The sequence below is a fragment of the Nonomuraea guangzhouensis genome (genome assembly GCF_019396345.1).
Taxonomy (GTDB): Bacteria; Actinomycetota; Actinomycetes; order Streptosporangiales; family Streptosporangiaceae; genus Nonomuraea; species Nonomuraea guangzhouensis.
Genome location: NZ_JAHKRM010000028.1, coordinates 122,073 through 177,568 on the forward strand (window position 1 = coordinate 122,073; position 55,496 = coordinate 177,568).

57 protein-coding genes and 1 pseudogene (2 of these 58 cut by a window edge) are annotated in these 55,496 nt (G+C 69.8%); 24 read left to right on the forward strand and 34 right to left on the reverse strand.

What is annotated here, in order from left to right; all coding sequences use genetic code 11:
- The 4 genes from KME78_RS45290 to KME78_RS45305 form a co-directional block, all read right to left on the reverse strand.
- Positions 1-85, reverse strand: partial view of a cupin domain-containing protein gene (locus tag KME78_RS45290; protein WP_219536128.1) — the 5' portion only. 305 nt of this gene lie to the left of the window's left edge; 85 of the gene's 390 nt are visible here — the first part of the coding sequence; the start codon lies at positions 83-85; its stop codon lies off the left edge, out of view.
- Positions 82-1,527, reverse strand: a complete 1,446-nt coding sequence (locus tag KME78_RS45295; protein ID WP_219536129.1) for an MFS transporter — start codon at positions 1,525-1,527, stop codon at positions 82-84. The genes KME78_RS45290 and KME78_RS45295 overlap by 4 nt, the downstream gene beginning before the upstream one ends.
- A gap of 112 nt (positions 1,528-1,639) precedes the next feature.
- Entirely contained in the window at positions 1,640-2,818 is a 1,179-nt protein-coding gene (locus KME78_RS45300; RefSeq protein WP_219536130.1) for a tetratricopeptide repeat protein, read from the reverse strand.
- The gene (locus tag KME78_RS45305) at positions 2,818-3,513 is read right to left on the reverse strand and encodes a hypothetical protein (protein ID WP_219536131.1); all 696 of its coding nucleotides are present in this window, start codon (positions 3,511-3,513) and stop codon (positions 2,818-2,820) included. The genes KME78_RS45300 and KME78_RS45305 overlap by 1 nt, the downstream gene beginning before the upstream one ends.
- Before the next feature lie 85 nt (positions 3,514-3,598).
- Between KME78_RS45305 and KME78_RS45310 the strand changes: the two genes are divergently transcribed.
- Positions 3,599-5,053, forward strand: a complete 1,455-nt coding sequence (locus KME78_RS45310; RefSeq protein WP_219536132.1) for a carboxylesterase/lipase family protein — start codon at positions 3,599-3,601, stop codon at positions 5,051-5,053.
- Here the strand turns inward: KME78_RS45310 and KME78_RS45315 are convergent.
- From KME78_RS45315 to KME78_RS45355, 9 genes are all read right to left on the reverse strand, one after another.
- Entirely contained in the window at positions 5,018-5,983 is a 966-nt protein-coding gene (locus tag KME78_RS45315) for an SMP-30/gluconolactonase/LRE family protein (protein WP_219536133.1), read from the reverse strand. The two genes, KME78_RS45310 and KME78_RS45315, sit on opposite strands and share 36 nt — an antisense overlap.
- A gap of 74 nt (positions 5,984-6,057) precedes the next feature.
- Positions 6,058-7,473 (reverse strand): L-fucose/L-arabinose isomerase family protein, encoded by a 1,416-nt coding sequence (locus KME78_RS45320; RefSeq protein ID WP_219536134.1) that lies wholly within the window; start codon positions 7,471-7,473, stop codon positions 6,058-6,060.
- Between the two features lie 160 nt (positions 7,474-7,633).
- Positions 7,634-9,676, reverse strand: coding sequence for a bifunctional aldolase/short-chain dehydrogenase (locus KME78_RS45325; RefSeq protein WP_219536135.1), 2,043 nt, complete (start codon positions 9,674-9,676; stop codon positions 7,634-7,636).
- Entirely contained in the window at positions 9,676-10,821 is a 1,146-nt protein-coding gene (gene rhaI, locus KME78_RS45330; protein WP_219536136.1) for an L-rhamnose isomerase, read from the reverse strand. The genes KME78_RS45325 and rhaI overlap by 1 nt, the downstream gene beginning before the upstream one ends.
- 12 nt (positions 10,822-10,833) lie before the next feature.
- Positions 10,834-11,145 carry an L-rhamnose mutarotase gene (locus KME78_RS45335; RefSeq protein WP_219536137.1) on the reverse strand — a complete coding sequence of 104 codons (312 nt, stop codon included), beginning with the start codon at positions 11,143-11,145 and terminating at the stop codon, positions 10,834-10,836.
- 319 nt (positions 11,146-11,464) lie between these two features.
- Entirely contained in the window at positions 11,465-12,535 is a 1,071-nt protein-coding gene (rhaS, locus tag KME78_RS45340) for a rhamnose ABC transporter substrate-binding protein (protein WP_219536138.1), read from the reverse strand.
- Positions 12,532-13,488: an ABC transporter permease gene (locus KME78_RS45345; protein WP_219536139.1), complete on the reverse strand. Its 957-nt coding sequence runs from the start codon at positions 13,486-13,488 to the stop codon at positions 12,532-12,534. Before KME78_RS45345 ends, rhaS begins: the two co-directional genes overlap by 4 nt.
- Complete coding sequence (locus KME78_RS45350; RefSeq protein WP_308127374.1) at positions 13,481-14,512, reverse strand: ABC transporter permease; 1,032 nt, start codon at positions 14,510-14,512, stop codon at positions 13,481-13,483. The genes KME78_RS45345 and KME78_RS45350 overlap by 8 nt, the downstream gene beginning before the upstream one ends.
- A 13-nt stretch (positions 14,513-14,525) precedes the next feature.
- Positions 14,526-16,022, reverse strand: a complete 1,497-nt coding sequence (locus tag KME78_RS45355) for a sugar ABC transporter ATP-binding protein (protein WP_219536140.1) — start codon at positions 16,020-16,022, stop codon at positions 14,526-14,528.
- Positions 16,023-16,191: 169 nt separating this feature from the next.
- Between KME78_RS45355 and KME78_RS45360 the strand changes: the two genes are divergently transcribed.
- The 7 genes from KME78_RS45360 to KME78_RS45390 all read left to right on the forward strand — a co-directional run bounded on the left by KME78_RS45360 (position 16,192) and on the right by KME78_RS45390 (position 22,085).
- On the forward strand, positions 16,192-17,490 hold the full coding sequence (locus tag KME78_RS45360) for a rhamnulokinase (protein ID WP_219536205.1): 1,299 nt from the start codon (positions 16,192-16,194) through the stop codon (positions 17,488-17,490).
- The gene (locus tag KME78_RS45365; RefSeq protein ID WP_219536206.1) at positions 17,490-18,494 is read left to right on the forward strand and encodes a LacI family DNA-binding transcriptional regulator; all 1,005 of its coding nucleotides are present in this window, start codon (positions 17,490-17,492) and stop codon (positions 18,492-18,494) included. Before KME78_RS45360 ends, KME78_RS45365 begins: the two co-directional genes overlap by 1 nt.
- A 32-nt stretch (positions 18,495-18,526) precedes the next feature.
- Positions 18,527-19,024 (forward strand): hypothetical protein, encoded by a 498-nt coding sequence (locus tag KME78_RS45370; RefSeq protein WP_219536141.1) that lies wholly within the window; start codon positions 18,527-18,529, stop codon positions 19,022-19,024.
- A gap of 35 nt (positions 19,025-19,059) precedes the next feature.
- A complete protein-coding gene (locus tag KME78_RS45375) occupies positions 19,060-19,665 on the forward strand; it encodes a cyclodeaminase/cyclohydrolase family protein (protein ID WP_219536142.1) in 606 nt (201 codons plus the stop codon).
- 193 nt (positions 19,666-19,858) lie between these two features.
- A complete protein-coding gene (locus KME78_RS45380; protein ID WP_219536143.1) occupies positions 19,859-20,686 on the forward strand; it encodes a bifunctional 5,10-methylenetetrahydrofolate dehydrogenase/5,10-methenyltetrahydrofolate cyclohydrolase in 828 nt (275 codons plus the stop codon).
- Between the two features lie 191 nt (positions 20,687-20,877).
- Entirely contained in the window at positions 20,878-21,555 is a 678-nt protein-coding gene (locus KME78_RS45385; RefSeq protein WP_219536144.1) for a type 1 glutamine amidotransferase, read from the forward strand.
- On the forward strand, positions 21,552-22,085 hold the full coding sequence (locus KME78_RS45390) for a 2'-5' RNA ligase family protein (protein ID WP_219536145.1): 534 nt from the start codon (positions 21,552-21,554) through the stop codon (positions 22,083-22,085). Before KME78_RS45385 ends, KME78_RS45390 begins: the two co-directional genes overlap by 4 nt.
- Positions 22,086-22,279: 194 nt before the next feature.
- Here the strand turns inward: KME78_RS45390 and KME78_RS45395 are convergent, their stop codons facing one another.
- Together KME78_RS45395 and KME78_RS45400 are read right to left on the reverse strand one after the other, a co-directional pair.
- Positions 22,280-22,528 (reverse strand): recombinase family protein, encoded by a 249-nt coding sequence (locus tag KME78_RS45395; protein WP_219536146.1) that lies wholly within the window; start codon positions 22,526-22,528, stop codon positions 22,280-22,282.
- A gap of 193 nt (positions 22,529-22,721) precedes the next feature.
- On the reverse strand, positions 22,722-23,411 hold the full coding sequence (locus tag KME78_RS45400; RefSeq protein ID WP_219536147.1) for a TetR/AcrR family transcriptional regulator: 690 nt from the start codon (positions 23,409-23,411) through the stop codon (positions 22,722-22,724).
- Between the two features lie 164 nt (positions 23,412-23,575).
- Here KME78_RS45400 and KME78_RS45405 point away from each other — a divergent pair, with 164 nt between their 5' ends.
- Both KME78_RS45405 and KME78_RS45410 read left to right on the forward strand, forming a co-directional pair.
- Positions 23,576-23,950 carry a nitroreductase family deazaflavin-dependent oxidoreductase gene (locus KME78_RS45405; protein WP_219536148.1) on the forward strand — a complete coding sequence of 125 codons (375 nt, stop codon included), beginning with the start codon at positions 23,576-23,578 and terminating at the stop codon, positions 23,948-23,950.
- 107 nt (positions 23,951-24,057) lie between these two features.
- Complete coding sequence (locus tag KME78_RS45410; protein ID WP_281429057.1) at positions 24,058-24,765, forward strand: DUF4386 domain-containing protein; 708 nt, start codon at positions 24,058-24,060, stop codon at positions 24,763-24,765.
- Between the two features lie 572 nt (positions 24,766-25,337).
- On the opposite strand, the gene KME78_RS66690 is transcribed toward KME78_RS45410, so the two are convergent.
- Positions 25,338-25,466, reverse strand: coding sequence for a hypothetical protein (locus KME78_RS66690; RefSeq protein ID WP_281429058.1), 129 nt, complete (start codon positions 25,464-25,466; stop codon positions 25,338-25,340).
- A gap of 173 nt (positions 25,467-25,639) precedes the next feature.
- The gene (locus KME78_RS45415) at positions 25,640-26,863 is read right to left on the reverse strand and encodes an oxygenase MpaB family protein (protein ID WP_219536150.1); all 1,224 of its coding nucleotides are present in this window, start codon (positions 26,861-26,863) and stop codon (positions 25,640-25,642) included.
- Positions 26,864-27,018: 155 nt separating this feature from the next.
- On the opposite strand from KME78_RS45415, the gene KME78_RS45420 reads away from it, so the two are divergent.
- Positions 27,019-27,690: a TetR/AcrR family transcriptional regulator gene (locus tag KME78_RS45420; RefSeq protein WP_219536151.1), complete on the forward strand. Its 672-nt coding sequence runs from the start codon at positions 27,019-27,021 to the stop codon at positions 27,688-27,690.
- A gap of 478 nt (positions 27,691-28,168) precedes the next feature.
- On the opposite strand, the gene KME78_RS45425 is transcribed toward KME78_RS45420, so the two are convergent.
- A complete protein-coding gene (locus KME78_RS45425) occupies positions 28,169-29,491 on the reverse strand; it encodes a cellulose binding domain-containing protein (RefSeq protein ID WP_219536152.1) in 1,323 nt (440 codons plus the stop codon).
- Between the two features lie 480 nt (positions 29,492-29,971).
- Between KME78_RS45425 and KME78_RS45430 the strand changes: the two genes are divergently transcribed.
- Positions 29,972-30,199, forward strand: coding sequence for a hypothetical protein (locus tag KME78_RS45430; protein ID WP_219536153.1), 228 nt, complete (start codon positions 29,972-29,974; stop codon positions 30,197-30,199).
- Here KME78_RS45430 and KME78_RS68250 read toward each other — a convergent pair.
- The 5 genes and pseudogenes from KME78_RS68250 to KME78_RS45455 all read right to left on the reverse strand — a co-directional run.
- Positions 30,190-30,420: pseudogene (locus tag KME78_RS68250) on the reverse strand (hypothetical protein); the annotation flags it as partial. The gene KME78_RS45430 and the pseudogene KME78_RS68250 sit on opposite strands and share 10 nt — an antisense overlap.
- 67 nt (positions 30,421-30,487) lie before the next feature.
- A complete protein-coding gene (locus KME78_RS45440) occupies positions 30,488-31,228 on the reverse strand; it encodes a sulfite exporter TauE/SafE family protein (RefSeq protein ID WP_308127376.1) in 741 nt (246 codons plus the stop codon).
- A 54-nt stretch (positions 31,229-31,282) separates the two neighbouring features.
- Positions 31,283-32,884: an AMP-binding protein gene (locus KME78_RS45445; protein ID WP_219536154.1), complete on the reverse strand. Its 1,602-nt coding sequence runs from the start codon at positions 32,882-32,884 to the stop codon at positions 31,283-31,285.
- 60 nt (positions 32,885-32,944) lie between these two features.
- On the reverse strand, positions 32,945-33,256 hold the full coding sequence (locus KME78_RS45450; protein WP_219536155.1) for a hypothetical protein: 312 nt from the start codon (positions 33,254-33,256) through the stop codon (positions 32,945-32,947).
- Positions 33,253-33,396 (reverse strand): hypothetical protein, encoded by a 144-nt coding sequence (locus KME78_RS45455; RefSeq protein WP_219536156.1) that lies wholly within the window; start codon positions 33,394-33,396, stop codon positions 33,253-33,255. The genes KME78_RS45450 and KME78_RS45455 overlap by 4 nt, the downstream gene beginning before the upstream one ends.
- A gap of 135 nt (positions 33,397-33,531) precedes the next feature.
- Between KME78_RS45455 and KME78_RS45460 the strand changes: the two genes are divergently transcribed.
- From KME78_RS45460 to KME78_RS45470, 3 genes are all read left to right on the forward strand, one after another.
- Complete coding sequence (locus KME78_RS45460) at positions 33,532-34,155, forward strand: hypothetical protein (RefSeq protein WP_219536157.1); 624 nt, start codon at positions 33,532-33,534, stop codon at positions 34,153-34,155.
- 73 nt (positions 34,156-34,228) lie between these two features.
- Positions 34,229-34,963 carry an endonuclease V gene (locus KME78_RS45465; protein ID WP_308127377.1) on the forward strand — a complete coding sequence of 245 codons (735 nt, stop codon included), beginning with the start codon at positions 34,229-34,231 and terminating at the stop codon, positions 34,961-34,963.
- Positions 34,964-35,038: 75 nt separating this feature from the next.
- Positions 35,039-35,662, forward strand: a complete 624-nt coding sequence (locus KME78_RS45470) for a DUF6891 domain-containing protein (protein WP_219536159.1) — start codon at positions 35,039-35,041, stop codon at positions 35,660-35,662.
- Between the two features lie 22 nt (positions 35,663-35,684).
- Here the strand turns inward: KME78_RS45470 and KME78_RS45475 are convergent, their stop codons facing one another.
- The 3 genes from KME78_RS45475 to KME78_RS45485 form a co-directional block, all read right to left on the reverse strand.
- A complete protein-coding gene (locus tag KME78_RS45475) occupies positions 35,685-36,056 on the reverse strand; it encodes a hypothetical protein (RefSeq protein WP_219536160.1) in 372 nt (123 codons plus the stop codon).
- 235 nt (positions 36,057-36,291) lie between these two features.
- Positions 36,292-36,663: a hypothetical protein gene (locus KME78_RS45480; RefSeq protein WP_219536161.1), complete on the reverse strand. Its 372-nt coding sequence runs from the start codon at positions 36,661-36,663 to the stop codon at positions 36,292-36,294.
- A 46-nt stretch (positions 36,664-36,709) separates the two neighbouring features.
- Positions 36,710-37,126, reverse strand: a complete 417-nt coding sequence (locus KME78_RS45485; RefSeq protein WP_219536162.1) for a hypothetical protein — start codon at positions 37,124-37,126, stop codon at positions 36,710-36,712.
- 355 nt (positions 37,127-37,481) lie between these two features.
- Here KME78_RS45485 and KME78_RS45490 point away from each other — a divergent pair, with 355 nt between their 5' ends.
- A complete protein-coding gene (locus KME78_RS45490; RefSeq protein WP_219536163.1) occupies positions 37,482-38,588 on the forward strand; it encodes a carbohydrate-binding protein in 1,107 nt (368 codons plus the stop codon).
- Between the two features lie 42 nt (positions 38,589-38,630).
- Here the strand turns inward: KME78_RS45490 and KME78_RS67580 are convergent, their stop codons facing one another.
- The 6 genes from KME78_RS67580 to KME78_RS45520 form a co-directional block, all read right to left on the reverse strand.
- Positions 38,631-41,366 carry a CHAT domain-containing protein gene (locus tag KME78_RS67580; protein WP_219536164.1) on the reverse strand — a complete coding sequence of 912 codons (2,736 nt, stop codon included), beginning with the start codon at positions 41,364-41,366 and terminating at the stop codon, positions 38,631-38,633.
- A 6-nt stretch (positions 41,367-41,372) separates the two neighbouring features.
- Complete coding sequence (locus KME78_RS45500) at positions 41,373-41,855, reverse strand: hypothetical protein (protein ID WP_219536165.1); 483 nt, start codon at positions 41,853-41,855, stop codon at positions 41,373-41,375.
- Positions 41,852-42,451, reverse strand: coding sequence for an RNA polymerase sigma factor (locus KME78_RS45505; RefSeq protein ID WP_219536166.1), 600 nt, complete (start codon positions 42,449-42,451; stop codon positions 41,852-41,854). Before KME78_RS45505 ends, KME78_RS45500 begins: the two co-directional genes overlap by 4 nt.
- A complete protein-coding gene (locus KME78_RS45510; protein ID WP_219536167.1) occupies positions 42,451-44,109 on the reverse strand; it encodes a S8/S53 family peptidase in 1,659 nt (552 codons plus the stop codon). Before KME78_RS45510 ends, KME78_RS45505 begins: the two co-directional genes overlap by 1 nt.
- Positions 44,110-44,203: 94 nt before the next feature.
- Positions 44,204-44,980 carry an HAD-IIB family hydrolase gene (locus KME78_RS45515; RefSeq protein ID WP_308127378.1) on the reverse strand — a complete coding sequence of 259 codons (777 nt, stop codon included), beginning with the start codon at positions 44,978-44,980 and terminating at the stop codon, positions 44,204-44,206.
- A gap of 38 nt (positions 44,981-45,018) precedes the next feature.
- Positions 45,019-45,495, reverse strand: a complete 477-nt coding sequence (locus KME78_RS45520; RefSeq protein ID WP_219536169.1) for a DUF2283 domain-containing protein — start codon at positions 45,493-45,495, stop codon at positions 45,019-45,021.
- Positions 45,496-45,629: 134 nt separating this feature from the next.
- Here KME78_RS45520 and pyrF point away from each other — a divergent pair, with 134 nt between their 5' ends.
- Positions 45,630-46,436 (forward strand): orotidine-5'-phosphate decarboxylase, encoded by an 807-nt coding sequence (gene pyrF, locus KME78_RS45525; RefSeq protein WP_219536170.1) that lies wholly within the window; start codon positions 45,630-45,632, stop codon positions 46,434-46,436.
- A 15-nt stretch (positions 46,437-46,451) separates the two neighbouring features.
- On the opposite strand, the gene KME78_RS45530 is transcribed toward pyrF, so the two are convergent.
- Complete coding sequence (locus KME78_RS45530) at positions 46,452-46,994, reverse strand: hypothetical protein (protein WP_219536171.1); 543 nt, start codon at positions 46,992-46,994, stop codon at positions 46,452-46,454.
- 204 nt (positions 46,995-47,198) lie between these two features.
- On the opposite strand from KME78_RS45530, the gene KME78_RS45535 reads away from it, so the two are divergent.
- Positions 47,199-48,098: a hypothetical protein gene (locus tag KME78_RS45535; protein ID WP_219536172.1), complete on the forward strand. Its 900-nt coding sequence runs from the start codon at positions 47,199-47,201 to the stop codon at positions 48,096-48,098.
- Here the strand turns inward: KME78_RS45535 and leuA are convergent.
- Positions 48,095-49,786, reverse strand: a complete 1,692-nt coding sequence (gene leuA, locus KME78_RS45540; RefSeq protein ID WP_219536208.1) for a 2-isopropylmalate synthase — start codon at positions 49,784-49,786, stop codon at positions 48,095-48,097. The genes KME78_RS45535 and leuA overlap by 4 nt on opposite strands.
- A gap of 205 nt (positions 49,787-49,991) precedes the next feature.
- Between leuA and KME78_RS45545 the strand changes: the two genes are divergently transcribed.
- From KME78_RS45545 to KME78_RS45570, 6 genes are all read left to right on the forward strand, one after another.
- On the forward strand, positions 49,992-50,687 hold the full coding sequence (locus tag KME78_RS45545) for a FadR/GntR family transcriptional regulator (protein WP_219536173.1): 696 nt from the start codon (positions 49,992-49,994) through the stop codon (positions 50,685-50,687).
- A 138-nt stretch (positions 50,688-50,825) separates the two neighbouring features.
- Complete coding sequence (locus KME78_RS45550) at positions 50,826-52,109, forward strand: esterase-like activity of phytase family protein (RefSeq protein ID WP_219536174.1); 1,284 nt, start codon at positions 50,826-50,828, stop codon at positions 52,107-52,109.
- A gap of 103 nt (positions 52,110-52,212) precedes the next feature.
- On the forward strand, positions 52,213-52,467 hold the full coding sequence (locus KME78_RS45555; RefSeq protein WP_219536175.1) for an antibiotic biosynthesis monooxygenase family protein: 255 nt from the start codon (positions 52,213-52,215) through the stop codon (positions 52,465-52,467).
- A gap of 192 nt (positions 52,468-52,659) precedes the next feature.
- Positions 52,660-53,052 carry a hypothetical protein gene (locus KME78_RS45560; protein ID WP_219536176.1) on the forward strand — a complete coding sequence of 131 codons (393 nt, stop codon included), beginning with the start codon at positions 52,660-52,662 and terminating at the stop codon, positions 53,050-53,052.
- Positions 53,053-53,419: 367 nt separating this feature from the next.
- Complete coding sequence (locus KME78_RS45565; protein WP_219536177.1) at positions 53,420-54,022, forward strand: PadR family transcriptional regulator; 603 nt, start codon at positions 53,420-53,422, stop codon at positions 54,020-54,022.
- Positions 54,019-55,496: the 5' portion of a sulfatase gene (locus KME78_RS45570; protein WP_219536178.1), read on the forward strand. Its footprint extends 265 nt past the window's final position; only the first 1,478 of its 1,743 coding nucleotides appear in the window; the start codon lies at positions 54,019-54,021; its stop codon lies off the right edge, out of view. The genes KME78_RS45565 and KME78_RS45570 overlap by 4 nt, the downstream gene beginning before the upstream one ends.

The window sequence follows — 55,496 nt, forward strand, 5'->3', positions numbered from 1 at the left end:
CCGTTGTTCTGCTCTCGGCGTGAACCTTGCCGCCTTGGTGAAGGTGGATGGAGGACGCGAAGAGCTCGATCGAGGTAATAGTCACGCCGAAACGACCTTCCTGCGGTGATCTTTCAACTCTTGTGGTGGGCTGGTCCGGCGCAGGACGGTGAGGGCGATGAGGGCGGCGACGGCCAGGAGGGCGGCGCTGAGGGTCAGGCCGAACGCGTATCCGTCGTTGAGGGTCTCGGGCGTGGCGAGCCGGCCGGTGCGGTGGGCGGCCGCGGTGCCGAGGGCGGCGAGTCCGAGTGAGGCGCCGATCTGGCGTGAGCTGTTGAGCAGGCCGGAGGCGGTTCCGGTCTCGTGGGGCGCGACGCCGCCGGTGGCGATGGAGACGACCGGTCCGAGGCAGAGCCCGAAGCCGACGCTGGCGATGATCGAGGGCCCCAGGACGTCGGTGATGAAGGCGCCGTCGGAGCTGATCAGGCCGAACCAGGCGAACCCGGTCGCGGTCAGGAGCCCGCCGATGACCAGCAGGGTCCGTGGAGCGAACCGGTAGCCGAGTTTGACGGCGAGCACGGCACCGGCGACCACACCGAGCGCGAACGGCAGGAACATGGTCCCGGTCAACGCCGGCCCCGTCCCCAGGACTCGTTGGAGGTAGAGGGACATGAAGTAGAAGGCCGCGGCCATGGCCGCACCGACCAGGAGGTTGTAGACGTTCGCGCCGGCTACCGAGCGGTTGGCGAACAGGCCGAGCCGGAGGAGCGGTTCGTGGGTGGTGGTCCGCTCGACGTGGACGAACGCGGCCAGCAGTACGGCGGCGACCGCCAGCGTCGCCAGGGTGATCGGCGAGGTCCACGCGTACTGATCGGTGCGGACGACGCCGAACACCAGCAGGGTCATGCCCGCCGTGGCCAGGACGGCGCCGAGCACGTCCGGACGGCCGCCGCGCGCGGCCGGCGGACCGGCGGCGATGCCGCGCCAGGCCAGGGCCAGCGTGCCCGCCACTATCGGCACGTTCACGAACATCACCCAGCGCCAGCTGACATACTCCGTCAGCACGCCGCCCAGCAGAACGCCGAGGGCGCCTCCCGCCGCGTTCATCGCGCTCCATACGCCGAAGGCCCGGACGCGGGCCTTGCCCGTGGGGAACGTCTCGGTCAGCAGCGCCAGCGCGGCTGGAGCCAGTGCGGCGGCCCCGATGCCCTGGGCGGCTCGGGCGGCGACAAGATGACCGGGGACCTGGGCGAAGCCGCCGACGAGGGAGGCGAGCCCGAACAGGCCGAGCCCGAGCAGCAGGACCCGCTTGCGGCCGTACCGGTCGGCGGCCTTGCCGCCCAGCAGGAGCAGCCCGCCGAAGGTGAGAGCGTAGGCGTGGATCACCCAGGTCAAGCCCACCGCGCTGAAGCCGAGACCGGCGGCGATCTGCGGGAGCCCGACGTTCACGACGGACAGGTCCAGCGACACGGTGAACTGCACGACGGCCACCACGGCGAGGGTCAGCCCCGGCCTGGCAGGTCCGTGGATGTACTGACGGGTTCTCATGACCGCAATCGTCGTCCAGCGACTGCTCAGAGGCGTCGTACAAGTGGAGTGATCTGCCGCTACCACCTCGGGATCAACGACCGACCGGACTACGACGCCGGGAGTAGTTCCCTTAGCCGGGGAGGATGGTGGCTTCGGTGTCGGCAGCCGCTGCCTCGTCGACGCGGCCGAGCCGCCGCAGGCAGGCACTCAGGACGATCAGGGCGTCGCGCAGGTCCTGCTCGGCTCGGCGGACCTCCGTCCGCGAGGACTTCAGCTCCTCGTGTCGCCGCTTGCGCACGTACGCCTCGGAGTAGCGGTGATCGTCGTCGTCCCAGTCGTCCTTCGCCTCCAGCTCCCGGTGCCGCTCCTGATGAGCGCGCGCCCTGTCGCGGTAGAGCTGTACCGCTTGCTCGCCGGCGGACAGCGCCGCCTTCGGCGCCCCTAACGCGAGCAGGCGGACGCCGAGGTTGTGCCAGGCCCCTGCCTGGTACGTGTCACGCTTACGGCGCCGCATCTTCCTCATCGCCTCGACGATGCACGCGCGCGCCTGATCGGTTTGCCCGCTCCGGACGAGCCGTTCGCTGTACAGGTCCAACGTCTGGAGGAACTGAACCGTCGAGTCGGCCTTCAGCCACCAATCCGCCATGACCTCGGCACTCACCTCGGCGGCTTCGGCGACGCGGCCGACCTTGTCCAGACGATCCGCGTAGGCCGTCAGCGCGTGGATGAGCTCGAAGCCGGCCGATGTGGCCCCAGTGTGCCGCAGCCGTCCGCGGATCTCGGTCACCGCCTCGGCCGCGGCCTCCACCGCCTCCTGGTCGCGACCGAGCCTGGCGAGGAGCAGCGTCCGCCAGTAGCGCGCATCCGGGGCCTCTACCTGCGCGGATCGGTTGGTTTCCGACAGCCGCAGGAGCTCCTCGACAACCTCAAGCGCTTCCTCATACCGCCTGCACTCCATGAGGCTGCGGCGTAACGCGGCCAAGGCATGGACGATCTTGTCACCGAACAAGCCCAGTCGGTCGGCGGACAATGTCCGATAAACCGCCAGCTCTTCCCGGCGAGCCAGGCAGGCGAGATCGTCCCATCCCAGCTCGGTCAGCCACTTGGCGAGCTGGTCCAGCGCCTCGGGTAAGGCGGTCGGCGAGGGCCACGTGTCCGGGGATCGCCCACGCAGCTGCCTGACCAGCTCAAGCTCGTCCGCCGCCCACCGCACGGTCTTGTCCGGCCGGACCACACCCCAGTAACGGGCTGGATCCACGGGACGTACGAGCATCGCAGGCTGGACCACTTCAGCGTCCGGCTCGTCCATCACCCGTATATACCACCTGTACATGGGTCGGCAGGGTGGCAGCGCGTGGGGGCGTGGCGGACCAGCCAGGCGGACAATGTGGCGAGCTTGTCCTCCTCATCGTCCCAGGAGTCCCAGGGGAGCCGGTCCCCCAGCAGGTCGGGCTCCCAGCGGGCCACCGATTCAGCCAGGCGCTGGTCGGCGACGGGATGGGCCAGCGTCTCCCAAGCGGCCAGCCACGGGTCGAGCGTGGCGGACGCCTCGGCGCACATCGCGAGCACCTCGTACGCGGGCACAGCGGCGTCGGCTGCGGTGAGGCTGTACGTCCACCATGCGTGCAGGAAGGCCCAGACCGCCGCCACCTGCTCCGCGGGCCATTGCCGCCACTGACCGCGGGCGAAGGAGCGACCGACCTCCTCCATGCCGCACCAAGGTTCCACATAACCGTCAACGAGGTCGGAGGCCAGCTGGGGCAGGATACGGCGCAGCACCGCCCCGTGGTCCTCCCAGTCGGTGGCCCGCCAGGTGCGGTCCAGGAGGTCGAGGCTCAGCCACACATCCGGCACCTTCAGCAGGGCGAGGTCTTCGGCGCTGCCCCAGTGGCACTCGCAGTTGTGCTCGTCGGGACGAGCGGTCATACCGCGGAAGGTGGTGGCCAGCTCCTTCAGCGCCGCGTCGAGGCGAAGACCGGCGGGTGTCTGGTCGAAGTGCTTCATAGATGCACGCCTTTGAGGGCTCCGGCGGCTCGCGCCAGCCGAAGATCACTACTTTACCGGGGATCCTCCTGCTATGAAGGTCGGCGTGACCAATGTTGCGACTCGTGCCGGTGCCGTCCGTGGCGTCGATCTCGGAGATGTGCTCATCTGGCAGGGGATCCCCTATGCCGCTCCCCCGGTAGGTGAGCTCCGGTTGCGGCCGCCGCAGCCTCCGGTGCCCTGGCAGGGCGTACGGGATGCCATCGAGCCGGGGAACGCGGCCATGCAGTCCGTCCTGCCGGGCCTGCCGGCGCCGGTCATGGACGAGGACTGCCTGTACGCGAACGTGGCGGCGCCTCCCCCCGACGGGCGGCTGCGGCCGGTGCTGGTCTGGGTGCATGGGGGTGGTTATCTCACCGGCAGCGGTGTGGACATGTACGGCGACGGCGGAGATTTCGTGCGTAGCCATGATCTTGTCGTGGTGAGCTTCAACTACCGCCTGGGCAGCCTGGGGTTCCTCGACATCGGTGACTCCTCCGGGGTGTCGGGGCTGCTCGATCAGGTTCAGGCGTTGCGGTGGGTACGGGAGAACATCGCCGCGTTCGGCGGGGATCCCGAGCGGGTGACCTTGTACGGGCTGTCGGCCGGCGCCAAGAGCGTGGCCAATCTGCTGGCCACCCCGCTCACCCGTGGCCTGATCCACCGGGCCGCGTCCAGCAGCGGCGGCGGTGATCATGTGGCCACCGAGGCGCAGGCCAAGGCCGTGGCCGGGCGGTTCCTGCGGGAGCTCGGCGTGGGTGCCGACCGGGTGCGCGAGGTGCCCGCCGCCGAGATGGTCGCGGCGCAGGACGCCATCGCCACCGGGGTACGGGCGCTCTGGGTCTGGCGGCCGGTCATCGACGGGACCGTGCTGTCCGGGCGGCCCATCGACGCCATCGCCGCGGGTGCCGCCGCCGGTATCCCGCTGCTCGCGCAGACCTGCGGCAACGAGGGCGGCACCTTCCAGATGATGGACGGCGCCACGGCCGCGCAGGCGCCGCGGGTGCTGGCCGAGCTGTTCGGGGCGGAGGAGGCGGACAGGATGCTGGCCGCGTACCGCGAGAGCCGGCCGGAGCTCGACGACACGGCGCTCGGCCTGGCCGTCCTCGGTGACGAGCGGTACGGCATCCCCACCACCCGGCTGGCCGAGGCGCAGGCGCGGCATGCCCCGGTGTGGCGGTCCCGCTACGACGGGCCCTTCGCCGGGGTGCCCGCCACGACGCACCTGGGCAGGCTGCTGCGCGGCGGGCACGGCGCGGACGGGCCGATGATCTGGCGGTCGGCCCCGCTCACCGACGCCGCCGACCGGGCGTTGTCGGCGGAACTGCACGACACCTGGGGGCGCTTCGCCCGGGGCGACACGCCCGGCTGGGCGCCCTACGACACCGGCGCCCGCCAGACGATGATCTTCGACTCCGGCCGGAGCCGGGTCGAGCCCGATCCGCGCCCGATCGAACGCCGCGCCTGGGACGGCCGCACCTGGCCGTCAGGAACTTGGTGGCACCTCGACGGCCTCACTTGAACCCGAAAAGCGCGGTGCCGGGATCGCGTTCACCGAGTACGGCGTGTCGGGGGTCGGGGTCGTGGTGAAGCGGGCGTTGGGCAGGTAGAGGCGGTTGCCGAAGGACGCCACGGTGGTGGGGACGTCGAAGCGCGGGTCCGTCAGCCGGTTCACGACCTGCCCGGAGGTTCCGGCGGCGTTGAGCCGGATGACGGTGACGGTGTTGAGCCGGTTCTGCACCGCGTACAGCGTCCGGCCGTCCAGCAGCAGGCCGTCGCCGTTGACCAGGGATTCGCCGCCCAGGTTCACCTCCGTGGTGACGCCGGTGGCGGGGTCGGCCCTGAACAGCTTGCCGACGTTGGACTGGACGATGAGCAGGCCCTTGCGGTCGGGGGTCGGGGCGATGCCGTTGGCGTTGTTGCCGGTCGTGTACTGGATGGCGCCGGTGAGCGGGACCGAGACGGCCTGGCCGGGCAGCGCGCCGTGGCGGCCGAGTGCCAGCTTGTACAGGACGGGGTTGGTGGAGTCGGTGAACCAGGCCGCGTCCCGCGTGACCACGACGTCGTTGACGAACGACGCCCCGGTGGCCAGCGTGTACGACTTGAGCACCGCGCCGGTGCGGGCGTCGATCACCCGGGCGGTCCCGGCGGTGCCACCGGCCACGAACAGGCGGTTACGCGAGTCGAGCTTGAGGCCGACCGAGGGGGTGCCGGGGCCCTTGCTGACGACGGCGCCTTGTCCGGTGCGCAGGTCGGCGCGGTAGATGTCGCCGTTCGCCAGGGAGCCTAGGTAGGCCACGGGCCGGCTGCCGATCGCTATCCCCTCCGGCCGGAAGCCGTTGGGGAGCGCGATCGTCTCCGGCGAAGGCGAAGGCGAAGTGGCGGCCTGCGCGGGCGTGCCGGCCAAAGCGAGGAGGGCGCAGAGTGCGGTCGTGAGGATCGCTGATCTCATGCGCCCCACGATGCCCCCGCCCCCGAGCCGCGCAAAGGCCCAAAGGGCGGGTTCACAGCCACCTCTGAGAAATGTCAGACCTCGATCAGCTCCACCCCCATGAGGTCCGCCACGGCACGCAGTTCGGCGGCCCGGTGCCCGATGCCGAGGGACCAGTGGTGGGAGATGCCGGTGGCGCTCCAGTCGTCCGTCCACTCCCCGGGGTCGCGGCCGAAGTCGACACGGGACGTGGTGTTGCCGATCTTGAGGTGCGGGCCGTCCACGGTCTCCCCCTCCGACACGACGAAGCCGAACCGGCCGTCCCGCCGCTGGAGCAGCCCGAACGCCGTCACCGGCCCGTGCGCGACGTCGAACTCGACCGACACGCCCCACCCGCGCTTGCCGTGGAAGACGCCCAGACCGCGCAGCAGCGGCTTGCGCGAGCTGATCGCCAGGTGGGCCGGACCGTCGTGACCCATCTCGACATGACCGCGCAGGAAGTCGAGCGCCTGCAGCTCGGTGAACGAGCCGCCGCCGCCCAGCCGATCCATGATCAGCATGGCCAGCGAGGTCCGCAGCTCGTACTCCCCCGCCGCCGGGACGCCCCGGGCGGTGAGCAGCGACGAGCCGAGGATCATGCCCGCGCCGAGCCGTTCGTGGATCTCGCCGTCGAGCCCGCGGTGGTAGTAGGCCAGGCTGTCGAGCTCGAAGTCGGCCACCAGCTGGTCCAGCCCGGCCGACACGCGCGCCGCCCACTCGAAGTCCTCGGGCACGACCGTGTCGGCCAGCTCGAACACCTCCCGAGCGAGCTCCATCCGCTCCTTGACCTGGGTGTCGGTGACCTTCTCGACCCGTACGCGCAGGTCGTCGAACTCCAGCACCTCCACGTGCCCGCCCAGGTTCACCGGCACCAGCGTGAGGTCGGTGGCGACGTCGAGCATGCCCGGGTACAGGTGGCCCATGAGCCCGTGCCGCCCGTTACGCAGCGTGGCCCGCACGCCCGCCGCCTTCACCCACCGCTCGATCCGCGCCCAGGCCCGCTCGTCCTCCAAATAGCCGGACACGGAACGGAACGGGATCCCGGCCCTGGTGAACGTGTTGGCCATCTCCGGCAGCGGGCACGCGCCGCAGTAGGCCAGCCACTGCCCGGTGTCGAACGTCTCGTGGTCCATCGACTCCGACGGCTGCAGGTTGATCAGCAGCACCGGCGCGCCGCTGCGCTGCGCGATCGGGAGCAGCATGGTGGCGGTCATGTAGGTGGTGAGGAAGCCGACGATCAGGTCGCAGCCCGCCTCCCGCAGCCGTTCCGCGGCGGCCGCGCCCTGCTGGGCGTCGGAGATGAAGCCGACGTCGACCACTTCGCAGCCGAGTGTGCCCATGCGTTCGGAGACTCGCGCCGACGAACGCTCCAGCTGCGGCAGCAGGTCGGGGAACTGCGGCCAGTACGCGCCGAGCCCGCCCGCGACGAGCCCGACCCGGGTGGGACGGGCGGGGATTCGTTCGAGCGTCATGTCTTGATCTCCTCTTCAGGTCGCGGGTGAGGTGTCCCGCCGTTGCCCGCTGAGGCCCTCGGGGAGAACGCGCCCCAAGAGGGGGCGCGCGGATCTCGGGCTTCGGAGAACGCGCCTCCGAGGGGGCGCGCGGGTCTCAGGCTTCGGGGGACGGAGGGGGTTAACGGAGGAAGGCGGCGGCCACTCCGGCGTCGACCGGGATGTGCAGCCCGGTGGTCAGCGACAGGTCGCCGCCGGTGAGCGCGAACACGGCCGCGGCCACGTGCTCCGGCAGCACCTCCTGCTTGAGCAGCGTGCGCTGGGCGTAGAACTCGCCCAGGCGCTCCTCCTCGACCCCGTAGACGGCCGCCCGGTTGGCGCCCCAGCCGGAGGCGAAGATCCCGGAGCCGCGTACGACGCCGTCGGGGTTGACGCCGTTGACCCGGATGCCGTGCGGGCCCAGTTCGGCCGCGAGGAGCCGCACCTGGTGGGCCTGGTCGGCCTTGGCCGCGCCGTAGGCGACGTTGTTCGGCCCGGCGAACACGGCGTTCTTGGAGGAGATGTAGACGAGGTCGCCGCCCATGCCCTGGCTCAGCAGGACCCGCGCGGCCTCCCTGGAGACCAGGAAGGAGCCGCGGGCCATCACGTCGTGCTGCAGGTTCCAGTCGTCGAGCGTGGTCTCCAGCAGCGAGCGCGACAGGGACAGGCCCGCGTTGTTGACGACCAGGTCGACGCCGCCGAAGGCGAGGACCGCCTGCCGTACCGCGTCGGTGATCTGCTCCTCGGACGTCACGTCCACGCGTACGGCGATCGCGACGTCCTGCGGCCGGTACGCGGATCCGCCGAGCTCGGCGGCGACCTTGTCGGCGGCGGCGAGGTCGCGGTCGGCGACCACCACGCAGGCGCCCTCGGCGGCCAGGCGCCTGGCGGTGGCGGCGCCGATGCCGGAGCCGCCTCCGGTGACCAGCGCGACGCGCCCGGCCAGCGGCTTGGGCGCGGGCAGGCGGCGCAGCTTGGCCTCCTCCAGCTCCCAGTACTCGATGCGGAACTTCTCCGACTCCTCGATCGGCCGGTAGCTGGACAGCGCCTCGGCGCCGCGCATCACGTTGATCGCGTTGACGTAGAACTCACCGGCGACCCGGGCGGTCTGCTTGTCCTTGCCGAAGCTGAACATGCCGACCCCGGGCACCAGCACGATCGCCGGGTCGGCGCCGCGCATCGCGGGCGAGTCGGGGGCCGCGTGGCGCTGGTAGTAGGCGGCGTAGTCGGCGCGGTACTGGGTGTGCAGCTCGCCGAGCCGGGTCAGGACGTCCGCGAGCGGCGCGTCCGGCGGCAGGTCCAGGACGAGGGGGGCGACCTTGGTGCGCAGGAAGTGGTCGGGGCAGGAGGTGCCGAGCGCGGCCAGTCTGGGGTGCTCGGCGCGGGCCAGGAAGTCGAGCACCTCGGGCGAGTCGGTGTAGTGGCCGACCTGGCGGGCGTCGGTGCTCGCCAGGCCGCGGATCGCGGGGAAGAGCTCGGCCGCGCGGCGGTGCCTGGTCTCCTCGGGCAGGGGTTCGTGGACGACCGGGCCGAACGGGTCGGGACGGCCGTGGTCGGCGATGTACTGTTCGGCGGTACGGATGATCTCCAGGGAGTTCGCCTGGCACTCGGCGCTCGTCTCGCCCCAGGCGGTGATGCCGTGGCCGCCGAGGATGCAGCCGATGGCCTGCGGGTTCGCCGCCTTGATCGCGGAGATGTCGAGGCCGAGCTGGAAGCCGGGGCGCCGCCACGGCACCCAGACGACCCGGTCGCCGAAGATCCGCGCGGTCAGCTCGGGGCCGTCGGCGGCGGTGGCGATCGCGATGCCGGAGTCGGGGTGCAGATGGTCGACGTGGGCGGACTCGACCAGGGCGTGCATGGCGGTGTCGATCGACGGTGCGGCGCCGCCCTTGCCGTGCAGGCAGAAGTCGAAGGCCGCCACCATCTCGTCCTCGCGCTCCTCGCCCGGGTAGACGCCGGTCAGCGCCCTGAACCGGTCCAGGCGCAGGACGGCCAGGCCGCCGGCGGTGAGCGTGCCCAGGTCGCCGCCGGAGCCCTTCACCCAGAGCAGCTCGACGTCCTGACCCGTCACCGGGTCGTTCTCGGTGCCCTTGGCGGAGGCGTTGCCGCCCGCGAAGTTGGTGTTGCGCGGATCGGAGCCGAGCGTGTGCGCTCTTTCGAGCAGTTCGTTCTTGGCGTTCGACATCAGGCCCCCCAGCCTGCCTGGTTGCCGCCGACGCGGTCGGCGGCGATCTTCTCGAAGTATCCGGACTTGGCGTAGGCCGCCATCGGGTCGGGCGCGAGCCCCATCTCCTCCCGCAGCTCACCGAGCAGCGGGCGGACATCGGTGTTGTACGCGTCCATCAGCACGGCGTTGGCGCCCAGCACGTCGCCCTCCCGCTGGGCGACGGCCAGCGCGTCGCGGTCGACGAGCAGCGCCTTGGCGGTGGCCTCCTGCACGTTCATCACCGAGCGGATCTGACCGGGGATCTTGGGCTCGATGTTGTGGCACTGGTCGAGCATGAAGGCCGTCTCGTTGGTGTACCCACCGCCGCCGATGACCTCGAACATGATGCGGAACAGCTGGAACGGGTCGGCCGCGCCCACCATCAGGTCGTCGTCGGCGTAGAAGCGCGAGTTGAAGTCGAACCCGCCGAGCTTCCCCTCCCGCAGCAGGAACGCGACGATGAACTCGATGTTGGTGCCGGGCGCGTGGTGCCCGGTGTCGACCACGACCTGCGCCTTCGGGCCGAGCTTGAGGCAGTGCGCGTAAGCGGTGCCCCAGTCGGGCAGGTCGGTCATGTAGAAGGCGGGCTCGAACAGCTTGTACTCCAGCAGGAACCGCTGCTCCTCACCCAGCCGCTCGTACACCGCGGCGAGTGCTTCGGCGAGCCGGTCCTGCCGGGCCCTGATGTCGTCCTGGCCCGGGTAGTTGGTGCCGTCGGAGAACCACAGCTTCAGCGTGTCCGACCCGGTGGCGTCCATGATGTCGACACAGTCGAGCAGGTGCCGCAGCGCCTTGCGCCGCACCTCGGGATCGGGGTGGGTGACGCTGCCGAGCATGTAGTCGTTGTCCTGGAACACGTTGGAGTTGATCGCCCCGATGGTCACCCCCTGCTCGGTCGCGTGCCGGGCGAGGTCGGCGTAGTCGTCGACCTTGTCCCACGGGATGTGCAGCGCCACGGTCGGCGCGACACCGGTGTAGCGGTGCACCTGCGCCGCGTCGGCCAGCTTCTCGTACGGGTCGCGCGGCACGCCCTGCTGGGCGAACACCTTGAACCGCGTGCCGGAATTGCCGTACGCCCAGGAGGGCGTCTCTATGCGCTGCTGCCGCAGCTGATCCTTGATCATTTTTCCCCGATTTCAATCCAGATGGAAAACTTCGGCCAGCGTGAACAGCGCCTCGTCGGGCCGTCCGGCCTCGAAGAAGGGAGCCATCTCCGCCTGCCAGCGGCTGTTGACATCGGTCTCGGCCATCGCCTGCTGCGCCGCCGCGAAGTCATCGGTCTCCAGATAACCCACCAGCAGCCCGTCATCGCTCAGGAACAGCGAGTAGTTACGCCACCCGGTCTTCGTCAGCGCATCGAGCATCTCGGGCCAGACGGCCCGGTGCCGCTCCTTGTACTCCTCGAGCCGCTCGGGCCGCACCCTCAACAGAAAACAAACCCGCTCCACACCAACCTCCTCTCAACTGACCCACCACCGCTCTCCAGACGCCTGTCCTGCGCCCCTCCGGGCACCTCTTCGGACACCTCTCCGGGCGCTTCACCAGGCACCTCTCCGGGCGCTTCTCGAGGCGCCGCGTCGGCGGGACGATGTGCGGCCGGGCCCGGCGCCCCTGACGGCGCCGGGCCTGATTCACGGAACCCGGCCAAGACTGCGCACGTCACGGAGCCCGACCACCTCCACCGGAGGAGCGTGCCCCTGGACAGACCCCAGCCCCGTAAGGCGGTTGGGGCCCACTTGGCCGTGCCGTAAAGAAACAAGAGCTTGTTTAGTAATCGAATCCATCTATGTTCGACGCGTCGAAGGTGAACGGCGGACCGAGGATCACCTCGCCCTGCTTGCCGATCGTGCGCTCGCCCAGCTTGCCCGCCTTGAACGTCTCCCCCTCGGCCCCCGTGATCTGCCCCGACACCAGCGCCGCGGCGGCGTAGGAGGCCAGGTAGCCGAGGTCCTTCGGGTTCCACAGCGCGAACTTCGTCACCGTCTTGTCCTTGACGAACTGCCGCATCTGGTTCGGCGTACCGAGCCCGGTGAGCACGACCTTGCCCTTGTACTTGGAGCCGGAGATGTACCGCGCCGCCGCCGAGATGCCGACCGTGGTCGGGGAGATGATCCCCTTCAGGTTGGGATAGGCCTGCATCAGGCCCTGCGTCTGGGTGAACGACTTCTGGTCGTCGTCGTCGCCGTACGCCACCTTGACGAGCTTCATGTCCTTGTACTCGGGCTTGGCCAGCTCGTCCTTCATGAACTTGATCCAGGTGTTCTGGTTCGTGGCGTTCGCGGTGGCCGACAGGATGGCGATGTCGCCCTTGTTGCCGATCATCCCGGCCAGCAGCTTGACCTGGCTGCGGCCGACCTCCTCCGAGCTGGCCTGGTTGATGAACAGGTCGCGGCACTCCGGAGCGGCGTCCGAGTCGTACGCGACGATCTTGATGCCCTTGGCGCGGGCCTGCTGGAGCGGCCCGCAGACGGCGTTGGCGTCGTTGGCGGCGATGAGGATCGCGTCATGGCCCTGCTGGGTGAGCGTGTTGATGTAGGAGATCTGCGACGAGGCCGACGCGTCGGACGGGCCGACCTCCTTGGCCTCGCCCTGGTACTCCTTGGCCGCTTCGATGCCCGCGTTGTCGACGATCGTCTCGTAGGGGTTGTTGATCGCCTTGGGGAGGAAGGCGAGCTTCAGTCCCTGCTTGATCGGGGCGTTCGGGTCGGCCTTGGCGGCCGACGAGGAGGCGGGCGCCGGCGCGGGCGCCGAGGTCACGCTGGACTTGGTCGTGCCGCCGCAAGCCGCCACGCCAAGAGCGAGGAGCGCGGTCACAGCGGTCAGGCGCATCGGGGTCATGGGGATCCTTTCAGAGCTGGCCTGACGAGCGAGACGAGACGGGGGGTGAGCACCGAGACGATGAGGAGCAGCCCCGTGACGATGGACTGGATCTCGGTCGAGACGTCGCCGAGCATGAGCAGATTGCGCAGCAACCCGATGAGCAGCACACCGGCGATGACGCCGCCGAGCGTGCCCTTGCCGCCGTCGAAGTCGACACCGCCGAGGAGCACGGCGGCGATGACGGCGAGTTCGATGCCCACGCCGTTGTCGGCCCGGGCGGAGCCGTACCTGAGCGTGAAGAGGACGCCGGCGAAACCGGCGACGGTACCGGAGATCACGAAGAGCAGCAGTTTGACGCGCTTGACGCGGATCCCGGCGAAGAACGCGGCCTGCTCCTGCGCGCCGATCGCGTACAGCGCCCGGCCGAAGCCGGTGGCGTGCAGGACCACGCCCACGATGGCGGCCAGCAGGACGAACAGCGCTATCGGGTACGGGATGGGCGTCCCCGGCACGTCGTTCAGGGCGAGCGCGGTGTAGTCCGGCGGGAACTGGGCGATCGCCCGGTCCCCGAGCACGACATAGGCGAGGCCGCGGTAGAGGGCGAGCGTGCCGATCGTGACGGCCAGCGAGGGCAGCCCGAGCCGGGTCACCAGCAACCCGTTGACCAGCCCGCACACGGCCCCGGTCAGCACGGCGATCGGGATGATCGTCTCGATCGCCATGCCGCCGTCCCAGAGCGAGCCGACCAGCGCGCTCGACAGCCCGAGCACGGAGGCGACCGACAGGTCCACCTCGGCGGCCACGACCAGCATGGTCATGGCCAGCGCGATGAGCGCGATCTCGCCCAGGTCGCCGAGCGCGAACGACAGGTTGTCGACGGTCGCGAAGCTCGGCGAGGTGAGCGAGCCCGCGGCGAACACGGCGATCAGCAGCGCGCCGACCAGCACGTCCCAGCGCAAGACCTTAGCCATGGCGGCTCCTGTTCCTGAGCAGACGGGCGAGTCTGAGGGCGAGCACCCGGTCGACGCTGATGGCCAGCAGGAGCAGCGCCCCGGTGATGGCCTGCTGCCAGAACGGGTTGACCCGGAGCACGACCAGCGCGCTGCCGATCGTGGTGAGCAGCAGCGCGCCGAGCGCCGCGCCGTACACGCTGCCGACGCCGCCGGTGATCGCGACGCCGCCGACCACGACCGCGCTGACCACGAGCAGCTCCCAGCCGTGCGCGGAGTCGGCGATGACCGTCCCGAACCTGGCCAGCCAGAGCACCCCCGCCAGTCCCGCGAGGCAGCCGCTGACCAGGTAGGCGACCAGGATCCGCCGCCTGACGGGCACGCCCGCCAGCCGGGCGGCCTCCGGGCTGGAGCCGATGGCGTAGAACTCCCGGCCGCTCGGGTACGACCGCAGGTAGTAGCCGATCGCCACCATGATCACCAGGGTGATGAGCGGCAGGTACGGCACGCCGAGCACGGCGCCGTTGCCCAGCGACAGCAGTCCCGGCGGCAGGTTGACCGCGTTGATCTGCCGGCCGTGGGCGATGTAGTGGTCGACGCCCTGGATCACGTACAGGGTGCCGAGCGTCACCACCAGGGCGGGCACCCGGCAGAAGCTGACCAGCAGCCCGTTGAGCAGCCCGCAGGCCGCGCCGATCGCCACGCCGAGCAGCATGCCCGGCACGATGCCCCAGCCGCTCGCCAGCAGGTCGCCGGTCACGAAGGCGACCAGGCCGACCACGGAGCCGACGGACAGGTCGAGGTTGCGGGTGATCACCACCAGGGACTGGCCGACGGCCAGCAGCGCGAGGATGGCGGTGTTGAGCAGGATGTCCTCGATGCCCTGCCCGGACAGGAAGTTGCCGTTGACACTGGCCGTGACCCCGACGAGCGCGACCAGCGCGATGACCAGGCTCAGCTCGCGGGCGCGGAACACCAGGTCGACGAGCCCGCGGGCACTGCGCGCGGACGTCGCCTGCTCGGGCGGGGCAGTGGCGGTCGTCACAAGGATCTCCCAGTCATGCGGCCCTCCCGGTGGCGGCGTTCATCACGCTCTCCTCGGTCGCGTCGGCGCGTGAGATCTCGGCGGTCAGCCGTCCCTCGTGCATGACCAGCACCCGGTCGGCCATGCCGAGCACCTCCGGCAGGTCGGAGGAGATCATGAGCACCGCGATGCCCTGCCCGGCCAGTTCCGACAGCAGCCGGTGCACCTCCGCCTTGGTGCCGACGTCGATGCCGCGGGTCGGCTCGTCCACGATCAGCACGGACGGCTTCGTGGCCAGCCATTTGGCCAGCACGACCTTCTGCTGGTTGCCGCCGGACAGCACGCCCACCCCATCACTGAGCCGGGCGAACTTGAGCCGCAAGCGCACCGCCCAGTCCTTGGCCCGGTCGCGCTCGGCCTTCCGCGAGATCGTCACGCCCCTGCGCAGCGAGCCCAGCCCGGTCAGGCCGATGTTGCGCTCGATCGACAGCTCCATGACCAGCCCCTGCTGGCGGCGGTCCTCCGGCACCAGGGCCAGGCCCGCGCCCATCGCCGCCGTCGGGCTCCCGGCGGGCAGCCGCCGGCCGTCCACGGACACCGAGCCCGCGTCCCAGCGGTCCACGCCGAAGACCGCCCTGGCCACCTCGCTCCGCCCGGCGCCCACCAGCCCGGCGAGCGCGACGATCTCGCCCCGCCGTACCTGGAAGGAGACGTCGGTGAAGACGCCCTCGCGGGTCAGCCGCTCCACCTGGAGCGCGACCTCGCCGAGCGGGGCCTCCTCCTTGGGGTAGAGCGCGCCGAGCTCGCGGCCCACCATGCGGCGTACCAGGTCGTCGTGGGTGAGCCCCGAGACGGGCTCGCTGGCGATCCAGGCGCCGTCGCGCAGCGTCGTGACCCGCTGGCAGAGCGAGAAGATCTCGTCCAGCCGGTGCGAGATGAACAGGATCGCGCAGCCGTGCTCGCGCAGCGCCTCGACCACCGAGAACAGCCGCGCCACCTCGTTACCGGACAGCGCGGCCGTCGGCTCGTCCATGATCAGGACGCGGGCGTCGCGGGAGAGGGCCTTGGCGATCTCGACGAGCTGCTGGTCGGCGATGGACAGGCCGCGCGACGGCTGTTCGGGGTCGAGGGCGACGCCGAGCCGCTCGAACAGCTCCCGTGTCTGGGCGCGCATCGCCTTGCGGTCGATGCGGCCGAGGGAGCGGCGGGGCTGGCGGCCCATGAAGATGTTCTCGGCGACGGACAGGTCCGGAAAAAGCGTCGGCTCCTGGTAGATCACGGCCACCCCGGCCTGCTGGGCGTCGGCCGGTCCCGCGAAGACGACCGGCTCGCCGTTCAGCAGCACCTGGCCGGTGTCGGGCCGGTGGACGCCGGCCAGGGTCTTGACGAGGGTCGACTTGCCCGCGCCGTTCTCCCCTGCCAGGGCGTGCGCCTCACCGGCGAACAGGTCGAGTGAGACCTCGCGCAGCGCTCTGACCGCTCCGAACGACTTGCTGACGTTCGCGAGCGCGAGTGTGGGGGTGACACTCATGCATCCCTCCGGACAACAAACGTTTTAATCGCGACGAACCCGGAATCTAAGCGCTGGACCAGCAGGCGTCAATGCCTTCACGCCTCTTCTGGCGTCTTTGTGATTGTTACGTTTTAATCGGGGGGTGCGATTCACTGCCGTGGACCTAGGCGCCTCCAGCGGGCGGGTCATGAGTGCCGACGTGTCAGCCGAGAGCGTGCGCCTCGTGGAGGAACATCGCTTCCTCAACCGGCCCGTACGCGTGGCCGGAACGCTGCACTGGGACATCCTCTCCCTCTACCAGGGCCTGCTCGACGGGCTGCGCAAGGCCGGACCCGCCGAGTCGGTCGGCATCGACGCGTGGGCCATCGACTACGGGCTGCTCGACCGCGACGGCGCGCTGATCGGCAACCCGGTGCACTACCGCGACGGCCGCACCGAGAAGATCACCGAGCGGATCGATCCCTATGAGGTGACCGGGCTGCAGTTCCTCCGGTTCAACACGGTCAACCAGCTCGCCTGCGACCGGCTGGACCGGGCCGAGACGATGCTGCTGATCCCCGACCTCCTGGGATACTGGCTGACCGGCGAGCGCTGGGCCGAGCGCACCAACGCCTCGACGACCGGGCTGTACGACGTCACCAAGCGGGACTGGGCCTGGGAGCTGATCGCCCGCCTCGGCCTCCCCAGCCGGATTTTCCCCGAAATCTCGGATGGCGGCGTCGCGGCGCTGCGGGCCGACGTGGCCGCCGAGATCGGCTACACCACCTCCCTGGCCCAGGTGGGCTCGCACGACACCGCCTCGGCCGTGGTCGGCGTGCCCGCCACCGGCGACCGCTTCGCCTACATCTCCTGCGGCACCTGGTCCCTGGTCGGCGTCGAACTGCCCGCCCCCGTGCTCACGGAGGAGAGCCGCCTGGCCAACTTCACCAACGAGGCCGGCATCGACGGCACCACCCGCTACCTGCGCAACGTCATGGGCCTGTGGATCCTGCAGGAGTGCCTGCGCGTGTGGGACGACCCGCCGCTGGAGCCGCTGCTCGCCGCCGCCGCCGAGGCCAGGACCGACGCCGTCATCGATCCCGACGATCCGTCGTTCCTGCCGCCGGGTGACATGCCCGCCCGGATCGCGGACTACTGCGCGCGTACCGGGCAGACGGCTCCGGAGGATCGGGCGCAGGCCGTACGATGCATCCTGCAGAGCCTCGCCCTCGCCTACCAGCGGGCCGTCGCCGACGCCGTCCGCCTGAGCGGGCGGCCGGTCGAGGTCGTCCACCTGGTGGGCGGCGGATCGCGTAACGCGTTGCTGTGCCAGCTCACCGCCGACGCGACCGGCCTGCCGGTCGTCGCGGGGCCCGTGGAGGCGGCCGCCCTGGGCAACGCGCTGGTCCAGGCGCGGGCCCGCGGCGTGGTCGGCGACCTGGCCGACATGCGGGATCTGGTACGACGAAGCGAGAGCCTGCGCACCTACGAGCCACGGGGGCAATGATGACGACGGTGAGCATCAAGGACGTCGCGGCCCGGGCCGGGGTGTCGCCCGGCACGGTGTCCAACGTGCTCAACCGTCCGGAGAAAGTGGCCGACTCCACCCGGATCCGCGTCGAATCGACGATCAGGGAGCTCGGCTTCGTCAGGCACGGCTCCGCCTCGACCCTGCGGGCCGGCCACAGCCGCACCGTCGGGCTGTCCGTGATCGACATCGGCAACCCGTTCTTCACCGACGTGGCCGCCGGGGTGGAGGACGTGGCGAGCGAGCGCGGCTACGCCGTCATCCTCGGCAACTCCTCGGGCAGCCGGATGAAGGAGGAGCGCAACCTGCTGGTGTTCGCCGAACAGCGGGTGCGCGGCGTGCTCATCACCCCGTCGGACGAGGACCCGGGCCGGCTCGACCAGCTACGGGGGCGCGGCATCTGCGTGGTGCTCGTCGACCATCCGGCCGAGCGCTCCGACCAGTGCGCCGTCGCCGTGAACGACGTGACCGGCGGCTCGATGGCCGTCGCGCACCTGCTGGAGGGCGGCGCGGGCAGCCTCGGCTACGTCACGGGACCCGCCGTGATCAGACAGTGCCAGGACCGCAGGCGCGGCGCGGAGCAGGCGATGGCCGCGGGCGGCCGCGACCCGCGCGAACTGCTCGAGGTCGCGATGCCCGCCATGACGGCCAAGGCGGGCCAGCAGGCGGCCGAGAGACTGCTCGCCGAGGGGACGCTGCCGGACGCGCTGTTCTGCGCCAACGACCTGCTCGCGCTCGGCATGCTGCGCGGGCTGCTCCAGGCGGGTGTCCGGGTGCCCGACGACGTGTCGCTGATCGGGTACGACGACATCGACTTCGCCTCGGCCTCCACGGTGTCGCTGACCTCGATCCGGCAGCCCACGTACCAGCTCGGCCGGGTGGCCACCGAGCTGCTGCTCGACGAGTGCGACAACCCGGCGACGCACGCGCACCAGCAGATCATGTTCCAACCGGATCTCGTCGTGCGGGAGTCCACGCGGTAGGTTGTCCGCAAACCGAACAAACGGGGTTGATCATGCAAAATGGTGCCCGTCATGCGCTCGGGCTGGTCGCGGGACTGTTCCTCCCTCCGTTGATCGCCGTCGGACTGTTCTACGGTGTCGATCAGGTCAGTCGTAGCTACCAGCAGTTCATCCTCTCCTGGACCGGGCTCGGGGTGCTCCTCGTCTCGGGGATCCTGCTCGCGTTCCTGCTCGGCTCGCGGTTGTCGCCCGTCGCCTCGCTGGTGGGTGGGCTGGAGTTCACCGTGTTCGGCTTCCTGCCGTTCCTGGACATCCTCGGACTTCATCTGATCCCCGATCGGATGTTCGGCGACGTCCTGTGGTCCGGGTTCCTGACCGTGGCCTACACCGGGCTGCTGCTGATGTTCGGCGTGATGCTGCTGGTGAGCTCGGCCTTCCCGTCCCGCTGGCGGTCCTCGGCCCCGCGCGCCATCACGGCCGGGCCCGCGTACGGGGTGATCCCGCCGTACCAGGGCCCGGAGGACGCGACTCGGCCACTCCACCGCGATTGACCGTCCGCGCGGTCGTGGCCTGGCAGAATGCCGCCATGCGCGACTCCAGGATCGTCGATTTCCTCGCCCAGCTCGCCGCCCACGTACCCGCGCCGGGCGGCGGGGCCACCGCGGCCCTGCACGCGGCACAGGCCGCCGCGCTGCTCGGCATGGTCGCCCGCTACACCACCGGGGAGAAGTACACCGACCACGCCGAGGCCATCGTCGCGCTGATCGCCGAGACCGACACGATGCGCGCACGGGCGCTGCGGCTGCTGGAGGAGGACGCGGTGGCCTTCACCGCGGTGACGGACGCCTACCGCCTGCCGAAGGGCCCGGAACGCAGCGCGGCCATCGCCTCGGCCCTCGTCGGCGCGGCCGAACCGCCCGCCAGAGTCGTCGAAACGGCCACCCGCCTGGTCGAGCTCTGCGAACTGCTGCTGCCGATCGGCAACCCCAACGTGATCACGGACGTGGCGGCGGCGGCCGACGCGGCCCGCGCGGCCCTCACGACCGCACGGGTGAACGTCGAGATCAACCTGAACGGCATCAAGGACGACAAGGCGCGCGACGCGCTCCGCGCCCGGCTCGCCGACGTGGACGCCACAGTCGACAGAGCGGACCGGGTGACGGCCACTGTCCGCGAGCGCCTCGCCACGTGACCGCCCCTCTCGCAGACGTACGCCGCCAGGACGCGCCCTATCCGGACGCGCCGGATGCGTACCGCTTTGACGCGCGCCACCTCGACCCACACCCCCGAGTGCGCGGCCTTGGACACGCGCCGTTCCCCGATGCGTGCCCCGCTGAGCGGGGGGATGGTCACGGGGCTGCCGGGGCGTACGAGAGGATCGACGTGTGAAGACGCTGACGGGTAAGGAACTGGCCGCCGCCATCAGGGCGGAGACGGCGGCGCGGGTGGCGGACGGGCCGCAGCCGAGGCTGGCCGTCGTGGTCGCGACCGCCGACGAGGCGAGCCTGTGGTACGTACGGTCGATCGCCAAGGCCGCCTCAGGCGTGGGCATCGCCTGCGACCTCGCCGACCTGGGCCCCGGCGCCACGGCCACCGGCATCCGTGAGACGCTCGAACGACTCAGCGCCGACCCGGGCGTACACGGCGTCATGCTGCAGACCCCGCTCCCCCCGGGCGCGTCGGCGCAGGAGCTGGCCGCCGCCATCGACCCGGCCAAGGACGTGGACGGTGCGAACCCGCTGTCCCTGGGCCGCCTGGCCGCCGGGCTGCCCGCGTTCGCCCCGGCCACCGCGGCCGCCGTCATGGCGCTGCTCGACCATTACGGAGTCGCGCTGGAGGGCCGCCGAACCGTGGTCGTCGGCCGTTCGACCGTGGTCGGCAAGCCCCTGGCGCACCTCCTGCTCGGCCGGAACGCGACAGTGACCGTCTGCCATTCACGAACCCGCGACCTGGCGGCCGTCACGTCCACGGCCGAAGTGCTGGTCGCGGCCGTAGGACGGGCCGGGCTGATCGGCGCCGAGCACGTGACGCCCGGCGCGGTCGTCATCGACGTCGGCACCAACCCCACCGAGGACGGCGGCCTGGCCGGCGACGTGGACTCCGCCGCGGTCGCGGACCGCGCCGGGGCGCTGACGCCTGTACCGGGCGGCGTGGGCCCGGTGACGACCGCACTCCTGCTGCGACACACCGCCCAGGCTGCGGACCTGAGGTGAACGAGCGGACGACCGAAACGCCGACGCCAGAAGGTGGCGAGCCGAAAGCGCGCCCTGGAGAACGCGTGACGCACCGAACAGCCGAGACAGCAACGCCAGAAGGCGACGCCCCAGACAGCCAGAACCGCGCCCCAAAGGACGTCAACACGTGACGTACCAAACGATCGAGACAGCGACGCTGGAGGATGTCGATGCGTGACGTGCTGATCGTGCAGAACAGCAGGAGCGGCGGCCCCGGCCGCCTGGGCGGTTGGCTGGAGGAGGCCGGGCTGCGGCTGGACGTCGTACCCGCCTACGACGGCGCCCCGCTGCCCGCTCGGCTGTCACACGGTGCCATGATCATGCTGGGCGGCGGCTTCCTGCCGAGTGACGACGACCGGGCGCCGTGGCTGGCCACGGCCAGGAGCCTGGTCGCGCAGGCGCTGGATGAGGGCGTGCCGTTTTTCGGCATCTGCCTGGGCGGGCAGATGATCGCCGAGGTCGCGGGCGGCGAGGTGACCCCCGACGCGGGCGCTCCGGAGAACGGCAGCCTGCCAGTGACGCTGCGGCCCGAGGCGGCCGACGACGCGCTCTTCTACGGCCTGCCCGAGGTGGTGCCCGCCATCGAGCACCACGTGGACGCGGTCACCGCCCTGCCGCCGGGGGCCGTCTGGCTGGCGGAGACCACGGACTGCCCGTACCAGGCGTTCCGCGTCGGGGAGCAGGCTTGGGGGGTGCAGTTCCATCCCGAGGTGCTGCCGGCCCGGATCCGCGAGTGGCGGGTCGACGGCTTCGACCCGGACGAGGTCTATGCCCAGGCGGTGGCCGACGAGCCGGTGTCGACGCCGATCTGGCGCGAGGTGGCCACCCGCTTCGCCAAGCTGATATGACGGGCCGTTACCCGGCCGGGCTCACGGCGCTGGTGGTGCCGGTGCCGGAGGCCGAGCCGGTGGTGGGCCGCTGGCGGGCGGCGCTCGATCCGTCCGTGGCGTACGGGGTGCCGGCGCATGTGACGGTGATGTACCCGTTCCTGCCGCTCGATGCTGTTGACCGGGAGGCGCTGGCTGGGCTTTTCGCAGGGTATGCACCGTTCGATGTGGTGTTCGCCAGGTGTGGGCGGCTGCCCGAGTTGCTGTATCTGGAGCCGGCGCCCGGCGAGCCATTCGTCCGGCTCACGCACGCGGTGACCGGGCGCTGGCCCGAGGCCCGACCGTACGGAGGCAAGTACGAAACAGTAATGCCACACCTTTCGATCGGGTACGAGAGCGACGGCGCCGCCCTCGACGAGGCCGAAACGGCGATCGAACGAGGGCTGCCGGTCAGAGCACGGGTGGCGGCAGTCCAACTGGTGGCGTACGACGGCACGGTCTGGCAGGTGGTCGAGGATTTCCCGTTGACGGCGGCAGGCTCGCCTCGCTAGGCACACATCAGGCCACCGACACCGCACAGGCGCGTCAGCTCACGTACGGCCTCGCGCTCTCTTACCCGTCAGCTCACCTACGGACTCATAATCCGTGGGTCGTGGGTTCAGGTCCCACCCGCCCTACCGACATCACCGCAGGTCGAAAGCCTGTTTTGGACGATGCCAGCGGGCTGTGAATGATCTCCTCAAGATCATGTTCCCCGATGTTCCCGCATCTCATCATGCGGCAGTCGACATTTGATCATCTCCGCGCGTCCCTGCCGCCCACCATCCCCGGTGCCCGTGTTGTCGTCGAATACCTTGGGACGGCCGTGGCGTCCGCACTCGCGTGCCGAGGCCTGGCCCTCCAGCGACTTCTCCCGGATGTACTCCCGCTCGGACTCGGCCATCCCGGCGAAGAACGCGAACAGCGCGGCCCCGTGCCCGCTCGGGTCGCCCATGGCCGTCCGGGACCGCGATCGACGGGCGTCCGCACCTCCAGCTCCGCCCGCAATTGCGGCATCAGCATGAAGCGCGGGGTGTGGTACTTCGGCGCGACCTTCCCGCCTCGCGTCCGGCAGGCGCTCCCCGCCGGCGCCTGGCAGGTCGGACATTCTAAGGCCTCCACCGCGACCGCCGGATCGGCAAGATCACTCATGTCGCACAACCTCCCGCGCGCACGAACCCGAGCGGGGGGCCCCTCCGGCGAGCTTCGAGCGCATCCAAGATCAGGTCCAGGCCGTAGCTGAACTCGCTGGTGTAGTCGTAGCCCGGCCGCAGGGCGTGGTCGCGGATCATCTCGGTGAGGTACGGCAACTCCTCCGCCGGCAGATGCCGGAGGATGCCGCCGGCCACTTCCTCGACATCGTCCGGCGTCGTCACCGGCAGGTTCGCCTCCTGGAGGACGAACCCGGAGACGTAGCTGTCGATGAGCGAGACGGCGTGCGCGGCCATCGGCAGCGTGAACCCCGCCTCCCGGAGGACGCCCAGGACGGCGTCGTGGTGGCGCAGCGTCGCCGGTCCCGGATTGCGACGGGAGTCCATGAGGCCGAGAGCCCAGCTGTGCTGCGACAGGACCATGCGTGCGGAGAAGGCACGCGTACGGATCGCATCGCGCCAATCGTCGCATTCGGCACCGGGTAGCTTGATCGCCGCGAACACCATGTCGACCACGCCGTCGAGGATCGCGTCTTTGTTCGGCACGTGGTGGTAGAGCGACATCGCCTCCACGCCCAGTTCCTGCGCCACCCGGCGCATCGTGATCGCCTCCACGCCGCCGCGATCCGCGACCCGGATCGCGGCTTCCAGCACGAGGCCTCTGCTGAGCGGTTGTGGTGGTGGCACGACGGCTCCGGGGTGTGAGCGGGTTGACAGCCTTACGAGCGTAAGCCAACCTTACACTAGTAAGTAGCCTTACTGGTGTAAGGCCATCCAGGTTCGCGTCAGCCAGGGTTCAGCCAACACCTGACCTGTGACGCGCCCCGCCGGGGCGAGAAAAGGAGATTTCGATGCCGATGCCGAAGTGGTGGGGGCACGTGAACAAGCGGGTGTTCAACCCCCGCGCGATAACCGGCGGGAGATGGCCGGTGCTGATTCACATCGGTCGCATTTCTGGCGCTACGTACCGCACGCCGCTCGATGCGCATCCCGTCGACGGTGGCTACCTGTTCGTTCTGGTGTATGGATCGCGCTCCGATTGGGTGCAGAACGTCCTGGCGGCCAGCGGTGCGCGGCTCCGGGTCGACGGGAGAGAGGTAGAACTCACCGCCCCACGTCTTGTCGGGAAGGACGAGGCGTTCCAGGCCCTCCCCAATGAGGTGGCACGCCCACCGAAGGTGCTCCGCATCACCGAGTTCCTCCGCATGGACCTGCTCACAGGCTGACCCTGGCCGCCGCCCCGGCAGTCCCCGTCTTGCGCGTCGGGGAGCCTGAACCGGCTCGCCGATCCGGCGCCGGCACACTCCGCCACCACGACAATTACAGGACAAGCATGGTGCATATAAACAGGCGGGCAACCGCAATTGCGGGCGCACTGGTCATCGTAGGCATGATCGCCGGCGCGCTGAGCATCGTTCCCACTCTCGAGGAGCCACGCTATCTCGCTCTCATTTCCGCACACGAGAGCCAAGTCATCGTCGGCGCAGTTGCTCAGTCCATCATGATCCCCGCCTATGTCGGGTTCGCACTGTACCTCTATCCGACATTGAGGGCGGAGAACGAAGCGCTCAGTCAGGGTTTCCTTGGGTTTAGGCTGATCGCAGCGACGTTCCACTTCATGGGCGTGATTCTCCTGCCCTTGTTTCTTGTGCTGGGCCATGGATTCACCCAGGCCAGCGCTTCGGACGCATCCAGCCTCGAGGTCTTGGGCGAGCTGCTGCGGACGGCGCGCGACTTGGTCAATCACGTCGCATTGATCATCTCGCTGAGCCTCGGAGATCTCCTGTTGTTCCGCATTCTATGGCGGTCGAGATCTGTCCCTCGATGGCTATCCGGGTGGGGATTTCTGGGAATCGGAGCAGCTATATCGGCGAGCTTCTTGGTGCTGCTTCGCCTAACTGACGTGGTCACGCCGCTCTACCTGGCCATGAATGCGCCACTGGGCCTGCAGAGCTTTGTCTTCGCCGTGTGGCTGATGATAAGAGGCTTCGCTACTAATACATCAATCACGGCCCACCAGCACGGCGTCCGGCGCGGCTGACGCGCAGGCCGTCCCACCTTGTTGCGACAGCCTGCGGAGTCCGCCACTCGTGAGACGTTGCCCCAGGGAGCATCTCTTCCCGTAGCACGTGAGGCACTCCGGGCTTGCCGCCCACCAGAGCGCCATCGTTCCGCCCCCCCCCGCCGGCCCTGCGCCTGCCGAAAATCACGTCCATGCACGTCAGGCAGACCATGCATCGCATCCGAGGTCCGTTGCGAGCCATCCTGCCTGTGGACGCAAATGACCAGGCGATGGCTGCTCGGTGGTTGCTCGCACACGTTCGATCCGCCGTAAGGTTCGAGTGCCCGCAAGCCTGGCCCCAAACAGCCGCGCCGAGATGGGGGACAAATGGCACAAAACGCCGATGGTCAAGAACGCATGGTTGCTCGGTGGTTGCTCGCGTGTACGCGATACAGCACGGCACGCGTCGGCACAGACCGACACAACGACGGGGATAATCCCAGCCACGACAATACAGAACAGCACTTCGTGACACTGAGCGACATCAACCGAGGATTCTCATAATCCGTGGGTCGTGGGTTCGAGTCCCACCCGCCCAGGCACAGATGAACTCACCGGGCTGCACCTCTGAGCAGCGCCCCCCAGACCCGCTCCGCCTCGGCCGCCATCGTCCACGCCGTCTCGTGGATCACGCCATCGGCGGAACGCCGGACGAACGCTGCGATGAGTACACGGATCACAGGGTTCTCTCGGGCGCTTCGACGGACGGCCGGTACCGACCGTTCCGGACGGCGGTGGCGTAGGTGCCGGACACGGCGCGGGCGCGTTCGCCCACCCCCGATAACCCAGAGCCAGGGGCTCACCGGCCGGTGGCGGCTGCCTGGTCGGTGCGAGCGGCACCCCTGGACCGTGATCAGCTGGGCCGATTACCCGTCGGAATCACGATCTTGGTTTGTGCCCCCTTGGTGAGGTAGTACGTGGTCCACTTCTTGACCATCTCGTCGAGGAGCCAGGCGGCGGCGGGCACCAGCGGCAGCCCGATCAGACCTTCCCGGAACCGCACCAGTAGCGGCCACGCGGTCTTGACCACCGGGTCCCACAGCGGCTCGCGCCGGACGCCGTTCCAGTCGGCCACCTGGTCGCCGGTGAGGTACCTGGCGAACGCGTTGACGAGAGGCTTGTCGACGCCGCCGGGGCTGGTCAGCTCCGCGAGCATGTCCCGCAGGATGGCGTTGAGCTCCACCCCCTCCGAGGTCGGCCCCATGTTCCTGGGCAGGACCAGATCCGACTGGGTGTAGGAGGAGTCCCAGGTGGCGGGGAGGAACTCGTCCCTGATGCCGAGCATGTGCCCCAGCATCTGTACCGAGTGCAGGTACGCCGCGGCCTCAGTGGAGGAGATGCGCACCTGCCATTCCCGCATCCCGCGCATGGAGTAGGTCGCCAGGGTGTGCCACGTGACGAGCATGTCCTCCTGGCTGATCGGGATAGGGCCGGACCAGTGGGGAGACGACTTCAGCAGGTGCCGCACCGCCGCGTGCACCAGCCGGGTCTTCACGGCCTCGACCACGGCCGTGCCGCCGGGACCCCAGGCGTTCTGGGGTCTGACCGCGTACGCCAGAATGTTCGTCTTGGCGATCCGGTCTTTCAGATCCGCACCGCCCGCGGAGTAATAGACAGCGCGTGCCTCCTTGGGGATGGCAGTGGCCAGCATCCCGGCGCCGACAATGGTGAGGACGACGATGTAGTTCCCCTTGAGCGCGTGGAACCGCGCCGCGGCGTCCAGCTTGGTGGGGTCGGCCCACGGCGGCAGCTGACGCGCCTGCTCGATGAAGGCCCGCAGATCCTCCGGCAATCCCGCGGGCAGGGGCTGGTCGTTGCGGTTCCAGTCGTGCAGCAGCCGGTTGACCTCGGGTATGGCACCGCGGTCGAGCAGGGAGGCGAGGAGCGGATCGGCCACGTCGTCCCACACCCATCGAGGGTCGGCGCCGCTGCCGGAACCCGCGATCGAACCACTGGCCGGCCAGCCCCAGTCGCCGGACAGGGAATCCGCCTGGGCCGGGGAGGCCATCCCTAACGCGCCGAGCGCTCCCAAGGCGGTGCCCGAGATCAGTACTTCGCGCCTGCTCAACTCTGCCATGCTCCGCACTCCTTCGAGGTGGGGTTCTGCTCAGGGCATGCGAGAAATGGTTGATACTGAGAAACAGGTCATGGATCTGTGTATCATCATCAGAGCACAGTGTGACGAGCATCACAAGACCGCGTTTGAGGGCAGACTCTCTACAGGAGGTGATCGTGGATTCTGTGCTGTCCGCATTCGTGGCGCCGTCGGACTCTGATTCGTTGCTGGAGCGCGCCTATGTCGATGCCGTCGAGCGCGTCGACGACAGCGACGAGCTACGGGCGCGCATCCTCGACGCGGCGTACGAGCGGTTCTGCCGGATGGGCATCAGGCGCTCCACCATGGAGGACGTCGCCCGGCTGGCGAAGGTGTCGCGGATCACGGTCTACCGCCGGTTCGACACCAAGGACACGCTGATCGAACATGTGGTGCGCCGGGAGTTCCGCCGCTATTTCGACCAGTTCCTCATCGACATAGAACAAGCCGGCACCGCTGCCGACAGGGTGGTGCTGGGCTTCGTGACCTCGTTGCGGGCAATTCGCAGCAATCCGCTGATCGGCGGACTCATCGCCACGGAACCGGACCTGCTCATCCCCTCCATGATGGCCGACGGGGGTCAGACCCTCGCCACCGTGCGGCATTTCGTGGCCGGCCAACTCCGCAGCGAGCAACGCGCGGGCAACGTGTCGAGCGGCCTCGACGTCGACCTCGTGGCCGAGATGATGGTGCGGATCTCCACCTCTTTCCTGACGATCCCCAGCGCCATCGTCAACCTGGATGACGACGAGCAACTGGCCGCGGTGGCCCGGCGATTCCTGGTAACCATGCTGGAGCCACCAGCCTGAGCTTCAAGACCACAGGTCAGAGCCGTTGTGACGGCATTCGACGCTGAACAGCGCAATCTGTCCAGGCTCTGTTCCGTGGTCCGGAAGGGCCGCGACAGGTGAGGGGTCAGGTCCTGGGAGGCGGGGAAGCGGCTGCCGTCGGCCGGCCACCGCCGCGCCGATCTCTGGAACTTCTCGACCTCCGCCTCCGGGTACCAGCCCTCACGCTGTCAGGCACATAGATGCCGAGGCTCCCGACGAACATGTTGGGTGTACGCACATGTCCCCCAACTCATCGACGATCAGGACAACGACCCCCGGGCAAGGGAAGACGGCTTATCCGATTTGCTTGGGTCCCGGAATATGCGCACTGCGGCCTTTCAAAGAAAGGACTGGAAAATAGACCGGCGCGCCGCCAACGGTATTTCCGCATGCAATTCGGCTGACGGAAGAACGGCGCCGGGCCTCGCCATTCGACTCAGGCCCGGCGCACGTCGGCTCAGGCGGGCACTCTGGCGCAGACGGTGTTGTTGAGCTTGAACTCGGCCGGTATGGCGTTCGTCCCGGTGGCGGTCGCCGAGAAGCCGAAGCTCTGGCTGGAGCCAGGGCCGATGTAACTGTTGTGGGTGGCGTCGCGGGCGGTCACCTGGGTGCCGGTCTGGACCACCGTGGCGTTCCAGGCGGTCGTGATCTGCTGGTTGCCCGACCAGGCCCAGGTCACGGTCCAGCCGTCGACGGGGGTCGTGCCGGTGTTCTTGATGGTCACGCTGCCGTTGAAGGCGCCGTCCCAGGCGCCGGTGGCGTAGGCGACCTCGCAGGACGTGCCCATCTTGAGCCCGCCACGCAGGAAGGTCGCGAAGTTGGCCCAGCTGGGATTCAGCGTGCCGGTGCCGACGCTCTCGCCGCAGTCGGTGGTGGTGCGGACGGTCTGCAAGCCGTAGTGGGCGGAGTCCATGACCTGGGCCATCAAGTGGTCCGCCCCGGGCACCGAGACGAACGTGGCGTCACCGCACTGCGCCTTGATCCTGTCGTAGAGCAGGACGCTCTGCCCGTGCGGCACCAGGAAGTCGGCCTGGCCGTGCAGGAACATCAGCGGCGGGTCGTTGGCGTCGACGTACGACATCGGATTGGCCTGGGCCACCGTGGCCGGGCACGTCTGGATCGGGCAGCCGACCAGGAGGGATTCCGGGGAGGCGGGAGAGTTGTGGTCCAGCCCGCCGGTCGGCAGGTTCTGCGCGTTCATCTGCAGGAAGTCGGTCGGGCTGTAGAAGGCGATCCCCGTCTGCACGGCGCTGGAGACGCCGGTCGTGCCGACGGTGCCCTCCAGCGCCGTCACGCCGCCGGACAGGGTCGCCATCTCCGTCAGCCAGCCGCCCGAGGATTCGCCCATGATCGCGAAACGATTGGGGTCGAGGTTGTACGTGGCGGCGTTCGCGCGCAGCCAGCGGATGGCCGCCTTGATGTCGTGCACCTGTGCCGGAAAGACGGCTTGGCCGCTGGACCGGACGCTGACGCCGGCCACGGCGAAGCCCAGCGGGTTGAAGACGTTCGCGATCGTGTCCGCTTCGGTCTTGCCGTTGTCGCCCGTCCACGCCGAGCCCTTGTGCCAGATCAGCAGCGGCCGGGGCGTGATGCCGGTGGACGGCAGGTAGAGGTCCAGGAGATGCCCCCTGCTACCGGCCGGTTGTGCGGGCGCGTAAGCGATGTCGGTGATCGCCTGCATGGCGTGGGCCGGCGGCGCGAAGTATGCCGGCACACCGACGGCGGCCAGCACGGTCATCACCACGCCGACGAGCATGGCTGTGCGGGTTCGAGCTTGCATGGTGCGACTCCGGGTCAGTCGGATGATCGCCGCTTCCCCGGTGGCCGTCCGTAGTCTCCTGCGACGCCGGAGCAGCCGCGATCAGCACGCCGACCCTGCGAGAACGAACGTCCCGCTCGAGTGCCGTGGCTCACATCGATATGGACGGGGAGACGATAAGGCACGAAAGTAACGATGGTCAAAGGTTTCGGCGCATCGCGCTAACCGACCAGGAAAAGAAGCCTAAAACGTACTTTATGGGCATGTAGAGCGACGACAGGCTCAGATCATCCATGGAATGCACAGGCAGCCAGAAAAAGCGACCCCAGGAAGTGACGGCGGTCTTACCGACGGTAAATGTCGGTGGAACTTGCGCAGCTCCGCGATAACGCCGATGGAAGTTTCAGCTCGTTCCGCGACCGATTCCGCCTTGACAATTTTCGTGGCGGGTCTTGAGTGCTAGTGTCCAGGGTCATGATCTCCCCAGCCCCAGGAGGATGAATGCGAAAGGTACGCGCTGTTCTCGTCTCGGCCGTCATGGTCCTCGGAGTGTCGCTGACAGTCAGCGCCGCCCCAGCGCATGCAGACAGCACCGTCAAACTGTCCGGCGTCTTCACGGACCTTTCGGAGTGCGAGCGGATCGGAACCAAGGGCATCACCCAGAACTGGTGGGACCACTACTCATGCGTATGGGAGCCCCGGTACGGCTACTACTTCCTCTACGCGTGACCCGGTGAAACGCACGCACCCCCGGCCGTCAGGGTCGAACCGGGGGCGCGTGCTCTCGCCACCGAGGCCTCGTACCGGCTCGGCGGCCGGCCGGGCGTCGTCCCGCCCAGGATGGCGCCGAGCGCGTAGCCGATCGCCACGCCGGAGCAGCGCACCGAGACGGGGAACATCTCGGCGTACATGGCCGACATCCGCCCGTACGACAGGCCCAGGCCGACGGTCAAGACGATGATCGCCACCGCGAAGAGGTCCTGGTGCGCTGAGGGGATTCTCGCGCTCCCCGGCACGTCAGCTCGCGTACGAGTCGTACCCGAGTTTGATCGCGACCGCCACCCCGCACACCGCGGCCAGATACCGCAGGCTCTGACCGGGCAGCCGGCGGGCGATCTTCGGCCCCAGCCACCCGCCCAGCAGGAACCCGACCGCCAGTGGCAGCGCCGCCCCCCAGTCCACCGGCCCGAACAGCGCGAACCCCAGCGCGGCCACCGCGTTCGCCAGCCCGGACAGCATGTTCTTCATCGCGTTCAGCTTGGCGGGCGTCTGGTCGAGGAAGCCCGCCAGCACCGCGAACATCAGGACCCCGCCCGCCGCCCCGAAGTATCCGATATAGATCGACACGGTGAACAGCGCCACCCGCAGCAGCAGACCGTGCTCGCCCCCCGGCCTGACCGACGGCCGCCGGATCAGCAGCAGCGAGGCCCCGGCGATCAACCACGGAGCGATCAGCTCGAACGTCCGCGCCGGAGTCACCAGCAGCAGCAACGCGCCCACCGCCCCGCCCAGCGCGGTCACCCAGCCGAGCCGCAGCACCCGGCCGCCCTCCCCCGCCAGCTCGGGCCGCGACCCGACCGCCGCGCCCACGCCGGTGAACATCAGCGCGACCGTGTTCGTGACGTTCGCGGTCAGCGGCGGCAGGCCGAACGCGAGCAGCGCCGGGTATGAGACGATCGACGCCAGGCTCACCACAGTACTGACCACCCCGGCGACCACCCCCACCCCGAGCAGGCCGAGAACCTCACCGGTGATCACCTGGCCATGCTAGGCCGTGTCCGTTTTGTCCTCGACGCCGGGTCTCCGCAGCGGTCAGGACCCCGTCCCGTCCAGCCCGAGCAGATCGACCGCCCGCCTGCGCATCTCCACCTTGCGGATCTTCCCGGTGACGGTCATCGGGAAGGCGTCCGTCACGTGCACGTACCGCGGGATCTTGAAGTGCGACAGCCGCCCCGCGCAGAACTCCCTGACCGCCTCGGCCGTCAGCGGCTCAGCGCCCTCCCGCAGGATGACCCAGGCCATCAGCTCCTCGCCGTACCTCTCGTCGGGCACCCCGATCACCTGGACGTCCGCGACGTCCGGGTGGCGGTACAGGAACTCCTCGATCTCGCGCGGGTAGACGTTCTCCCCGCCGCGGATGACCATGTCCTTGATCCGCCCGACCACGTTGACGTAGCCCTCGTCGTCCATGGTGGCCAGGTCGCCGGTGTGCATCCAGCGGGCGGTGTCGATGGCCTCGGCGGTCTTGTCCGGCTCGTCCCAGTAGCCGAGCATGACCGAATACCCGCGGGTACACAGCTCACCCGGCTCGCCGCGCGCCACGGTCAGCCCGGTCTCCGGGTGCACGATCTTCACCTCGACGTGCGGCAGCACCCGGCCGACGGTCTCGGTCCTGCGGGCCAGGTCGTCGTCGGACCTGGTCATCGTGGACACCGGGGACGTCTCGGTCATGCCGTAGCAGATGGCGACCTCGCGCATGTTCATCTCGCTGACGACGCGCTTCATCACCTCGACCGGGCAGGGCGACCCTGCCATGATGCCGGTTCTGAGCGAGCTCAGGTCGTACCCCTTGGCCACCCCCAGCTCGGCGATGAACATGGTCGGCACGCCGTACAGCGAGGTGCATCTTTCGTCCTGTACGGCCCGCAGCGTCGCCTCCGGCTCGAAGCTCGGCGCGGGGATCACCACGCAGGCCCCGTGCGAGGTGGCGCCGAGGTTGCCCATGACCATCCCGAAGCAGTGGTAGAAGGGCACCGGCAGGCAGACCCGGTCGGTCTCGGTGTAGTGGATCAGCTCGCCGACGAAGTAGCCGTTGTTGAGGATGTTGTGATGCGACAGGGTCGCGCCTTTGGGGAAGCCGGTGGTGCCGGAGGTGTACTGGATGTTGATCGGGTCGTCGAAGGACAGCTCCGACATGCGGGCCCGCAGCCGGTCCTCCTCGACGGTCTCGGCCAGGAGCGCGTCCCAGCCCGGGTCGTCCAGGTAGACGGCGTCCGCGAAGCCGATCTCCTCGACCATCGCGCGATAGTCGCTGGTCTTGTGCGTCTGGGCGCTGATCAGCAGCCGCATGCCCGACTGCTTGACCACGTACTCCAGTTCGTGGCTTCGGTAGGCCGGGTTGACGTTGACCAGGATCGCGCCGATCTTCGCGGTGGCGTACTGCACGAGCACCCACTCGGCGCGGTTGGGCGCCCAGATGCCGACCCTGTCGCCCTTCGCGATGCCCCTGGCCAGCAGGGCGAGCGCGAGCCGGTTCACGTCGGCGTCGAGGTGCGCGTAGGTCCATCGGCGCCCGCTGGGGACGTCGACCAGGGCCTCCCGGTCGCCGAAGGCCACGACGGTCCGTTCGAGGTTCTCGCCGATGGTCTCGCCCAGGAGGGGGGTCGGCGCGGTGGCGCTGGAGTACGACTGCATGTCCACAGTGTCGGCCTCGTCCTGCCGTACGCACCAGACCCGGGTTCGGGTACGGCGGAGCTATGACTGGGGGTCCGTCCGGCATGAGCAGGCAACGGTCACCAACGCGCCCCGATCCCGATCCACGTGTGTGACCTGGCCGGAACCGAAGCAGTAGGGGCAGCCGAGCGCCTCGGCGACGCCCGGGTCGCGCCAGCGCCTGTCCTCCCACACGGGCGGCGGCCCGTCCGGCGGCTCGGGCACCTCTTCGGCGGGCTCGTGCTCGGCGCCCACCCAGCCGCGGCCGGCGCAGAAGCGGCAGGCCAGGAACAGCTCACCGAACTGCTCGCCGCGACGGCCGCCGCATTCGGGGCAGGTGATCGGGTCGGTCATGCCCGGCCGGTTCCGTCGCAGGTCTTGCACGACACCCACACGGACTGCTTGTTACTGTCACCATTCCGGTCGATCCATTCCCCGCCCGCACCCAAGCAGATGCCGCAGACCGGCGGCGGCTCATCGTCCTTCTTGGCCATGTCACGACGGTAACCGGCCGGGCACAGACTGTCTGCCGATCTGTTGTCACAGCACCCACGGCGCAGGGGCTGTACACCTCTTCGCCAGATCGCACGTCTTACCGCGTTCACATTTCTTCGCCTCAGGAGTCACAGATGCGTCTCCATTTACGTGCTCTCGTCGGCCTGGCCACGCTCGCTGGAGCGTTCCTGCTCTCGACGCCGCTCCCCGCTCAAGCCGCTCTCACGACCGCAGGCACCTATCGCGGCGAGGGCGACGACGTGGTCCGCATCCCCGCGACGTCCAAGCCGAGCATCGTGAAACTGACCCACCAGGGCGAAAGCAACTTCGCCGTATGGACGCTCACCACGAGCGGCAAGCAGGTGGATCTTCTCGCCAACACGATCGGCGATTACCGGGGCACGGCCGCGTTCAACGTCAACGGCACCAACAAGATCCGCTCCTTGAGCGTCACCGCCGACGGTGCCTGGACCCTCCAGGTTCTCCCGATCAGCAAGGCCCGCTATTGGGCGATCAAGGCGAAGGGGTCCGGTTCGGACGTCCTGCGACTCACCACGGCCAGCAAGGGCCTGCGTCGCCTGACGATCCGCCACAGCGGCGAATCCAACTTCGCGGTGTGGGCGCTCGATGATCGCGGTCAGTACTTGAACCTGCTGGTCAACAAGATCGGCACCTACAAGGGCCGGGTCGTCCTGCCGTCAGGTACCCGGTATGCCACCATCACCGCGGACGGGGCCTGGACCATCAGCCGCGGATAACCTCCCCCATCCACAAGTTCAGGGACCGGGCGGTAGTAAGCACCTCTGTCTGATGCGGCATAGGTTGGGCCGCGTGCGTGTAAACCAGCTTCACCCGTGGCCGACGAGTGCCGAGGAGGCGGAGGCGATCCAGGAGCGTCTCCGGCTTCACGTCGAGTTGACCGGGCCGACCGAGTTCACGTTGGTGGCGGGACTTGACGTGCATTATCACGGCGATGACGACGTAGCCGCCGCCGTGGTGGTGCTCTCCACAACCGCGCCCGCACCCGCACCCGCAAGCAGCGTCACGGACGATCGCGCGGGGAGTGTCGCGGGTCGGGTCGCGGGCGGTCTCGTGGTGGTCGAGCAGGTGGTGGTGCGCGGCAAGGCGCGGTTCCCGTACGTGCCGGGGCTTTTCGCCTTTCGCGAGTTGCCCGCGCTGGTGGAGGCGCTGGAGCGGCTCACCGTCACCCCTGACCTGCTGGTCTGCGACGGATACGGCCTGGCGCACCCGCGCGGGTTCGGCCTGGCGTGCCATCTGGGCGTACTGACCGGACTGCCCGCGATCGGCGTCGGCAAGACCCACTTCGTCGGCACCCACGACACCCCGGCCCCCGCTCGGGGCGCGTGGACGCCCATCGACCTGAACGGCTCGACCGTGGGCCGGGCCCTGCGTACACAGCAGGACGTCAAGCCGGTGTACGTGTCGCAAGGGCACCGGATCACCCTCGACACGGCCTGCGCCGAGGTCCTGCGGCTCTCCCCGTACCATCGCCTGCCGGAGCCCATCCGCAAGGCCGACCACCTGGCCAGACACGGCGACCTGTGACCGGCGGCCCAGAGCATGCTCCCCCGCGCCTACTCGGCGGCGCGGAGTGTCGGCGTGATCATGTAGGTTCCTGGCATGCATGACGACACCGGTGAAAACAGCGACAACGACTTGGACGCGTCAGACTCGGAAACCGCATTCTTACGGGAGCAGATCGAACTCGCGGTTTTAGGCGGTTTTGATGACGAATGGGATATCGAAGACTGGCTGGCGGACGAGACGACCGACGAAGATCTGCTGAATGAGCTGAAGGCGTACGCGGAAGAGTTGTTCCGGCAGCAGCAGGCGCGTGAGGAAACCTGGCGCACCCCCACCGTGAACGACGCCATCGACCAGGCGTTCGAGCAGCTGAACGAACACGGCATAGTCGCATTGCAGAACGCGGGCTACACGATGTCCGACGGCTGGAGCGACGCGCACGAGGCCGCCTCGGAGTTGCCGGAAAAACCGCGCGGCGCGGTCTTCTATCACGGCCAGGACCTTGAGTTCGGGGTTCAAGGCGAAGGGCTGATGCTGGCGTTCGGCGCCTTTGAGGACGACGAGACGAAGAGCGAAGCGGCGAGCACGGCCATCGCACAAGAGGTGTGCGACACTCTCGCCGCTCACGGGGTGAAGGCGAAATGGGAGGGCTCCGTTCACTCGCGTATCGAAATCCCGCCGTTCTCGTGGCGTAAGCGCCGCTGGACCTCCGCGCCTTGACTCCAACCCCGCCGCTCTGGCGTCAGCGGCGCCAAGCCCAGACGAGCAGCCACACGCTCAGCCCGAAGACCGCCATCCCCAGCGGCACATGCACGGTCATCACCCCCGACCCGCCCACCGCGGACTGCACGAAACCGAGCAGCAGGATCGCCAGCCCGACCACGGCGGGCCACCCCGCGCCGCGTCCCGGCCGCCAGACCAGCACGGCCGCGACGAGTTGTGCCAGCCCCAGCAGGTGAACGGCCCCCGCACCCAGCCCGTGCAACCCCGCCGACGCCCCGCTGAGCAACTGGCCGGCCGTTACGGCCTGGAAGAGCACGGACAGCGTGTTCAGTACGGTAATGATCTTGAACGCGGTGAGATACCCGCTGCCCTTGGCGACCTGGGTGACCATTCGACTCTCCTTCGACCTCGTGAGGTCTCAAGGATCTTGCCGTCACGGCACCGCGACATCCCCCGCCCGTCGTCATCCGCACTACGCCAGGAGTCGTACACGCAGGTCGCCGAGACCGCTCGCGGCCGTCCGGCGTGACCATGCGGAGCAGGGCGGCTGGTGAGACTGAGCGGTTCGGCTCAGGGCGTCTCACCAGCCGCCGGTCTGCTCACTTACCGGTTCAGGTGGGGCGGGTTCAGCATCTGCGCAGGCCGTACCTGCTGGGGTCGGCGTCGAAGCCGCTTGGTGTGTGCACCACGGAGGCCGGCACGTACCCGAAGGCGCCGAACCTGTCGCCGACGGTTCCGTACCAGGTGGTGTTGCCCCCCGGATGGAGTTCGCCCTGTGTCCAGCAGGTGAACCAGCTCTGCGTGGTGTCGAGGAAGTCCACGTCGTCGACGGGCCGGGGCCCCTTGAACACGGGGACTCCGCCCTCGTTGGAGCAGTGCAGCCTGCCGTCGTGCGGATCGACGCCGCAGGCGTCGGCGGAGGCGGTGGACGGGGCGAGGCCGAGCAGCGCGAACGCCGCGGTGGCGATGGCCATGGCGACGACCTGACGCTTGTTCATCTGTACATCTCCTTCAGTGTTGTTGTTGTCGGAAACCTCGGCGGCGTCACGGGCCGATGAGCTCGTAGTCGGCCAAGGTGCACTCGCGCAGGCCCGGCGCGGGGTCGTGGGCGGTGGACACGTGGACGGCGGGCAGGAAGCCCCAGCCGCGGTAGGGCGCTATCGCCTTGTCACCCGCGGCGAGGTACCAGATGTTGTTGCCGCCGGCGTGCGGGCCGCCCTCGACCCAGCACTGGAACCAGCTGAAGCCGCTCGTCAGTACGCCGGTCTCCGCGGTCTGGTAGGAGGCGTCGTAGGACAGGGTGACGTTCGGGGTGTTGCCGCAGTAGAGCCTGCCGTCGCTCCGGACCCCGCACTCCTCGGCCGCCGCCAGGGCTGGGGTGGCGGTGGCCCCGACCCCCGGGAGGGCGCCGAACAGGGTCGCGGTCAGGAGGGCGTTGGCCGCGATATTGCGGATCGTCATGGTGGTGGTCTGCCTTTCTGCTGCTCCGTCAGGTGCGGCGGGTTCGCCGCGATGAGAGCCAGCGAAGCCGGACGAGTGAGGTGTCCAACAGGAGCTCGGACGGACTCGTCCGGAATCGAGCCAGCCGGTGGCCAGGCTCGGACGGCAGATCACCGCGGCGCCCGCGTCCGAGGTTGTCCCCGGGCGCGCGGAGCGCGTGCCGCCATCCTTCGGACACGCCAGGTAATCGCTCGTACACTTTGCGACAGGAGCGGGTCGGGGAGGGCAAGGGTTGGCGGCGATGAGCGACCATCCGGAAGCTGGCGAGGATCCCCGAAGCGTCAGGCAGGCGTCGCCCCGGCCCGGGGTGGATTCGGTGACCTGCCACGAGGATCTGGTGCGGTTACTGGCCGAGCAGTTCGCGCGGGCCGACACGTCATTGCGGGAGCTGCAACTGCGGGCGGACAGGGCGGGCGGCACCCGGCTGCCACGGGCGACCTGCGCGGACATGCTGGCCGGCCGGCGCTTCCCCAAGAAGGCGTTGATGGTGGCTTTCCTGCGGGCGTGCCGGGTGCCCGAACCTCAGCTTCCGGCGTGGGAAAGGGCATGGGAGCGGGTACGGGTCGCCCGGATGCCCGCCGGTACGGTGCCAGATCGCAGCCCCTCCGGAACGGAGGCGCATCGCGGTCCCGCCAGGACCGAGCCGGATCGCCGGCCCACCGGGACGGAGCCTGATCGCGGCCCTGCGGGTACGGAGCCTGATCGCGGCTCTGCGGGTACGGAGCCTCATCGCAGCCTCGGCGGCGTGGCGCCCGTCACCCGGACAGCCGGGCCGGGCGAGGCAGGGCCGACCCCTGTCCCCCGCCGAAGCTGGCGGCAAGCCGCCGTGTCGGCGGCGTTGGCCGCGCTGGCGACTGCGGGGGCCGTGAGTGTCATCATCGATCAGCGGGAAGCGTCACAACGCGTCGCGTCCGACGGCCTCGGCAGCCCGATGAGTCCCGGCCGCATCGTCAGCGATGACGGCCGCGCGTTCAGCGCCGGTGGGTCGAGCCGGTTCACCGCGACCGTCGATCCCGCCAACAGCGGAGTGCGACTGATCCGCCGCCTGGACGCGGGCGTCGCCCGGCAATACGCCACCATCACCGTGAACGGGGATCCGGCCGGGACATGGCGGCAACTGCCCGGCGACAGCACCTACAAATGGCGGGAGCAGATCGTCGAAATCCCGCGAACCCTGACCGCGGGTCGCCACTCGCTCACCATCGTCAACACGTTCGTGTCCTCTTCCCTAGGCTTCAACGAGTTCCTCTACCTCATCGAACAGAAGATCAACGGGGTCTGGTCGACCGCCGACACGGTCGACATCGGCCCTGAGCACACCGCCAGCGAAGCCGCGCACGACTACCACATCGTCGCGCAGGGCTGGGCCGATACCCAGACGTTCACCTATCCACCGCGCGAGGAGGACTGGCGGGTCGAGTAAGTTCACCCGCGACGCGGATACAGACCGCGCCAGGTCGGCGCGTCAGCCCGCGCCGAAGCACACGAACGTGGACAACGACTCCCCCGCAGACGCCGACGCGGACGCCGACGCGGCGGCCAGCGCGGCCGCCGGTGACAGGCCGAGCGCGAGGTGCCGGTGGTAGGCGGCCATGATCGCGATGGCCGTCTCGTCGGGCACCTTGGCCACGCTGGAGACGACGGTCGGCGTGCCCATGTAGAGCAGGGCGGCGGTGAAACCGAGCAGTTCGTCGCCGGGCCGTACGACCAGCCGCCCGATGTCGCAGGCGGACAGGACGACGTGCCGCGGCGCCGTACGCAGGCGCTGAACGTCGTGGGCCATCAGCGGTCCGTCACTCAGTACCAGGCGGGAGAACAGGACGTTCTCCCGCTCGTGGTGCCCGTGGGCGGCCAGATGGGCGATGGACGCGCCGTCGAGCGCCTCCAGGGTGGCCGCGACCGTCGCCGCGGAGCCGGTGAGCCGTCGCGCCTTGGGGTAGAGGGTGGCGAGCTGTTCGATCTCGGGTTCCACGGCGGTGAGGTTGGGGCCCGCGACCAGGAGTGGCGGTTCGCCGTCGGCGACGCCGGTCAGGCGGGCCCGCTGGGCGGCCGCCCAGACCTGGGCGGAGGGGGCCGCCACCACGGGCTTGCCGACGAGGCCGGGCAGCGCGCCCCAGGGGATCGCCGACAGGGCCATGGTCGGGACGACGACGATCCCGTCCGCCCCGGCGAGTGACGGCAGCAGGGGCGCGAGCAGTCCGTCGGCGATGGTGGCGAGTTGCCGTCGTAGGGACGCGTCGATCACCGCCGCCAGATTCGGCCGGAGGTTGCGCCCGGCGCGGGCGTTGAGGTCGCCGGTCAGCCGCTGTACGGCCTCGGCCAGCGGCGCGTACGCCCCGAGCTCCAGGAGGCGGCACCTCCCGGCACCCAGGACGAGGGCCAGCAGCCTGCCCTGGACGTTCAGCAGGCTCACCAGCGCGAGACCGGCGGCGGCCAGCTCGGCCTCGACCGCGCCGGTCGAGACGGGGGCCAGGCTCTCGCGTACCCCGGGAAGTTGCCAGCCGCGTTCTCTGATGAGGCGTTCCAGCTCCAGGCAGCGCCTGCGGATCTCCGGGTCGCGGCGCGCCGCGGCCTCGCCCGCGTGCAGTTGCTGGGCGAGGTGGCGCAGCTCGGCCATCGCCTCGGCGGTCGGCTCGTCGTGCTGGGGGCGGATCGGCGGGAAGCGGAACGCCTGCGCCCGGCAGCGTTCCGACCACTCGAACACCAGCCGCGCCGAACCGTTCGCCAGCGCCGCCGCCAGGCCCGCGGCCGCGAGGTCGGACCCCAGCGCGGTGACGCCGGTCTGCATGTCCAGGCTGCCCAGCCGGCCGCGATGCGCGTGGATCAGCGCCAGCCCCGAACGGACCCGCCGCAGCGCCTGGCCGCGCAGCCCCCGCGCACCGGCCAGCTCGGCCTCGGCCAGCCGCCGCATCAACCGCACCTCCAGCGGCGCGTCACGGGAGCCCGGCCGCACGAGCGGCGCGATTCCGCTCCAGAGCGCCTCCGCCTCGGCGAGGTTTCCGGCGGCGACCAACGCCCTGGTCGCCAGCAGCGCCGCCGTCTCGCTCTCGTCACGCAGGCCGAGCTCGGCACACCGCGCCGCCAGATCCACGGCCTTGCGCGCGACCGGCCCTGGCCTGCCGCCGTGATCCGGCGCGCCACCCGAGCCCGGCCAAACGCCCTGATCCAGCACCCCACCCGACCCCGGCCTACCGCCCTGGTCGGGCGCGCCGCGCGATCCCGGTCGGGGCGGGCCCAGTCGGGGCGGGCCCAGTCGGGGCGGGCCCAGTCGGGGCGCGCCCGCGAACTCGGCGCGTAGTCGCATCAGCTCCGCGCGCAGCGCCCAGGCCGGGCTGCGTCTGCGGCGGAAGCGGTCCTCGGCCCGCCGTGCCCAGGCGCGCGCCTCCGCGAATCGCCCGGCGTGCAACGCCGCCTGCGCGCGGGCCAGCTCCGCCTCGGCGTAGTCCTGCATCAGCCGCTGTTTGCGGAACCCGTCGAGCGCCCCGTCGAGCGTACGGCCGGCCTCGTCGGCGAGGCCGGCGGCCAGCAGCGCCCTGGCCTGGTCCAGCGCGAGTACGGGCAAAAACCCGGGGTTGACCCGGCGATAGGCGCCTTCCACCTCGCCGAACACCGCCAGAGCCGTCGGGATGTCGCCCAGTAGCAGGTCGCAGTAGCCGTCGTTGTGCTGCGCCTTGGCCTCGAGGACCTCGTGACCCAGGGCCCTTGCGAGCTCGGCGCTGCGGCGCGCGTCCGCGCGGGCCAGGCGGACCTTGCCTGTCATGAGGTGGATGACCGACCGGTTGAGCAGCACCCTGGCCAGCTCCACGCCGCGGGCGAGCCGCGGCACGGCGAGGTCGAGCAGTTCGAGCGCCTCGGCGGTACGGCCGGTACGCAGGTACATCAGCCCCCGCTGGCCCTGAACGATCGCCAGCTCGGCGGGCGGCGCCCATCGTTGCGCCTCGTCGAGCAGCTCCGTGCCGCGGGCGGAGTGACCCTGTTCGGCCTCGGCGTGGGCGAGGCTGGTCAGGAGGCGGGCGAGCAGCACCGCCCGCTCCGGATCCCCGGCATCGGGAGGCGCGCCGGTCTCCCAGCGCAGCAGCGCCAGGCCCTGCCGCAGCCGCCGCGCGGCGAGCCCCGGGTGGCCGTCGTCGGTCGCGGCGACGGCCAGCCCGTGCAGGCGGGCCGCCCGCTCGTGGATCTCCGAGCCCTCTGCGGTGCTCACGGGTTCTCAGAGGACGATGGAGGGCGTCACCGCCAGTATCGCGGCCTCCCCCGTAACGTCCAGTGCCGGCCGTACGACGAGCTGGGCCAGCCCCCGGATCACCTCGTCCACGACGAACCTGCCCTGTTCGTCCGCCCTGACCACGACCGGCCCCTCGGCGGTGCGCAGCTCGACCACGTGGTCGCCGGGCGGGGCCAGCCAGCCGTCCAGCCGTACCAGGCGCTGGGTCTGGACGCTGACGCTGATCATGATCGTGAGGGCGTCGCCTTCGAAGGTGATCGTCCGGCTCTCCTCACCGCCGCGGACGCCCGCCCGCAGCCCGAGTTCCTCGCTCAGCCGCAGGACCTCGGCGTCGGCCGATTCGAGGTCCAGGGCGAACTGGACCCGCTCCACCAGCGTCTCGGGCACGGGGTCGAGCACCGAGAACATCCTCCTGATCTCGTCGAGGATGAACTCGTCAGTGGGGTCAAGGTCATCCGGAGGGATCATGACACGCTCCAGCCACGGTCCTCGGCGAGCAGGCGGCGCAGTTTCGCCAGGCAGCGGCCGCGCGTGGGGCCGATGCTGCCCTTCGGCATGCCCAGCGTGAGGGCCACCGCGTCGTAGTTCGGGCGGCGGACGAACGCGACGAGCCGCAGCAGATCGCGGCAGGAGTCCGACAGCCGGGCCATGGCGTTCCAGAGCGCCTGGTGCCGCTCGTTCCGCAGGACGAGCTCCTCCGGCAGGGTGTCGGAATCCGGTACGTCGTCGAACGCCGTGGGGCTCACCGGCCGGGCGTCGCGCTGCGTCGCCTGGACCCGCCACGCTTCGCGGGTCGCGGTCGTGACCAGCCATTCGATCAGGGCACGGGGAGCGGTGATCGACTTCAGGTGGCGCAGGAGCCTCAGCCAGGTCGTCTGGATGACGTCCTCGGCGGCCTCCCGGTCCAGTCCCTGGCGCCTGACCACCTGCCACAGCAGGGGCGTGAGGTCGGCGGCGATCAGGTTCAGCGCTTCACGCCGGCCGTCTCTGGCCTCCTGGAGCAGGCCCGCCAGCCGTTCCCGCCGATCGGCGGGAACGGGCTCCGGTCTCAGGTCCGCGGCCATCACACCGGCGTGATCGTCGGGAGGTCACCGTTCTTCAGCCTGGCGACCACGGCGTGCGCGCGTTTGAGCGCCACCTGCCGGTCGGTGTTCGCCAGGTCGACGGCCTGGTGGTCCTGGATCAACAGCTGCATGATCGTGGCGCCGAGTACGGGCGCCGCGAACGACGAACCGCTCCACGTGGCGAACTGGCTCTGGTGGTTGTCGCTGTCGAAGGAGGCCCGGCCGGTCAGTTCGAGCGAGGCGGACCTGGCGCCCTTGACGCCGGGTGGGAAGGTGCTGACGAGCACCGCGCCCGAGACGTGCCACCGGATGGCCTCGTGCTCGTTGCTGAAGATCGCGATGGTCCCGTCGGGGTTCGTCGCGCCCACTCCCAGCATCGGCGCGAGGTCAGGGTCGTTCTGGCCGTCGAGGGCGCCCGCGGCGGGCCAGAACGCGCGGCTCGACGCGTAGTTGCCGGCGGAGCAGACCACGATGACGCCGCGCCGCCGGAGCTGGGTGAGTTTGGCCAGCAGCGGCGGCGTGTGGAGCGGGTCGTCGGCCGTCTCGTGCGTGTACCCGAGCGACAGGGACACGACGTCGTAGAAGCCGCCCCGCGCGATCTCGTCCAGCAGGTGGTCCAGGGCGGCGTGCAGCGCCTCCTCGGGCACCACGCCGTCGGCCTGCATGACCCTGATCATGAGCACCCGCGCGTCGGGGGCGACCTGGCAGACCAGTCCCGCCTCCATGAGGCCGTGCCCGGTGTGCGTGTTCAGCGTGCCGAGCAGGGGGTTGGGCGGGTCGGCGTTCTCCTTGTAGCCGACGAGTTCGACGCCCGGGTTCGGCTCGCTCGCCTCGACGGCGAGCTGAATACGCTGCTGGGCCGCGTCGCTGACGGACAGGAACGCGTCGGGGTCGGTCACCGGCCGGAACCAGGCGTGCCGCTGCTTCGGCAGGCCGGTGTCGGGGATGACCATCACGGGGCGCCGGCCGCCGATGGTCGCGGCGGGTCTGCGGGCCGGTGGGCCGCCCACGACGTTCACCGGGGTTCTGGCGTATCCGGCCATGGGGGTGGCGTAGGCGCCGCCGGTCGTTCCGTGGCCGCTGGTGGCGGGCTCGCCGCCGATGTCCAGGGCCGCGCCGACGCCGACGAACGCGGACCCGACGAGCAGGTGGTCCAGCGCGATCCTGGACAGGAGGTTCCTGACGGGCGCCTGCCCGGCGGCGTCGGCGAAGCCCGGCAGCGCGCGGCGCAGCGTCCGCAGCGCCCGCCACGCGTCGATCACCACGTCCGTCTCGCCGGGGGCGACCTTGAGCACGGCGGGATGCCAGCTCGGCACCTCACCACCGCGACGGCGGTCGCGCTCAGGCTCCCCATCGTCACTGTGATCGTCCCGCAGGCCCGAGACCTCGATCGTGAGATGGATCTGCGCGAGGGTGGCGGTGACCCAGGCGAGCCCCGCGTCGGAGTTCAGCACCTGGACGGGGATCAGCAGCACGTCCGAGCGGTAGACGGTCGAGGCGGGACGGCTCTCGCCGGCGTCGAGCTCGACCGTGGCCGGGTCCAGGACCTTGGCTCCGTAGCGGTCCAGCAGCGGCTGGGGGAAGTCCAGGTCGCGCGACGGCAGCCCGTCCCCGTCACCCGAGGCGTACGGTTCGCTCTCGTAGTCGATGGTCAGCATCCGGTGGCCTCCGTCTCTTTCCCGTATGGAGAAAGAGTCACGCCCTACTGCGGTGATACACGTGAGGCATAACAAGCCGGTCACACGAGAGTTGTCAGGCGTAGAGGCGTTCCAGGACCGCGGCCACACCGTGGTCGTCGTTGGACAGAGTGCGCCGCTCGACGGCCGCCATCACCATGTGGTGGGCGTTCGCCATCGCGTACCCGGCCCCGGCGAAGGCGAGCACCGCGAGGTCGTTGGGCATGTCGCCGAACGCCACCACCTCGGCCGGATCCACGCCCCGCTCCGCGCAGAGCCCGGCCAGCGTGCCCGCCTTCGTCACCCCGGGAGCGCTGATCTCCAGCAGCCCGGTGCCGCCCGAGTGCGTCACCTCGGCCTCGCCCTCGACGGCCGCCACCGCGGCGGTGAACATCTCGTCCACCGCGTGCGTCGCCGACCAGGCCAGCAGCTTGACGATCGGCTCGTCCTCGTCGCAGGCGACCTGAACCTCCCGGGTGTACGGCAGGTCCGGCACGATGCGCCGGGTGTAGCCGGGCTCGACCAGGATCCGCCGGCCCGTCTCCACCGCGAAGGCCACACCGGGCAGGGCCTCGCGGAGCGTCTCGGTCAGCTTCCTGCCGGCGACGGGGTCGAGCGCGTACGTGCTGGTGATCTCGCGGGTGTCCAGGTCGTAGACGATCGCCCCGTTGCTGCAGACCGCGGTGCCGGTGACGTCGGCCATCGCGGCGATCGGGTCCACGCTCCGTGGCGGCCTGGCGGTGACGAACACGATGTCGGCTCCGGCCTCGCGGGCGCGGCGCAGGGCACGGCGGGTGCGCGAGGACACGGTGCCGGTGGAGTCGAGGAGGGTGCCGTCCAGGTCTGTTGCCACGATACGAGGTGGGATCACGCCACCATTAAAGCGGGCGGTCAGATGCGCATCTCGGACGGCATCGACGTGGTCGCGTTGAGCAGTTCCACGCCGAGCAGCTCTCCCGACTCTCCGTAGTCGAGGACGACATCTTCCGATACGGTCTGCCGTACCGCCTCTCCCGGCACTATTTCGTGCTTCATCGCGATGTAGGCGACGTCGTGCTCCTTCTCCCACCGGACGTACACGGTGTGCGGGCGTCTGTCGGCGGGCTCCTCGTCCCAGCTCAGCCAGCCCTCCTTGGCCTCGTGCGAGCCGCCGAGCGCGGCCCGGACCATGGCCATGGCGAGTTCGAGCGCCTGGAGCGAGTCGACGCCGGTGGCCTTGCGGTCGTGCTCCCACCCGGCGAGCCCGTCGATCCGGTAAGGGCACGACCACTCCCCCGTCGGCTCCTCGATCGGCAGCCCGATCGTGACGACGACCTCGCGTAGCGGCTCGGTGCGCAGCGTCAGCGTGCGGTGGGCGATCTCGTACATGTCTGCTGATCTACCCCGGAGACGGACGCTGGAAGACTGGCGGCGAGAAGAGCCGGCCATACCGCCATGGTCGAAAAGCTTCCTGCCTTCGACCGGCGCCCATAGTCTGCGTACGTCGCGAGGGGAGTCCAGTGGTGAATGAGTCGTTCGGGATCCGGTTGCTGTCCAGGCTCGACAAGTACGGCCCGCTCTGTGTCGGCATCGACCCCAGTCCGGCGCTGCTCGCGGCGTGGGGGCTCGACGACTCCCCGGCCGGGCTGGAGCGGTTCAGCCGTACGGTGGTGGACGCGGTGGGCGACGTGGCGGCGGTGGTCAAGCCGCAGTCCGCGTTCTACGAGCGTTGGGGCTCCCGGGGCATCGCCGTGCTGGAGAGCGTCATCGCCGACCTGCGTGAGGCGGGCACTCTGGTGATCCTCGACGTCAAGCGGGGTGACATCGGCAGCACGATGGCCGCCTACGCCGAGGCATACCTCGACCGGGGCAGCCCGCTCGCGGTCGATGCCGTGACGCTCAGCCCGTACCTCGGATTCGGTTCGCTGGAGGGTGCGATCACGTCGGCGATCGCCAACGACGCCGGCGTCTTCGTCCTGGCGCGCACCTCCAATCCGGAGGCCGTCGCGCTGCAGACGGCGGTCGCGGGCGAGATCTTCGCGGGCGCCGCGGCGGCGAACGCGGGCCGCGCCCCGCTGGGCCCGGTCGGCGTCGTCATCGGCGCCAACCTGTCCACGCTCGACCAGCCGCTGGAGCAGCTCAACGGCCCCATCCTGGCGCCGGGCCTGGGCGCGCAGGGCGCCGCTCCCGCCGACCTGGCCCGGCTGTTCGCTCCGGTACGGCAGGCGGTCGTCCCCTCGGTGTCACGGGCCGTGCTCGCCGACCCCGAGCGGATCCGCGAGCTGGTGCTGCGTTACCGCGACGACTGCGCCCGCCACCTGTCCTCCTGACGGGGCGGGCATCCTCTACCAGGGGTCCTGAGGCGGCCTCACCTGGAGCGAAACCCGGTTGGCGTGATCGCCGGCCGCACCGAAGGCCGCCGTCTCCGCACCGATCTCGCCGCGCCAGCCGCAGCCGCACACAGCCCTGTAGTCCGTACCGGAAGTCTCCACCCAGGCCAGGTGCCCCGCGCCACGATCCGTCCTGCGGGCCGCGGCGACGCCGATGCCGAAGATGACGGCAGCGCTCCAGCTCAGGAATGTGGCAGCCGAGCTCCGGAACTCCACGACGCCCGCTTCGTCATAAGGGTTCATGCTGGGCGCCAGGCATACGACAGCGGCCGCGACGGCAAGGAAAAGGATGGCCCCTCCCCATATGCGGGTGCGGCGCACGCATATCAACACCGTCGGCCCGATCGCGAGGACGGTTCCGATCACCACGCCCGCCCAGAACCGGGAGCCGTACCAGGTCAGCTCGGGAAGGTTGAACGCGGGAGCAAGTCCGATGAACGTGGCGGCGAGCGGAAAAATCACATGCGGGTGGCGATCCAGAAAATCATCGAGATCCATGGCTCAGTGACCTCCCCCGCCGGAGAACCGCCGCATACTCGGAGAACGAAGCAAGCCTCGGCATGGTGCCCACATGTCGCCGACGGCAGCCGTGGGACTAGGGACATCCCTAGGTTCCGTCCTGACGCGGCCCGTGCTGCGGCGTACTGATCATTGAGGGTCTGACCTTGGGCTGATCAGAGCAGCCGGAGTCGAGGAGCCTTCATGCCCGCTTTGCCCTACACCGACGATCTCGCCGATGAGCTCGCCTCGATGGCCGGGGAGGTGCCGGCCACGGTCAGCGTGCTGGGCCTCGCCGCGCCCGAGCCGAGCACGGTCCAGCGCCGTCTGGAGGACCTCGTCCTGGCCGTCGCCGGCCTGCGCGACGACACCCAGGAGCAACTGGAGGTGGTGACCCACCAGGATCGGACCACCGCGTGGCTGCCGGGCCGGCTGCGGGCCGTGGGGTTCCACGCGTCGGGCTCGATGACCGTCCATCTCGACCTGCCGGCGTTCGAGGACGTCTTCGACAACGACCCCGGCGACGCGGAACTGACCGGCATGCTCCGTGCCGCCGCGGATCGGATCGGGCTGTCGTCCCTCGTCCCGGCCGAGGACGAGCTGCTGTTCGAGCGCCTGTGGCGGGTGAAGGCCGCTGGGGACCCCCGGACCGATCCCGGCCTGTGCCGGGCGCTCGGCGCGTTCCGCCACTACGTACGTGATCTTCCGGTGTACGGCAGGGCGTCGGCCACGGTGGAGCTGGGCGCGAGCGGCGGGGTGGCGTCGCTGGGCGTGTCGACCCGCCGCTTCGCCGACGACGGGGGCGGCCCGGTGGTCGCGGAGCCACGGGTGCGGACGCCGATCCAGGCCGCGCGGGATGTCGCGGCCCGGGTGGCGGAGTCGTTCGCCGGGATGGAGGCGTGGCTGACGCCGCAGTGGTTCCGGTTCGGGTACCTGAGCCTCGGGCGGCGGCGACCGCAGGCGCTGCTCACGCCGTTCTACATCGCGAGCATCAGGGTGCGCAGCGACAGGGAGGTCTCCGCGCACGTGACCGCGGTGCCGGGCTGCGATGGGCGGTTCGCCCCCACCCTGACCCTGGTCCCCAAGCCGCGCCGCGTCGCCTAAGGGACTCGTACCGCCTTGTCGGCAGTGGCTCGGTTGGCAGCTGCGAGTAGCGCGCGGATGGACGCCGTCAGCACCGAAGTGTCGCGGCCCGCTCCCCACCGGATCGTCTCGCCCACGCGCGCCTCGACGTAGGCGACGGCCTGGCTGTCCTGGCCCGGTCCGGTGGCGTGCTGCGCGTAGTGCAGGATGTCGATCCCGCCCAGTGCCCCGGCCAGCGCCGACAGCGGGCCGTTCCCGGTCCCCCGCAGCTCGCCACCGCCGTCACGCCGGGTGCCGGCGAACTCGTGGACCCCCGGCCCGCTCTCCGCGGTGCTCCAGTCCGCCAGCGCGTACGGCCCGTCGTCCGCCGGATCCAGGTAGGCGGCCTGGAACAGCCGCCACAGCTCCTCGGCCGTCATCTCCGCGCCGCTGCCGTCCGTGGCCCGCTGGACCACCGCCGAGAAGTCGATCTGCAGCCGTCGCGGCAGGTCCAGCCCCTGGTGGGTGTTGAGCAGGTAGGCGATGCCGCCCTTGCCCGACTGGCTGTTGACGCGGATCACCGCCTGGTAGTCGCGGCCGACGTCCGCGGGGTCGATCGGCAGGTACGGCACCTCCCATGGCGCCTGCTCCACGGGCACGCCCAGCTCGGCGGCCCGTTTGGCGTGGTGGGCCAGGCCCTTGCCGATGGCGTCCTGGTGCGTGCCGGAGAAGGCGGTGTAGACGAGGTCACCGGCGTACGGGTGGCGGTCGGGCACGGGCAGCCGGTTGCAGTGCTCGACCGTACGGCGGATGGCGTCGATGTCCGAGAGGTCCAGCATCGGGTCCACGCCCTGCGAGTGCAGGTTGAGCGCGAGCGTGACCAGGTCGACGTTGCCGGTGCGCTCGCCGTTGCCGAACAGGCAGCCCTCGACCCGCTGCGCCCCGGCCAGCAGCGCCAGCTCAGCGCAGGCGACGCCGGTGCCGCGGTCGTTGTGCGGGTGCACCGAGAGGATCACCGAGTCGCGGCGGGCCAGGTGGCGGTGCATGTACTCGATTTGGTCGGCGTAGACGTTCGGGGTGGCGGTCTCGACGGTGGCGGGCAGGTTGTGGATGACCGGGCGGTCCGGGCTAGCGTCCCACAGGGCCGTCAGGTCGTCGCACACCTCCAGCACGTAGTCGGGCTCGGTGAGGTTGAACACCTCGGGCGAGAACTCGTACCTGATCGGCGCTCCGGGACGGGCGTCGGCCAGCCGGGCGACGTGCCCGGCCGCGTCCCTGATGAGGGCGCGCAACGACTCCCTGTCCTGGCCGAGCACCACGTCACGCCAGGTGGGGGCGGTCGCCGTGTACAGGTGGACGACGACCCGCGGCAGCCCCTCGACGGACTCGAAGGTCCGCTCGATCAGGTCGCGCCTGGCGGCCGTGAACACCACTATCGTCACGTCCTCCGGCACCGCGCCCGGCACCGCGAGATCGCGGACGAAGTCGAAGTCCGTCTGGCTGGCCGACGGGTAGCCGACCTCGATCTCCTTGAAGCCCATGGCCACCAGCAGCTCGAACATCCGCCGCTTGCGCGCCGGGTCCATCGGCTCGGCCAGCGCCTGGTTGCCGTCGCGCAGGTCCACGGGCACCCAGAGCGGGGCCTGCTCGATGCGCCGCGCGGGCCAGCCGCGCTCGGTCAGCGGCACCTCGACGCGGCGGTGGGCGGGCTGGTAGCGGTGGTACGGCATGGCGCTGGGGCGTTGCCTGTTCCAGTCGTGCACGGGGTTTCCTTCCCGGTCGATCTACGGGGTTCGACCGGCATCGCGGAGCCACCGCGGCGGGGTGCCGGTCGATTCAGGCCCCGCCGCGGCAGCCGAGAAGGAGACCGCGTGACGTCATGCCGGGTACACTAACCACAACACAGGTCCTCAGACAACCTGAGAGGTCGATCCGATGCCGCTCGGCATGCTCCGCCCCACCCCCCTGGTCGAACAGGCGACCGAGCACCTGCGCGAGCAGATCACCGGCGGACACTGGCCGATCGGCACCCGGATCCCCGGCGAGAACGCCCTGGCCAAGACCCTCGGCGTGGGCCGCTCCACCGTCCGCGAAGCGCTGCGCGCGCTGGCGGGCGCGGGGCTGGTGCAGGCCCGTCAGGGCAGCGGCGTGTTCGTCATCGCCACCGAACCGGCCGACGACTGGTCCACCCGGCTCCGGCGGGCCGCGATCACGGACGTGTACGAGGTGCGCATGATGGTCGAGACCCAGGCCGCCCGCCTGGCCGCCGCCCGCCGTACGGACGAGGACATCGCCTCACTGGAGGCGGCCCTGCAGGCACGGCGGGCGGCGGCCGGGGGCGACGATGGGGCTTTCGTGGACGCGGACATCGCGCTGCACGCGGCGGTGGTGGCGGCGGCGCGCAACCCCGTGCTGGACGACCTGTTCGCCGAGTTCGCCCCCCGGCTGCGGGGTCGGCTGGTGGACATGCTGGAGCTGCTGGAGTTGCGGCACGCCGACCCCAATCCCGGCGACGACACGCACGCGGCGCTGGTGGACGCCATCAGGCGGGGGGACGGGGAGGCGGCGAGCCGCATCCTGCAGACGGAGCTGGAACAGACGCTGGCCTTGCTGCATCGCAACGCCGACTGACACCGCGCACCGGCAGCCACCCATGGCGATCGCATGCTCGGCCACGGGCGGGCACCTGTTCATCGGCACTTCAACGATTGGACGTTTGGGGTCAATAGGGTCGGGACGCTCGTGTTCGCCGGTGTGAAAGGGCGTGCCATGTTCCGTCCCGTACTCGTGGGTCTGGCGCTTGTCGTGGGTCCGGCGGTCGCCGCCGCCACGACCGTCGCTCCCTCCCTGGCCGAGGCCGCGCCACGGCCCGTGGTGGTCAAGGACGTGAGCATCCCTCCCGTACCCCTCAAGGACCTGCAGCGGTCCATCGCCGATGATCGCGGGGTCAAACTGGGCGGGGTCGGCAGCGGACTGTTCCCTGCCGGGCGGCGCGGGGACTACTGGATGGTCACCGACCGCGGCCCCAACGGGCAGGTGGGCGCGGACAAGCGGCGCACGTTCCCCATCCCGGAGTTCGGCCCCGCGATCGTGCAGGTGGCCACCCGGTTCGGCGTCGAGATCAAGAAGTACGTCCCCCTGGTCGGCACCTCCGGCAGGCCGATCACCGGGCTCAGCAACCAGGCTGGCCATGACGAGGTGCCCTACACCTGGGACGGCCAGACCGCGCTGCCGTACAACCCGAGCGGGGTGGACACCGAGGACCTGGTGCGGACCCCGGGCGGCGACTTCTGGCTGGTCGACGAGTACGGGCCGTCGCTGCTGCACGTCTCCGAGCGAGGGCGGGTGCTGGCCCGGTACGTCCCCAAGGGGCTCAACCTCACCGGCGCCGACTACCCGGTCAAGGACACGCTGCCGGCCATCCTCGCCTCCCGCCAGCAGAACCGCGGGTTCGAAGGCCTGGCGATCGACGGCGACACCTTGTACCTCGCGGTGCAGAGCCCGCTGGCCAATCCGGACAAGAAGACCGGCAAATCCTCCCGCGTCGGCCGGATCCTCACGTTCAGCATCCGCGCGGCGCGGGTGACCGGAGAGTACGCCTACCGCTTCGAGGACGTCACGACCTTCGACCCCAAGGCGAACGGCGACCAGAGCGAAATGAAGGTCTCCGGCCTGGCGCACGTGGGCGGCCGCCGACTGCTGGTGGACGAGCGGACCGACAACGTCGCCCGGGTCTACCAGATCGACCTGGCCAAGGCCACGAACCTGCTGGGCGGGCCGTACGACGACCCGGCCACCACGCCGTCACTGGAGGCGCTGGCCGACCTGGCGGGTGTCAAGGTTCCGGCCAAGTCGCTCGTCGCCGACCTGTCCGAGGTCGCCCCCACTCTGCCTGGCAAGGTCGAGGGCATCGCCCTGCTCGACCCCCGGACGCTCGTGGTCGCCAATGACAACGACTTCGGGCTCGGCGAGTTCGGGGCAGACGGGCGGCTGGTGGACAGTGGCGTGACCAGCCGGATCCTCACCATCCGCCTGCCTCGCCCGGTTCGCTAGCAACGCTTTTCGTGTAGCACCTTCACGGAGCATTTTCAATGTGGCCGACTCTCGCCACCCGCAGTGACGTACGCGGCCGACATGGAAAGGTCAGGTGCAGCTCATGATCGCGCGGATGTGGCGAGGTTGGGCCTCGGCAACGACAGCCGACGACTACCAGCACCACTACGAATCCGAGGTCGCCGAGCATCTCCAGCAAGTCGCCGGCTTCCGCGGTGCCCGGCTGCTACGTCGCCAGGACGGCGAAGAAGTGATGTTCACCTCGATCACCTTCTTCACCAGCATGGACGACGTACGCGCGTTCGCCGGTGAGGACCCGAGCAGGCCGTCGTCGAAGAAACAGCCCGCCGCGCTCTGACGCGGTGGGACGAACACGTCACCCACCACGAGGTCACGGCCGATCTCCAGCAGTGACCAAGCTCTTCCCGATGACGCCGGGTATGCCTACGATCTTGTAGTGCACTTAGCTGCGTTGACCGCCAAGTGGGAGACGGCCCTGCCGGGTCGGCCCTGGCAGTGGACGGTCGCCCAGGTAGCGAGCGTGGGAGTCGTGGGCGGCACGCTGTTCGGCCCCGGCATCTACGTCGTGGCGATCTTCATATTCGGGCTGGGTCCGATCGTTCTGATCCCTGCTGCGATCTTCGGGGTGGCCATCTTGTACGTCGTCGCTCTTGCGACGTCGCGCGGCTCACTGCTGACGGAGAGTCCCGGCGGCAGGCTGGCGTGGGCGAGTGCGATTTTGGCCCTTGGGGTGATCGGCTGGGTCGCCGGGGCGACTGCCTTCGCCGCGTTGGGGTTGGCCGTGACGGGCTGGCTATGGTGGTGGTTACTCAGCGCCGTTCCGTTCGCACTGGCAGCGGCGCTCTGCGCCGGAGGATGGGCTTCGATCGTGGCGATCGCCCTGACTGCGGCATTGATCCTTACGGGCTGCATCGCGCACTGAGGATTTACAGCGGCGAATCCGCGTCGGCACGCGACCTACCGCCGGCGACGACTGATCCGCAGGCGACGTCGCGGATCGCGTCGATGACGAGTCCGGCTGGAATGCCACCTCCACCGCTGAACCCATGGTTTGCATGATCGCCACTCCGCCGCGGCGTCACCAGCATGTGGAGAACGTCCGGCGAATGTGCTCGCGATGCCCTGGCGCTGGTAGACGCCATCAGGCGGACCGACCGCAGTCCGGATCTGACCGACCTGCCGTCGCCTGGACGATGGATCGACCTATCGACAGGCCGTGTCACTTGTGTCATGGTATCACCATTCCACTTGTGGCACGGTTACCTTCGTTACGACGACGGGCACATCTGATGAAGCTTGAGATCCTGCTCCTCGGAGCCCTGCTCAACCGCCCCAGTACGGGCTATGAGCTGAAGAAGTTCTTCGACACACACGGCCGTTTCATGCGTTCGAACACCACCATGAGCCAGGCGTACCGGACGCTGGCGGCGATGGAGGAGCGTGGCTGGGTCGAGCACACTCTCGAGGAGCGCCCCGGGGCGAGCAACGCCAAGCGCTACCACGTGACCGAAGAGGGCCACACCGTCTTCATCGACTGGCTGAACCGCCCCTACAACCCCCCGACCCGTTTGGGGGATCCCGACCTCTACGCCCGGCTGGGCTATGCCGGCTTCATGACGGTCGAGCAGGTGATCAACCTCCTCGACATCGAGATCAACACCCGGCTGGCCGAAGTGGCGCGTTATCGCCATCGTGACCGCACCCGGTTCGACGAGCCGCCGCCTGGCTACGACCTCGAGCTCGGCGGCCAGATGGACGAGTGGCTCCATCGGCAGGGGGCCGGGGCGGTGGATCGCCACATCGCCTCCCTCACCGAGCTGCGCCGGCGTCTCCTCGACGGGGAGCCGCTCAATCCGGAGCCCGCGGCGGAGACCAAGGAGCGGTCGCGATGAAGGCGATCATCCTGATGTTCGACAGCCTCAACCGGCACCTGCTCGCGCCCTATGCCGACACCTTCGTCGACGCGCCCAACTTCGCGCGCCTGGCGGCCAAGGCCGTGACCTTCGACAATTTCTACGCCGGTTCCATGCCGTGCATGCCGGCGCGCCGCGAGCTGCACACCGGCCGCTACAATTTCCTGCACCGAAGCTGGGGGCCGCTGGAGCCGTTCGACGACTCCATGCCCGAGCTGCTCAAGCAAGCGGGCGTGCACACGCACCTGGCCTCCGATCACCCGCACTACTGGGAGGACGGCGGCGCCACCTATCACACCCGCTACAGCACCTGGGAGTTCTTCCGCGGCCAGGAAGGCGACCCGTGGAAGGGCGTGGTGGGCGCTTCCGGAATGCATGGGCAGGACGCCGTCAACCGCACGTACATGGCCACCGAGGCGGAGCACTCGCAGACCAGGACCGTCGACGCCGGCCTGCACTTCCTCGAGACCAACGTGCACGCCGACCGGTGGCTGCTGCAGATCGAGCTGTTCGACCCGCACGAGCCGTTCTTCACCCACCAGCGGTACAAGGACCTGTACCCGCACGACTACGACGGGCCCGACTTCGACTGGCCGCCGTACCAGAAGGTCGTCGAACCGAAGGACCAGATCGAGCACGCCCGCTACGAGTACGCCGCCCTGGTCACGATGTGCGACCGCTCGCTCGGGCGCGTCCTGGACTTCATGGACGAGCACGCCATGTGGGACGACACACTGCTGCTGGTCAACACCGACCACGGCTTCCTGCTCGGCGAGCACGGCTGGTGGGCCAAGTCGGTGATGCCGTGGTTCAACGAGCTGGTGCACCTGCCGATGTTCCTGTGGGATCCGCGTACCGGCGGCAGGGACCAGCGCCGGGGCGCGCTCGCGCAGACCATCGACATCGCGCCGACCGTACTCCGCTACTTCGGCCTCGAACCCACCCCCGACATGCAGGGCCACGACCTCGCCAGCACAGAGGGCCACGAGGGGGCCCTGTTCGGCATCCATGGCGGGCACGTCAACGTCACCGACGGCCGCTACGTCTACATGCGCGCCGCCAAGAATCCGGCGAACGGCCCGCTGGAGGAGTACACGCTCATGCCCACCCACATGCGCGCCCGCTTCTCCGTCGACGAGCTCCAGACGTGGGAGCCCGCCGAACCCTTCACCTTCACCAAGGGCCTGCGCACGATGCGCATGCCCGCTGCGCCCTCATGGATGAACCCGTGGCAGCACGGCACGCTGCTGTTCGATCTCCGCACCGACCCGGCGCAGGAAACCCCTGTCGTCGACGACGACGTCGAACTTCGGATGATCGAACTGCTGCGTCAGCTGCTGATCGACACCGATGCGCCGGCCGGCCAGTTCGAGCGCCTGGGCATCCCGCGCGAGGGCGTCATCACACGCGAGCATCTCCTCGTGCGCGAGCAGCGAGAACGCGCGGCGACCAC

What these genes read in the sequence shown, in the direction of transcription:
- KME78_RS45295 (WP_219536129.1), bottom strand. Translation starts at nt 1,527, where the DNA reads ATGAGAACCCGTCAGTACATCCACGGACCTGCCAGGCCGGGGCTGACC.
- KME78_RS45300 (WP_219536130.1), bottom strand. Translation starts at nt 2,818, where the DNA reads ATGGACGAGCCGGACGCTGAAGTGGTCCAGCCTGCGATGCTCGTACGT.
- KME78_RS45305 (WP_219536131.1), bottom strand. Translation starts at nt 3,513, where the DNA reads ATGAAGCACTTCGACCAGACACCCGCCGGTCTTCGCCTCGACGCGGCG.
- KME78_RS45315 (WP_219536133.1), bottom strand. Translation starts at nt 5,983, where the DNA reads ATGAGATCAGCGATCCTCACGACCGCACTCTGCGCCCTCCTCGCTTTG.
- KME78_RS45320 (WP_219536134.1), bottom strand. Translation starts at nt 7,473, where the DNA reads ATGACGCTCGAACGAATCCCCGCCCGTCCCACCCGGGTCGGGCTCGTC.
- KME78_RS45325 (WP_219536135.1), bottom strand. Translation starts at nt 9,676, where the DNA reads ATGTCGAACGCCAAGAACGAACTGCTCGAAAGAGCGCACACGCTCGGC.
- rhaI (WP_219536136.1), bottom strand. Translation starts at nt 10,821, where the DNA reads ATGATCAAGGATCAGCTGCGGCAGCAGCGCATAGAGACGCCCTCCTGG.
- rhaS (WP_219536138.1), bottom strand. Translation starts at nt 12,535, where the DNA reads ATGACCCCGATGCGCCTGACCGCTGTGACCGCGCTCCTCGCTCTTGGC.
- KME78_RS45345 (WP_219536139.1), bottom strand. Translation starts at nt 13,488, where the DNA reads ATGGCTAAGGTCTTGCGCTGGGACGTGCTGGTCGGCGCGCTGCTGATC.
- KME78_RS45355 (WP_219536140.1), bottom strand. Translation starts at nt 16,022, where the DNA reads ATGAGTGTCACCCCCACACTCGCGCTCGCGAACGTCAGCAAGTCGTTC.
- KME78_RS45360 (WP_219536205.1), top strand. Translation starts at nt 16,192, where the DNA reads ATGAGTGCCGACGTGTCAGCCGAGAGCGTGCGCCTCGTGGAGGAACAT.
- KME78_RS45365 (WP_219536206.1), top strand. Translation starts at nt 17,490, where the DNA reads ATGACGACGGTGAGCATCAAGGACGTCGCGGCCCGGGCCGGGGTGTCG.
- KME78_RS45370 (WP_219536141.1), top strand. Translation starts at nt 18,527, where the DNA reads ATGCAAAATGGTGCCCGTCATGCGCTCGGGCTGGTCGCGGGACTGTTC.
- KME78_RS45375 (WP_219536142.1), top strand. Translation starts at nt 19,060, where the DNA reads ATGCGCGACTCCAGGATCGTCGATTTCCTCGCCCAGCTCGCCGCCCAC.
- KME78_RS45385 (WP_219536144.1), top strand. Translation starts at nt 20,878, where the DNA reads ATGCGTGACGTGCTGATCGTGCAGAACAGCAGGAGCGGCGGCCCCGGC.
- KME78_RS45390 (WP_219536145.1), top strand. Translation starts at nt 21,552, where the DNA reads ATGACGGGCCGTTACCCGGCCGGGCTCACGGCGCTGGTGGTGCCGGTG.
- KME78_RS45395 (WP_219536146.1), bottom strand. Translation starts at nt 22,528, where the DNA reads ATGGGCGACCCGAGCGGGCACGGGGCCGCGCTGTTCGCGTTCTTCGCC.
- KME78_RS45405 (WP_219536148.1), top strand. Translation starts at nt 23,576, where the DNA reads ATGCCGATGCCGAAGTGGTGGGGGCACGTGAACAAGCGGGTGTTCAAC.
- KME78_RS45410 (WP_281429057.1), top strand. Translation starts at nt 24,058, where the DNA reads ATGGTGCATATAAACAGGCGGGCAACCGCAATTGCGGGCGCACTGGTC.
- KME78_RS45415 (WP_219536150.1), bottom strand. Translation starts at nt 26,863, where the DNA reads ATGGCAGAGTTGAGCAGGCGCGAAGTACTGATCTCGGGCACCGCCTTG.
- KME78_RS45425 (WP_219536152.1), bottom strand. Translation starts at nt 29,491, where the DNA reads ATGCAAGCTCGAACCCGCACAGCCATGCTCGTCGGCGTGGTGATGACC.
- KME78_RS45430 (WP_219536153.1), top strand. Translation starts at nt 29,972, where the DNA reads ATGCGAAAGGTACGCGCTGTTCTCGTCTCGGCCGTCATGGTCCTCGGA.
- KME78_RS45445 (WP_219536154.1), bottom strand. Translation starts at nt 32,884, where the DNA reads ATGCAGTCGTACTCCAGCGCCACCGCGCCGACCCCCCTCCTGGGCGAG.
- KME78_RS45450 (WP_219536155.1), bottom strand. Translation starts at nt 33,256, where the DNA reads ATGACCGACCCGATCACCTGCCCCGAATGCGGCGGCCGTCGCGGCGAG.
- KME78_RS45455 (WP_219536156.1), bottom strand. Translation starts at nt 33,396, where the DNA reads ATGGCCAAGAAGGACGATGAGCCGCCGCCGGTCTGCGGCATCTGCTTG.
- KME78_RS45460 (WP_219536157.1), top strand. Translation starts at nt 33,532, where the DNA reads ATGCGTCTCCATTTACGTGCTCTCGTCGGCCTGGCCACGCTCGCTGGA.
- KME78_RS45470 (WP_219536159.1), top strand. Translation starts at nt 35,039, where the DNA reads ATGCATGACGACACCGGTGAAAACAGCGACAACGACTTGGACGCGTCA.
- KME78_RS45475 (WP_219536160.1), bottom strand. Translation starts at nt 36,056, where the DNA reads ATGGTCACCCAGGTCGCCAAGGGCAGCGGGTATCTCACCGCGTTCAAG.
- KME78_RS45480 (WP_219536161.1), bottom strand. Translation starts at nt 36,663, where the DNA reads ATGAACAAGCGTCAGGTCGTCGCCATGGCCATCGCCACCGCGGCGTTC.
- KME78_RS45485 (WP_219536162.1), bottom strand. Translation starts at nt 37,126, where the DNA reads ATGACGATCCGCAATATCGCGGCCAACGCCCTCCTGACCGCGACCCTG.
- KME78_RS45500 (WP_219536165.1), bottom strand. Translation starts at nt 41,855, where the DNA reads ATGATCCCTCCGGATGACCTTGACCCCACTGACGAGTTCATCCTCGAC.
- KME78_RS45505 (WP_219536166.1), bottom strand. Translation starts at nt 42,451, where the DNA reads ATGGCCGCGGACCTGAGACCGGAGCCCGTTCCCGCCGATCGGCGGGAA.
- KME78_RS45510 (WP_219536167.1), bottom strand. Translation starts at nt 44,109, where the DNA reads ATGCTGACCATCGACTACGAGAGCGAACCGTACGCCTCGGGTGACGGG.
- KME78_RS45520 (WP_219536169.1), bottom strand. Translation starts at nt 45,495, where the DNA reads ATGTACGAGATCGCCCACCGCACGCTGACGCTGCGCACCGAGCCGCTA.
- KME78_RS45530 (WP_219536171.1), bottom strand. Translation starts at nt 46,994, where the DNA reads ATGGATCTCGATGATTTTCTGGATCGCCACCCGCATGTGATTTTTCCG.
- KME78_RS45535 (WP_219536172.1), top strand. Translation starts at nt 47,199, where the DNA reads ATGCCCGCTTTGCCCTACACCGACGATCTCGCCGATGAGCTCGCCTCG.
- leuA (WP_219536208.1), bottom strand. Translation starts at nt 49,786, where the DNA reads ATGCCGTACCACCGCTACCAGCCCGCCCACCGCCGCGTCGAGGTGCCG.
- KME78_RS45545 (WP_219536173.1), top strand. Translation starts at nt 49,992, where the DNA reads ATGCCGCTCGGCATGCTCCGCCCCACCCCCCTGGTCGAACAGGCGACC.
- KME78_RS45550 (WP_219536174.1), top strand. Translation starts at nt 50,826, where the DNA reads ATGTTCCGTCCCGTACTCGTGGGTCTGGCGCTTGTCGTGGGTCCGGCG.
- KME78_RS45555 (WP_219536175.1), top strand. Translation starts at nt 52,213, where the DNA reads ATGATCGCGCGGATGTGGCGAGGTTGGGCCTCGGCAACGACAGCCGAC.
- KME78_RS45565 (WP_219536177.1), top strand. Translation starts at nt 53,420, where the DNA reads ATGAAGCTTGAGATCCTGCTCCTCGGAGCCCTGCTCAACCGCCCCAGT.